We start from the raw sequence: 57671 nt of genomic DNA, 5'->3' as shown, positions 1-57671 counted from the left end.
ATCAGAACAATGCGCAAGGCTGAGGCGGGAGTTCCCATGCAGGAGCTTGAGAGAGCGCGTCAGAGCGTCAATAAGAAGATCTCCGATAAGAACCAGAAGCTTTCTATAAAGAATAAGCCGCAGATTCCCGGTCACAAGAAGCTTAAACCCACACAGATTAAGCTTGGTGATTCGGTGCGAATTATTTCCATGGGGCTCAAGGGAACAATCAGCTCCAAGCCCGATAAAGATGGGAATGTCATGGTTCAATGTGGTATTATGAAATCAAGAGCGCACATTGACGACCTTGAGCTTATCAAGGAAGAGGGCGGCAAGGAGCAGATGAAGAAGTTCTACGGACAGCATAAAATGGACCTGTCCGGGGCAAAGAACATCAGAACCGAGCTCAATCTCATTGGATTAAACAGCGCGGATGCTATCGCCGAGCTCGATAAATATCTCGACAGCGCCTATGTATCGCACCTTCCTTCAGTTAGAATCGTACACGGCAAGGGCTCCGGAGTCCTCAGACAGGCCGTACACGATCACCTTAAGGCCGCACCTTACGTCAAGTCCTTTAAACTTGGAGAGTTCGGTGAGGGAGACTCAGGTGTGACAATCGTGACATTCATAAAATAAAAGCCTTCCCCCTAGGGGGGAAGGTGGCGCGAAGCGCCGGATGAGGGCAAACATGGTAACGAAACAGAAAATTTTAATTGTCGACGACGACAGCAATATCGCAGAGCTTATCTCACTTTACCTCGTTAAGGAGTGTTTCGACACCCTTATCGTAGGGGATGGTGAGTCAGCTCTTGCTGCATTTGATACATTTGAGCCGAATCTCGTGCTCCTGGATCTCATGCTTCCCGGAATTGACGGATATCAGGTCTGCAGAGAGCTTAGGACCAGATCTCAGACACCGATAATCATGCTCTCCGCTAAGGGAGAAGTTTTTGATAAGGTGCTCGGACTCGAGATGGGCGCCGATGACTATATGGAAAAACCGTTTGACTCCAAGGAGCTGGTTGCCAGAGTCAAGGCTGTTCTCAGAAGATACAAGCCTATAGTGACAGAGACAGAGCCTTCCGACGACAAGGTTGTAAAATATCAGGATCTTGAAATTAACATGACAAACTACTCTGTAAACTATCAGGGTGCAAGACTGGATATGCCTCCTAAGGAGCTGGAGCTTTTATACTTCCTGGCATCCTCTCCGAACAGAGTTTTCACAAGAGAGCAGCTTCTTGATCAGATCTGGGGATACGAATATGTCGGAGACACCAGAACAGTAGACGTTCATATCAAGAGACTCAGAGAAAAGATCAAAGATCATGAGACCTGGAGAATCGCTACAATCTGGGGAATCGGTTACAAGTTTGAGGTTTCATAAACTTAAATGAAACGAACACTATATCTAAAATTCTTAATTGCATATCTTCTCTTTGCCATTTTCGGTTTCATAATGGTGGCGACCTTCGTGTCAAACATGACGCTGGAGCACTGCCGCCGGAAAAAGGCAGAGAGTCTCTATGCTGAGGCAACGCAGATTGCGAACACCTACGCTGCGGACCTTTATAACAGCGAGACCTCGCTTGAAACGGTTCAGCAGCAGCTCGTTGCCCTCTCAAAATATATGGACGGAGCGAGGATTTGGATAGTCAATCCCTCGGGACGTCTGGTTCTGGATTCTTCCAACGTCATCGAGCAGGGCGAGGAAATCAAGATTGAAGGCTTTGATCCCACCGCGACAGGCGGAACCTACTACACCATAGGCGATTTCTGGGGGAATTTCCAGGAGAGCGTACTTTCCGTTTTTGCCCCGATCACAGCCAATTACAAGGTTCAGGCCTATGTTATCATCCATACGCCCATGAGCCAGCTCAGGAAAACTGCGGATGAATTTCTGAATATTTCCTATCTGATGCTCATCGTCATGTTTTTGCTGTCACTGATAATACTCATCTTTTTCACGGAGCTTGTATACATCCCGCTTCGAAGAATTACCCAGGCGACAGAGGAGTATGCTGCCGGCAACATGAACTATGAATTCTCGGTGGAGTCCGAGGACGAGATGGGCTATCTTGCGGCATCCCTGTCATATATGGCGGGCGAGATTGCAAGGCAGGAAGAGGATCAGAAAAAATTCGTGGCGAACGTCTCACACGATTTCCGCTCACCTCTTACCTCAATTCGCGGATATATCGAAGCAATGCTGGATGGAACTATACCGCAGGAGATGCATGAAAAATACCTTGGCATAGTTTTGAATGAAACCGAGAGACTTACAAAGCTTACCAACGGCCTCCTTACGCTCAATAATCTGAACGCGAGAGGAATGCTCCTTGAAAAGGCCGATTTTGACATAAATCAGGTAATACGCAACACCGCGGCCAGTTTTGAGATGACCTGCCTCGAGAAGAAAATCGCGATAGAGCTGGTGCTAACTGATGATAAGATGATAGTTAACGCCGACATGAGTAAAATTCAGCAGGTTCTCTATAACCTTCTGGACAACGCCATAAAGTTCAGTCACCACGATTCGGTTATCAAGATTGAGACCACCGAGAAAAGAAGCAAGGTTTTCGTCTCGGTTAAGGACAGCGGAATCGGAATTCCCAAGGAAGACCAGAAGATGGTCTTCGAAAGATTCTATAAATCCGATGCTTCCCGCGGTAAGGACAAAAAGGGAACCGGACTCGGCCTTTCAATCGTAAAAGAAATCATCAAGGCCCATGGAGAGAATATAAATTGCATTTCAACCGTCGGAGTCGGGACAGAGTTCATATTCTCAGTACCGAAGGCCGCTTCAATGGACAGCGACGAGGAGGGACTGTAATGCACATAGTACTTCATCAGCCGGAGATTCCACAGAATACCGGCAATATCGGGAGAACCTGCGTTGCGACAGGCAGCTCCCTGCATCTTATAGAGCCCCTGGGTTTTGCGCTTCACGGAAAAGATATAAAGCGCGCGGGCATGGACTACTGGGATAAGCTCGATTACACCCGCTACATTAATTACGAAGAATTCAAGGAAAAGCACCCGGGTGCCAAGGTCTGGCTTGCGACCACAAAAGCAAAGCGCTCCTATACAGAGGTCAGCTACGGCATGGATGATTTCATCATGTTCGGCAAGGAGAGCGCCGGAATTCCCGAGGAAATTCTCGTGGATAATGAAGAGGACTGCATCAGAATCCCCATGGGACACGACATCAGGTCCCTCAACCTCTCCAATTCCGTTGCGATCGTTTTGTACGAAGCCTTAAGACAGAACGGCTTCCCCGGAATGGAAGAGGAGGGCGAACTCCACAGACTACAGTGGAATCAGTAACGCCTTCCCATTGGGGAAAGTGAAATCTAATATGCCTTCCCCTTGGGGGGAAGGTGTCAGCGAAGCTGACGGATGAGGGGAAAGGAGCCCGCATGACAAAGAAAATCAATTCCCCCTACAACAAGGGAGATATCCTCACGGTGAGGATAGAAGATATAGGAAACGACGGAGAGGGTATAGGCAAGGTTGACGGCTATACCCTTTTTGTAAAGGACGCAGTTATCGGCGATCTTGTAAAAGTTTCCATAATGAAAAGTAAGAAGAACTACGCCTATGCTCATCTTGATGAGATTCTTGAGCCGTCAGAGTTTAGGATTAAGCCCCAGTGTCCTGTATCAAAGGCCTGCGGTGGCTGCCAGATTCAGAATCTTCATTACAAAAAGCAGCTCGAATTCAAAACCGAAAAGGTAAGAAACAATATCATAAGACTTGGAGGTTTTGAGCCTGAATTTATAGACTCAATCATGGAACCGATCATCGGGATGGAGGAAGATAAGGGAGGCCTTCCGGCTTATTTCAGATACAGAAACAAAGCTCAGTTCCCCATAGGAACGGACAAGAATGGAAAAACCATTGCCGGCTTTTATGCGGGAAGAACACACGCGATAATCCCTGTGGAGGACTGCCTTCTTGGAGTGGAGGAAAACCGCGAAATCTTGAATATAGTTCTTGATCACATGGAGAAAAACCGTATCCCTGCCTATGACGAAACTACCGGTAAGGGAGTAGTGCGCCATGTGCTTATAAGGAAGGGCTTCACCAGTAAAGAAATCATGGTGTGCCTTGTTATTAAGTATGGCGGGAAGATTGGCACAATCGCAAAGATTAAGTCGGACAATCATTTTTCAAATGAAGAAAAAATCGAGTACATCAGAAATCAGGAAAAACTGATTGAGAAACTTCGCTCGGTAAATGGCGTTAAGAGCATAACTGTAAACATCAATAATGAAAAGACAAACGTAATTCTTGGCCGTGAAATCCATACCCTCTGGGGCGAGGATTCCATAAAAGACACACTCTGCGGAATTGAATTTCGGATTTCACCGCTTTCTTTTTATCAGGTGAATCCGATTCAGACAGAGAAACTATATAACACGGCGGTCTCTTATGCCGGTCTTACAGGAAACGAGACAGTTTGGGATCTTTACTGCGGAATCGGAACAATCAGCCTGTCCATGGCGAAGAAAGCGGGCCATGTCTATGGTGTGGAAGTCATCCCGCAGGCTATAGAAAATGCAAAGGAGAATGCACGCTCCAATAATATAGAAAATGCTACATTTTATGTTGGAAAAGCAGAGGAAGTCCTTCCTGCTTTCTATGAAGGGAAAATACCGGCTGATAGGGAGAAGGCACTTCACCCCGATGTTATCGTTGTTGATCCGCCCCGCAAGGGCTGCGACAAAGACTGCCTTGATACCATGCTCAAGATGAGACCAGACCGCATCGTCTATGTCAGCTGTGACTCCGCCACTCTCGCCAGAGACCTCCGAATCCTTGTGGACGGTGGTTATGAACTAAAACATGTCCGCCCTTGCGACATGTTCCCGAACACAGTGCATGTTGAGACAGTAGTCCTTTTGACTAGGACCGCAGGGACGACGTCGAAAGGCTAACGCTGTCCATGCGATAGCTGTCCACGATTGAAAAGTATTAGGAGGATGATTTCATGGATAAAATATGGGAAGAAATGTATAACGCAGCCAAGTCAGTACTTGGAGAAGTAACAATCTCCGATTATGTAACCGCTGGAGGAGTTTCTGCGGCGGTTCGCTCAAAATCCGGAAAAATATATACTGGGGTGTGCATTGACACATGTTCAACTCTTGGCATATGTGCCGAGAGGAATGCAATTTTCAATATGATCACCAATGGAGATTATGAAATCGATAGAGTCCTTTGTATCCCACCGAATGAAGGGAAGGGAGCACCCTGCGGAGCATGTAGGGAGCTGATGACCCAGCTAATGCCCGGGAAATATAAGGACATCGATATCATGATTGATTACTCTGCGGACAGAGTGATGAAGCTTGGTGAGCTGACACCGGAATGGTGGATTGACTAAGCTGTTAAAAATCCGATTGAAAAAATATTTTTAATGAGTATACTTGTATACAAACGAAGGCGTTTTGAATCACATAGTGTTTCAAAGCGCCTTTTTTCATAGGCAGATTTCTGTGGATGTCAGAAAATAGTATGGATTTAATTGTAAATGACACTTTAATGGTTTAAAATGGTAAAGAGTTCTTTAATTTTGTACTATTGTATCCAATAGTAGTTCCGCTTATGTAATTAAAAATTTAATTAGTGAGGAGGAATTAAAAATGGTAATGAAAAAGTTTCTTGCAATGGCAATGGCGGGAGTAATGGCACTTGGTCTTGTTGCCTGCGGTTCATCTGGCGGTGGAGCAGCAAGCGGCGGAGGATCATCCTCAGGCGATACCATCAAGATCGGTATCTTCGAGCCTTCAACAGGTGACTCTGCTTCCGGCGGAAAGAAAGAGATTCTTGGAATGCAGTATGCAAACTCCGAGACTCCCACAGTTGAAGTAGGTGGAAAGACCTACAACATCGAGCTTGTAATCGCTGATAATGGATCATCGGCAGACAAGGCTCCTTCAGCAGCATCCGAACTGGTTGGTAAGGATGTATCTCTTGTTCTTGGATCCTATGGTTCCGGCGTTTCAATGGCGGGCGGACCTAAATTCGAGGAGGCAGGACTTGCCGCAATCGGCGTAACCTGTACAAACCCTAACGTAACAGCAGGAAATGATTACTACTTCAGAATTTGTTTCCTTGATAACTTCCAGGCAGACGTTCTTGCAAACTTTGCTATGGATAAGTTCTCAGCTAAGAAGGCATACTGCCTCGGTGAGAACGGAAACGAGTATGATCAGGGACTTATCGCATTCTTCAAGCAGGTATTTGAGGGAGCAGGCGGTGAGGTAATTGCCGATTCTTTCCCTACAAACAACTCTGACTTTACTTCATATCTGAACAAGGCAAAGAGCGAAGGTGCAGATGTAATCTTCACACCTGTATCAATCGCTTATGCAAAGCAGATCATGGAGCAGGCAGCTTCACTTGATATCGGAATTCCTTTCCTTGGATCCGACACACTTGATGACAACATGGTTCTTGAAGCAACCAAGGGCACAAACCTTCAGCTCTTCGTATCAACCTTCTATCAGGAGGGTGGTTCCGAGACCTTCGATAAAGGTATCAAGGATTACATTAACAACAACTCAAGTGCACTTACAGCAAACGGCGGAAACGACACAATTTCAGCAGTTACAGCAATGGGCTATGATGCATACTATGTAGCTCTTGAAGCTATCAAGGCAGCAGGCTCAGGCGACAAGGCAGCCATCAAATCAGCAATCCCCGGTGTTAAGTGGGACGGCGTATCAGGCTCCATCGCTTTTGATGATATCGGAGATGCAGTTCGTGACACAGCTTACATCAAGACTGCTGATACAGCTACAGGAACATGGGCATTCGAGAAAGTACAGACAGGTTCAGCATCAAAATAAAACACAATAAGTAAAAGGAAAATAGTTTTATGGAATACGTCATTTCAGTATTGCTCTCGGGAATATCGGTTGGCGGGCAATATGCTCTTATCGCAATCGGCTATACACTTGTATACGGAATACTTCGCCTCATCAACTTTGCTCACGGCGATGTATTCATGGTGGCAGGACTTATGGGAATATACTTCACGGCAACTTTGCCGATAGGAGAGTCACTGCCCCTGGTTATACTGCTTACGGTATTCTTAGGATTTACGATTGAGAGGGCTGCGTACAAGCCTCTTAGAGATGCGCCGAGAATGTCGGTTATGATCTCTGCGATAGGTGTGAGCTATCTTCTGCAAAATACCGCAACCTATGTTACCGGTGGACAGCCGATGACTTATCCCACAATACCGTTTTTATCTGACACGGTTAACGTTGCGGGAACCCAGACAAAATGGGTAGTTATAATAACACCATTCCTGGTACTTATCCTGGTTTATGCACTCACACAGCTCATAAACCGCACAAAGGTCGGAATGGCCATGAGAGCTGTTTCAAAGGATTTTGAGACCTCAAGACTCATGGGAATCAAGATAAATAACGTTATTTCCGCAACTTTCATAATCGGTTCCGCTCTTGCGGCAATCGGTTCCATACTGTTTTTCACAAACTATCCTGCAATTACGCCTACGGCCGGTGCAATGCCCGGCCTCAAGGCGTTTGTGGCGGCAGTTTTCGGAGGCATTGGTTCAATTCCCGGAGCTGTCATCGGAGCATTCCTTATCGGAATCTGTGAGACCATCATTAAGGGACTTCCCTCAGCATGGGACGTTTCAGTATTCTCCGATGCATTCACCTTTGCACTCCTTATCATCATTCTAGTATTCAAACCGCAGGGACTCTTTGGAGAAGCTGCCACAGACAAGGTATAAATTATGAAACAAAAACAATCTAATCTTAAAGCATACATATTCATAGCAGTACTTCTGCTGCTTGTAATACTGCTGGAGAACATAAGCGCTATGATTCCGGGACTCCCGCAGGTATTCCAGCCCACCAGCCCGCTGTTTACGGTTTTGAAAAAAGCGGCTGTCTACTCACTGGTGGCAGTATCAATGAACCTTCTTAACGGATTTACAGGACTGTTCTCACTTGGACAGGCAGGCTTCATGCTTCTTGGTGCGTATACCTACGCAATACTTACAGTTCCTGCAGACCAGAAAGAACAGGTTTACTACCTTTTCGGAGGCTGCGCATTAAAATCCTCAATAATTGACGGACTTGGTGCCATCTTCGGAACGACCGGAGCCGGTGGTGCTGTCAGCATGATACTCGGATGCTTCATAGCACTTATCCTTGCTGGATGCGTTGCTGCATTCTTCGCATATCTTATAGGAATCCCGGTTCTCAGACTTAAGAGCGACTACCTCGCAATAGCTACACTTGGCTTTGCCGAGATACTTCGTGCAATATTCCAGTGGCAAAAGCTTGGAAGAATCACAAACGGAGCCAACATGATCAAGGGCTTCCCGACCTTCTCAAGCTTCAATATCACCGATGCTTCGGGGAACGTACTGGTCAGACTTTCAACCTTTATTCCGTTCCTTATTTCATCCGTATGCATCGCAATCATAGTTCTTCTGATTCACAGCTCCTACGGACGCGCCTTTAAATCAATCCGCGACGACGAAGTTGCTGCAGAAGCTATGGGTATCAATCTTTTCAAACACAAGATGCTCTCGTTCGTCATCTCCAGCTTCTTTGCGGGAGTGGGCGGCGCACTGTTTGCAATGTACGTTGCAAATGCACAGGCAAAAGCGTTTACCTCAGTAATGACTTACGAGATCCTTCTTATAGTAGTTATCGGCGGAATCGGTTCAGTAAGCGGAAGCATTCTCGCAACATTCCTTTATGTTGCATGCTCCGAGTGGTGGCTGAGATTCCTCGACAGTGAACAGTACATTGGCGGCTTCAAAGTGCCGCTTCTTAGAAACGGCTTCAGAATGGTGGTATTTTCCATAGTAATCATGGTAATAGTGCTGTTCTTCTCACAGGGCATAATGGGAAACAACGAGCTGAGCCTCAGCGGACTCATGAAAGTATTGTCCGGAAAAAGAGAAAGGAAACACTAGGTTATGGGAAATGCTTTACGACTTGAAAATGTAACAATGCAGTTCGGAGGCGTTGTTTCGGTAAATAACCTGACGCTGGAAGTGCCGGAGCACAAGATAATCGCTCTCATCGGACCTAACGGTGCGGGAAAAACCACAGCATTTAACTGTATTACCGGAGTATATCAGCCTACGAACGGCCTTATAGAATTCATGGGAAAGCCCATGGTCAGAAATCATCCGACAGGAAAAGCGGCTAAGACCTACAAGGGTGAAAATGCCGACAAATATGCAAAGGAAGCAGTGCTTGCACCCACACCCGACCAGATAACCGGACTCGGAATCGCAAGAACTTTCCAGAACATCCGTCTCTGGAAGAGCATGACAGTTTTCGACAACGTGCTCATAGCGAAGCACCAGCATGCAAAGCAGAACGTATTCTCCGCAATTTTCAGAGGAAATCTCGCAGAAGAAAAGCGCATGAGAGAAGAAACCATGGAACTGCTGGTGGAGCAGGGACTCGATGCCTACAAGGACGAACTCGCAGTGAGCCTTCCTTACGGACTTCAGAGACGTCTTGAGATAGCAAGAGCGCTTGCCACAAAGCCGAAGCTCCTTCTTCTGGATGAGCCCGCAGCTGGCATGAATCCGCAGGAGACTAACGAACTTGCTGATTTTGTGCGTCAGATCCGTGATAAATACGACCTGACAGTATTTCTTATCGAGCATCATATGGACCTCGTCATGAATATTTCGGACTACATCTATGTTATCGATTTCGGCAGCGAGATCGCGCAGGGTGTACCCGAGGAGGTTCAGAAGAATCAGCGTGTAATAGAGGCATATCTGGGAGTTGCAGACGAGGACGAGAAATGAGTGAAAAAGTTTTACAGATAGATAATTTGCAGGTAAGCTATGGGGGCATCGAGGCTGTTCGAGGTATCAGCTTTGATGTAAATGAAGGTGAGATAGTTACACTCATCGGCGCGAATGGCGCAGGTAAGAGCTCGACACTTCGAACCATATCGGGACTTGTTAAGCCAAAAGGTGGAAATATAGTTTTTGAAGGTGATGACATCACCGGCAAGGATCCGACAAGCATCGTATCAAAGGGCATCATGATGGTACCTGAGGGACGAAGGATTTTCCCCAACCTTACTGTTTTAGAGAATTTAAAAATCGGGGCTTATCTTAGAAAAGATGACCTCGAGGAGGATATCGAGAGAGTTTACGGATTTTTCCCGAGACTTAAGGAGCGCTCCTGGCAGGAAGGCGGTACGCTTTCAGGAGGGGAGCAGCAGATGCTTGCTGTAGGAAGAGCCCTTATGGGTAAGCCCAAGCTCCTTATGATGGATGAGCCATCCCTGGGACTTGCACCCATCGTAGTGCAGGAGATTTTCGAGATCATCCGTCAGATACATGAAGCCGGAACAACAGTCCTGCTCATCGAGCAGAACGCTAACATGGCTCTCCACGTTGCAGACAGAGCCTACGTCATAGAAAACGGCAAAATTTCCATGGAAGGCACCGGCACCGAGCTCCTTGAAGATGAAAAGGTACGCGCAGCATACCTTGGCAGCGCTTAACTAATCTGCTACAATTCTTCGTATGGGGACACAGGAAAAAACTGATAAAACATCAGACCAACTTAATAATCAAAAGTATTTACTTATAACAACTGTGCTCTTTACCATAATGACTCTTGTGGTAGGAGCACTTGTTTTTCGCTTTTATCTGGAAGATTACAGGAAATCTTCGGACGCAAAAGAGTATGATAAATACTATGTCATGATCACCGACAACTACAAGAGTGACTTCTGGCAGGCTATTTATAAAGGCGCTTTTGACGCGGCAAAGAGACAGAATATCTATGTGGATTTGCTTGGTCAGAACATCCAGGGACAGTACACCTGCGAGCAGCTTATGAAAATTGCCATCGCTTCACGAGTTGACGGAATCATAGTCTTTGCCAGTGAAAATGAGGAGATGACACAGCTCATTAACGAAGCAAATGAAAAGAAGATTCCGGTAGTCACACTCTATAGTGACAGCACGCACTCGGACAGACTCAGTTTCGTGGGTGTCGGCAGTTACAACATTGGACGAGAGTACGGCAGACAGATTTTCAACCTTATTAAGGAAAAAAGAAGTGATGATTTTGCCAATTCTCAGGCAGCCATAAGACGCACCACCACGGACGTAGCGGTGCTTGTTAATACGGATACCAGGGATTCGGGTCAGAACATCATCATTTCTGCGCTTCAGGAGACACTTGAGCAGGAAAATGCCACAGACTCCGAGTTTTCAATATCGCTCGTACCGGTGGACAACAAAAACATATTCTCGGTCGAGGAGTCTATTCGTGATATTTTCATGAATGATGACATCCCGGATGTTATCGTGTGCCTGAATGAGCTGAATACAGTCTGCGCGTACCAGGCAGTTGTAGACTTTAACAAGGTTGGAGACGTAAATATTCTGGGATATTACAACTCGGAAGAAATCATGACCGCGATTTCCAAGAATATCGTCTACGCCACAATTTCCATAGATACAGAGCAGATGGGAAGATACTGCATCGATGCGCTGTCGGATTACTACCATTTCGGCAATACCAGCCAGTATTTCACCGCTGACGTAACCCTCATCAACAATCAGAATGTTGATGCATTTATGAAGAGGGAGGACGGCGATGAATAAATTCTATAACCTCCCTCTGCAGAAAAAAATCGTCAGCATTTACATGCTTGCAAACTTCCTGATTTTTATAGTAAACATCTTCCTGATCTTCGGCATCAACAGCATGTCCAAGGAGATGGAGATGGTCTACCAGGACAACAGACAGCTGAATGAGCTGAATGAGGCGCTGACCGGAGTTCAGGACAGCATGACCGGATATCTGAGTTCTAAGACCACGGACTCTCTGGAAAATTACTACCGAAATGCACAGACTCTGCAGACACTTTCGGAAGAGCTTGGCGGAAAAGTGACAGACCTTTCCTTTAGCAGAATGAGGCGCAACATCAAAAACATGACCGAGAACTATCTCGATCAGGTGTCTCAGACTATTGAAGCAAAGCGCGGACGAAACGTAGAAAAATACAGAAACTTCTATGAAAAATCCACCGAGCTTTACGATTATATAAGTGCGTATATTGAAAGCCTGAACAACGAACAGTTCATCAGTAACTCAGAAAACTACACCGAGCTGACCGCGGCGTTCAGAACCTTCGAGAGACTTAGCGTCCTGGTACTGTCGCTGGTGATGATGGGAAATATCATAAGTATCACCATCATCGTCGGAATGATGATAAGACCTCTCAAGAAGCTTGCCGCTTCCGCAAACGAAGTGGCGGCCGGAAATTTTGACACCAAGCTTCCCGAGACTCCATATCACGACGAAATCGGTATAGTTACAGATGCCTTCGGACAGATGGTCATCAGTATCAAGGAGTACATCATAAGGCTCCGCGACAGTATGGAAAATGAGCGAAAGATGCAGGAAAAAGAGCTCACCATGGAAGCACATCTTAAGGATGCACAGCTAAAATACCTGCAGGCTCAGATCAATCCGCACTTTTTGTTTAACACCTTAAATGCCGGTGCCCAGCTCGCAATGATGGAAGGCGCTGACAGAACCTACGAATATGTCCAGACAGTTGCCGACTTTTTCAGATATAATGTTAAAAACCACGGCACGGAGGTTACCGTAAAAGAAGAGGTAACCCTGGTTGATAACTACATACAAATCCTGAATGTTCGATTTTCGGGAGACATAAAATACAACAAGCAGATCGATGAGAGACTTCTTGGAATTCATATGCCTAACATGATACTACAGCCAATCGTCGAAAATGCGGTAAATCACGGCATCCGGGAAATGGGGGACAAGGGCGTGATAAGCCTTCGCGTCTACCGCGAGGACGACAATGCCTGCATAAGCATAGCCGATAACGGAAAGGGAATCGAACCTGAGGACATCGACAAAATACTCAGCGGAAGCTGGCACAGAAAAGAGCATCAGTACGACAACAACGGAATCGGCATGGATAACGTAATATCAAGACTTCGTATATTCGCTGAAAACGAAGATGCTTTTTCCATTAAAAGTGAGGGGAAGGACAAAGGCTGCGAGGTAATCATAAGACTACCATTAGAGAAGGTATAAAAAATGTACAGAATCATGCTTGCTGACGATGAGGGTATCGTCATTGATTCAATGAAATTCATAATCGAAAAGGAATTCGGCTCAAACTGTGACATTGAGTTTGCCAAGACCGGACGCAGCGTCATAGAGCTTGCGGAGCGCTTCAGACCCGACATCGCCGTGATGGACATTCATATGCCCGGAATCAACGGTATCGAAGCCATGAAAGAGATTAAGAAATTTTCCGCAAATACAATTTTCATAATCATGACTGCATACGATAAGTTTGATTATGCAAAAGAGGCCATAAAACTCGGCGTTCTGGACTACATCAACAAACCTGTTGACAGGATGAAGGTCATTGAAGTGCTGAAAAAAGCGATGGCTCAGATCGATCGTGAGCGGGAAAAGAGAAGTAACGACCTTCTTATTAAAGAAAAGCTTGAGACAGTCGAGCCCATTATCGAAAACGGACTTATCTACGACATTCTGCTCCAGGAGCACTTTGACGAGGATATCGACAGTTATAAGACGATACTTGGAATTGATGAGAATTACGGATATATGCTCGCGATAGTCTGCGGTGACTCTCAGGAAGGCAACCACATGACAAACGCCATCGGAAGTTCCGTAAAGCTCTCCGGTAAATATCAGGAAATAAGAGATTGCGTAAAGGAATTTTTTGACTGCAAGATCGGAAACGTAATGGCCAATAAAATAGCAGTGCTGGTGCCGCATCCGGATAATAAGCTGGAGTACGCGGAGAGGACCGAGGCAGTGGACAAGGCGAGGGACCTTGCAAGATATCTTAGGAAAAAAACTGACATCAAGTTCCGTGTTGGAATAGGAAAAGTTAAGCCATTAAGGGAACTCGGCGATTCCTACCATGAAGCTCTTAATGCTCTTATCGCTACCACCGGAACTGTCGCTCATGCGGATGACCTTCCCATCAGCTGCGACTATGATGAGGGATATCCGATCGATCTGGAAAAAACGCTGTTTGAAGCTGTTTCCAAAGGGGCTGTTGACGAGGCGGTTGTTATAGCCAATAAATATTCGGACTGGATGAGCCAGACAGCTGAAAATGGTGACATAATGGCTATGAGACTGAAGGTTCTGGAATTTTCATTATATGCTGAACGCCTCATGTACTTAAACGGCGGACAGACCTACCACTACCAGGGAAGAAACAACTATCTTCCGGAGATCATGGCGCTGGAGACGCCGCAGCAGCTGCGGGAATGGTTTATCGATAAGATCTCCTCCGCCTGCAAGAATGTTTTCATTAAGAAAGAGGAGAAGTCCAACGACGCAATACAGACTGCAAAGCGCTATATCGAGGACAACTACGCAAAGGATATATCCCTTGACGATGTCTCGAGAATAGTTAACATTTCGCCCTATTACTTCAGTAAGATTTTCAAGGACGAGAGCGGTTATAACTTTATTGAATACCTGACAAACGTCAGGATGGAGAGGGCCAAGGAGCTTCTGGACAATTCCGATATGTCCATGAAGGAGATCTGCGCGATGTGCGGGTACACAGACCCCAACTACTTTAGCAGAAGCTTTAAGAAAAATGTGGGAGTAACTCCTACGGAATATAAGGACGGTAAGACTCCGGTGAAAAACTGACGACCGGGGAAGACTGATGATGAAGACTAAAAGACTGACTACTATATTAAGAAGAAGCTGTGCGATGCTTCTAACCATATGCCTTCTTGCCTGCACACTCTGTGGGTGTACCGGAGAAGAGTCCGGCGGAAACATTACAAAGAAAAAGGACAACAATAAAATACAGATCGGAATGACCTTCGATTCCTTTGTAATCGAGAGATGGCAAAGAGACCGAGACGTATTCGTTTCGATGGCGAAGGAGCTCGGCGCCGAGGTTAACATTCAGAATGCGAACGGCGACATCTCGGAGCAGAAAAAGCAGATAGAATATTTTATAAAGAAGGGAATGGACGTAATCGTTATCGTATGCATAGATTCCATGGCTGTAAAGGCTAACATCCAGAAGGCCAAAGAGTCCGGAATCAAGGTAATTGCCTACGACAGACTGATCAGCGATTCCAATGTCGATTTTTATATATCCTTCGATAATGAAAAGGTCGGGCAGATGATGGGACAAGCGCTTGTCGACAACGGCCTTACCGATGGAAAGGTCCTCATGGTGTGCGGCCCTCACAGCGACAACAACGTTCCGATGGTTGGCAAGGGCTTCAAGGAAATCATGCAGGAGAACGGAAACGAAATCATCGACACCTTCTATGCAGACGGCTGGAAAGCAGAGCTTGCAACCGATTACATGGAGAAAAACATGTCGGGTGTCATAGAGTGCGACGCGATAATGTGCGGCAATGATGACCTGGCAAGTAGAGTGGTTACGGCACTTTCTGAGAAGAGACTCGCCGGTAAGAAGCTGGTTGTGGGACAGGATGCGGACCTCGAAGCATGCCAGAGAATCGTTGAAGGAACCCAGCTCATGACAGTGTACAAGCCCATTGAGAAGCTCGCTCAGGCAGCAGCCGAGATAGCGGTAAAGATGGCTAAGGGCGAGGAAGTTACCACCCAGAGCGGACAGATTAGCACAATTTCGGATGGAACCTATGAGATTCCGTGTGTGAAAATAGACCCTGTGAGCGTCACGGCTGAGAACATGGATGAAGTCATAATTAAGAGTGGCTTCCACCTCAAGGAAGACGTGTACTTAAACGTTCACGAATAGCACAAATTAAAAATGTGAGACCCGTATAGCAAAAAAATGCTAGACGGGTCTTTTTGTGCGCCTTTTTAATTATAAAAATTTGAAGAACATCGTAAATCATTGCTATTCCTTTTATGTTAGAGTAATACTCGTAAACGACGGGGAACAAATCCCCGCAAGATAATTTCTCAATAGGGAGGGAAACAAAAATGAAGAGAAAACTTGTTAGTACTTTTCTTTCAGTAGCAATGGCTGCATCACTGCTTGTTGGATGCGGCGGCGGAAACACATCTGCTCCTGCTACTACTGACACAGCTGAGACAGCTACAGAAGAAGCTGCTGAGGCTCCTGCAGAAGAGGCAACTGAGGAAGCTGCTGAGGCTCCTGCAGAAGAGGCAACTGAGGAAGCAGCTGCTGATACAACTGCAGCAGGCGGCGGCAAGGTTGGCGTTGCAATGCCTACTAAGGATCTCCAGAGATGGAACCAGGACGGCGCAAACATGGAAGCTCAGCTCAAGGACGCTGGCTATGAAGTAGACCTTCAGTATGCATCAAACGATATCGCAACTCAGGTTTCTCAGATCGAGAACATGATCAGCTCAGGTGCACAGGTTCTGGTTATCGCATCAATCGATGGTGATTCACTTGGAACAGTTCTTGCACAGGCTAAGGAAGCAAACATTCCTGTTATCGCTTATGACCGTCTTATCATGAACTCAGACGCTGTTAGCTACTATGCAACATTCGATAACTACATGGTAGGTACAAAGCAGGGTGAGTACATCAGAGATCAGCTTGATCTTGACAACGCTGATGGTCCTTTCAACCTTGAGATCTTCACAGGAGATCCCGGTGACAACAACGCTAAGTTCTTCTACAACGGTGCTGTAGACGTTCTTAAGCCTTATATCGACGAGGGTAAGCTCGTTGTTAAGTCTGGTCAGGTTGACTTCGATAACGTTGCAACAGCTAACTGGGCAACAGAGACAGCACAGTCCAGAATGGATGCTATCATCTCTGCTAACTATGCAGATGGCACAAAGCTTGACGCAGTTCTTTGCTCTAACGACTCCACAGCACTCGGTGTTACAAACTCACTCGAGGCTAACTACACAGGCGATTGGCCGATCATCACTGGTCAGGACTGTGACGTAGCAAACGTTAAGAACATGATCGCTGGTAAGCAGTCAATGTCTATCTTCAAGGATACTCGTGACCTCGCAGCTAAGACAGTTGAGATGGTTGACGCTATCATGAAGGGCACAGAAGCACCTGTTAACGATACAAAGACATACGACAACGGCACAGGAGTTATTCCTTCATACCTTTGCGAGCCTGTATTTGCAGACGTTAACAACTACAAAGAGCTTCTTATCGACTCTGGTTACTACACAGAGGACGACCTCAAGTAATTTGAACTGAATTATCTTTCGGGCGGGTTCGAACAGGACCCGCCCAAATATTGAGAAATTCACTGGCGAGCAGTTTTAGTCCGGTGAACTACTTATGTAATAAGCAAGGCAACAAACAATAGAAGAATGGAATTAGGGTGTTTTAAACAATGAAGAATATAATTTGGAAAAGGAGGGGTTAACTTGGCGAAGATATTACTGGAAATGAAAAATATCACCAAAACCTTCCCCGGTGTGAAAGCCCTGGACAACGTAAATCTCCAGGTTGAAGAAGGCGAAATTCACGCACTGGTAGGTGAAAATGGAGCAGGAAAATCTACACTGATGAATGTTCTTAGTGGCATATATCCGTACGGAACCTACGAGGGCGATATTATATATGACGGAAATGTGTGCCAGTTTAACGACATTAAGGACAGTGAAGGAAAAGGAATAGTTATTATCCATCAGGAGCTTGCACTTATTCCTTACATGACAATTGCGGAGAACATGTTCCTCGGAAACGAGAGAGGAGCTAAGTTTAAGATTAACTGGAATGAGACCAGCGATCTTGCTCGCAAATATCTTGATATCGTTGGATTACCGGATAGCGCACAGACACAGATTAAGGATATAGGTGTTGGTAAACAGCAGCTTGTTGAGATTGCAAAAGCACTGTCAAAGAATGCAAGACTTCTTATTCTCGATGAGCCTACATCATCACTTAATGAGACAGATTCCAAGGCTCTGCTTGATCTTATGCTTAAGCTCAAGAAGGAGCAGGGACTTACATCAATCATCATCTCTCATAAGCTCAACGAGGTCTCTTACGTTGCAGATAAGATTACGGTTATCCGTGACGGTTCTACAATCGAGACACTGACGAAGGGCGTTGATGATTTCTCAGAAGACAGAATCATCAAGGGCATGGTTGGTCGTGAAATAGCAGACCGTTTCCCGAAGAGAGAACACCATGTCGGCGACGAAGTCATGATGGAAGTAAAGAATTGGAATGTTTACCATCCTTTATATAGCGATAGAAAAGTTGTTAAAGATGTCAGCATTCACGTTAAGAAGGGTGAAGTACTCGGCATATCAGGACTCATGGGTGCAGGCCGTACCGAGCTTGCAATGAGCGTATTCGGAAAGAGTTATGGAGACAACATCTCCGGACAGCTTTTCATAAAAGGACAGGAAGTTCACCTCAATACTGTACAGGATGCAATCAAGCACAAGCTTGCATATGTTACTGAGGACAGAAAGGGTAACGGACTTATCCTGACAAACCCGATCAAGATTAACACAACACTTGCTAATCTTGATGCGGTAAGTAAGAAGACAGTAATTGATAAAGATAAGGAATACAGTGTAGCAGTAGACTACAAGGAGAAGCTTAAGACTAAGGCTCCTTCAGTAGAACAGAACGTAGGAAACCTCTCCGGTGGTAACCAGCAGAAGGTACTTCTTGCAAAGTGGATGTTCGCAGACCCTGATATTCTTATACTTGATGAGCCTACAAGAGGTATCGACGTAGGTGCTAAATACGAAATCTACTGCATCATCAACCAGCTGGTAGCTGAGGGCAAATCAGTAATTATGATTTCTTCAGAGCTTCCCGAAATCCTTGGTATGTGTGACAGAATTTATATCATGAACGAAGGCAGAATGGTAGGAGAGCTCGATGGAAAAGAAGCTACTCAGGAAAAGATTATGGCTAAGATTTTACAGTCATCCGGAAATAAGGAGGTTAAATAATGAATAAGGACCAGGTTCTTGGCTTTTTAAAGAAAAATACTATGATCATCGTACTCATCATAGTAGTTGCATTCTTCTCATGGAGAACAGGCGGAGCAATTCTGCTTCCCATGAACGTTAGTAACTTGATTTCACAGAACGCTTATGTGTTCGTACTTGCAACAGGTATGCTCCTGTGTATCTTAACCGGTGGTAACATCGATCTTTCAGTTGGATCGGTTGTCTGCTTCGTAGGTGCGGTTGGTGCGACTCTCATGGTTAACATGAACATCCCGATTCCGCTTGCAATTCTTATCATGATTGCTCTTGGTACAGCAATCGGTGCTTTCCAGGGATTCTGGATCGCATTTGTTAGAATTCCTCCTTTCATCGTAACACTTGCAGGAATGCTTGTTTTCAGAGGACTTTCAAACGTAGTACTTAACGGACTTACAGTTTCCATCAAGGATAAGACAACATTCGTTAACCTTTTCGGTGGCGGTGCTGACTGCTATATCCACGACATCTTCGGAAACGGAACACTTAACCTTACATGTCTCTTTGGTGGACTTGTTGCAACAGCAGTATTCATCGTTCTTCAGGTTTCATCACGTATTCAGAGATCCAAGAAGAATTATGACGTAGAACACTTCGGAGCATTTGTTGGAAAGCTTGTTGTTATCTCAGCTGTAATCGTTCTCTTCGCTTACAAGCTTGCACAGCACAAGGGTATTCCTACAGTTCTCATCTGGGTTCTCATCGTAGTACTTGTTTACGGTTACATCACAAACAACACAACTGTTGGACGTTACTTCTACGCAGTAGGTGGTAACGAGAAGGCTACAAAGCTTTCAGGTATCAATACAAACAGAGTTTACTTCCTTGCATACACAAACATGGGATTCCTTGCAGCACTTGCAGGAATGATCACAATCGCTCGTCTTACATCAGCTCAGCCTACATATGGTCAGAACTACGAGATGGACGCTATCGGATCCTGCTTCATCGGTGGTGCATCTGCATACGGCGGAATTGGTACTGTTCCCGGAGTTATCGTCGGTGCGGTTCTTATGGGTGTTATCAACCTTGGTATGTCACTTATGGGTGTTGATGCCAACATGCAGAAGGTGGTTAAGGGTGTCGTTCTTCTTGCAGCCGTTATCTTCGACGTTGTATCAAAGCGTGGCGGTAAGATGATCGTTAAGAACTGATTTTGATATTGGAAAATGCCCGATTTTTCAAATAAATGAAATGAATTTCAAGGCCTCTCCCTTTAAACGGGGAGAGGCTTGTTTATGATTATTTAACTATTTCTCGTTAAAAAGTATGGTAAAATAATCATAACTACGAGGATAGGAGGTATCCTGATGAATCCGGCATGCAGCACGTATGATAAGTACAAGATTATAGCTGAATCTGTTGAGAATCCGTGTGCAATTTTGGCAGTTACAAGAAATGAGGATGGAACTGCAAAGGATGTCCAGATTTTTGCTGCTAATGATAAGTTCAGCATGACCGGAGAAAATGTGGAGGGAGATTCCTATACCAAATATCTTCCAAAGGAGCCGGAATTTGAAAATATGTGCATTAAGGCTGCTTTTGAGGGAGAAAAATTCCACAACTATGTAGATACCACAAAGTCCCTGGGAGTTTGGACAGACAACATAATTCTGCCGCTAAAACAGGAGGAGGACGAAAGCGTTGGATATTGCCAGTATATCTATGAGCTTACAAAGGAAATGGATGCCGGCAAGTTTTCATCTCTGTCGCCGATAATTGCGGGATTTGTGATAAAGAGCTGCCTTGAGCTTCGTACGGATCACGATTTTAAGACCAATCTGGGACAGGTAATTAAGGACATTCGCGAGTTTACGGATGCTTCTTCCGTATGCGTAATTTCCCTGAATAAAGAAAAGAAAAAGGCTGAGATAATCAGTCAGGACCATAAGGAAGGAATTCTCTGGGCTGAGCAGATTTATATGAAGGTTCATTATGACATAGCGGAATCCTGGGGTGAGATCGTCGGTGAGAGTGACTGCTTTATCATGAGAAATAAAGCGGAGATAGAAAGAATCGAAGAGATTGCTCCCAGGTGGGCGAAGGTTTTAAAGAGCGAAAACGCTGAAAGTCTCTGCCTGGTGCCTTTAAAGCAAAGGCTTGAGACCGTGGGATATATTCTTCTTACAAACTTTAACGTTGATAATGCAAACATGATAAAGGATACACTGGAGATTCTCTCGGTTTTCCTGTCATCGGAGATGGCTAACAGCCAGTTCTTAAAGCGCCTTGAGTGGCTGACAAGCGTTGATTTGCTCACGGGTGTTAGAAACAGAGCGGCTATGAATCGCACAGTGGACGAATTTGCCGAGCTCCTTAAGTGGAAAAAAGAGCCCTTTGGCGTTGCGTTTTGCATGATGAACGGCCTTCAGTATCTGAATGAGAAAAACGGACATGACGCCGGAAATAAGGCTCTTGAAAAAGCGGGTCAGATCCTCAGAGAAATCTTCGATGAAACAGAGGTCTTCAGATCCAGCGGCGAGGAGTTTTCTATTGTCTGCGAGAACATAGATAAGACTGAATTTACAGATAAGATTGAGAAGCTGCGCGAGAGGTGCAGCGATCCTGACGGAGTCTATTTTGCTATAGGGTATGAGTATGACGACACTGAGGGAGACATCAGACGCTCTCTCCGCCATGCGAATAAACAGATGCTTCGCGAGAAGGAAGCATTCTACGAGAAGTATCCGGAGAAGAAGTATTGAACAATATGAAGCCTTCCCCTTGGGGCGCTCGACGTCCGGGGGACGTCGGTTCAGCGCGGACCGAAGCGGAGCGAAGACAGGTGGCACGAAGTGCCGGATGAGGGGTAAAACAGGAGGACAACAATATTATGAAAAATAAACTGGTAAGTATTATGATCGTGACAGCACTTATGGTATCGATGATATCAGGCTGTTCATCAGGTAATACAAACAATGAGACAGCAGGAACACAGCAGACTTCTTCAGAGAACAATACTACTACAGCTGCAGGCGGAAATGATGCCAAAGCAGCCAGCCTTATTGATAAGAAGGTTGGAATTTGCATCTATCAGTTCGACGATGATTTTATGTCTCTTTTCAGAAATGAGCTTAAAAGCTACATGGTTGCACAGGGATTTTCCGCTGACAACGTAAGCATAGTTGATAGCGAGGGTAATCAGGCAGTGCAGACAGCACAGATTCAGGATTTCATAAAGAACGGAGTGGACGTACTCATTGTGAATCCGGTAAGTACTTCATCAGCTTCCGATATAACTGATCTCGTAGTCGGTGCCAATATTCCGCTTGTATACATTAACCGTGAGCCCGATAACAAAGAAGAACAGAGATGGAGAGATAACAACTGGAAGGTATGCTATGTAGGTTGTGATGCCCGCCAATCCGGAACCTATCAGGGCGAGATCATCTCAGATCTTGGTATGGATACAATTGACATGAACAAGAATGGTAAAGTCGACTATATCATGATACAGGGCGATCCTGAGAATATCGACGCACAGTATCGCACAGACTTTTCAATAAAGGCACTTCAGGACGCAGGAATGGATGTTAACTGCCTTACAAGCGGAGTCGGCAACTGGGATAAGCAGCAGGCAAAGAATCTTGTTGCTGATGCACTTGAGGCTCATCCCGAGACTGAAGTTGTATTCTGCAACAACGATGCAATGGCCCTCGGCGCCCTTGAATCCATCGAAGATGCCGGCAGAACAGTCGGAACCGACATCTATCTTGTAGGTGTGGATGCCCTTGTGGAAGCCCTTGAAGATGTTATCGACGGCAAGATGACAGGAACAGTCTTTAATGATCATTTCTCACAGGCTCACAGTGCCGCCGACGCAGCTATCAACTACATCAAAGGCCAGAGCAACGAGAACTATATCGGCTGCGACTACGTAAAGATCACAAGTGATAATGCACAGAAGATATTGGATGCAGTGAAGTGATTGGACTTGGATGATTAGTGATATGAATATTATTGAAAGGGCTGGAAAATCCAGCCCTTTCAGATTATAAATTAATGGAGTAATACAAGCATAATATGAACATAACAATTACAGATGATTTCGACCTTAAGAAAATACAGCTGAGCGGACAGTGTTTCCGCGTAAAAGAAACGGCTCCCGGGATATTCAGATTTATTACCGGCGAGAATGTAGTACACATTAAAAAACTATATGATAAGGCAAACACCTACGAAGTTTCCTGCTCTGAAGAGGAGTGGAAATCCATTTGGGAACCATACTTTGATTTCGAAAGAAATTATGCGGACATATCCAAAAAAGAGCGCGGAAAATACGCATTTTCAGATAAAGCCATCGATTTTGGTAGAGGCCTCAGAATCCTAAAACAAGATAAGTGGGAGATGCTGATATCCTTCATAATTTCGCAGAGAAAGAGCATCCCGGCAATATCTAGCGCGGTAGAGGCCGTTTCCAGAAAATTTGGAACAAGAGTAACTACAGCAGGTCAGACCCAGCAAGACGATACCGAAATCTACGCCTTCCCCACCGCTTATCAGATGGCAACGGCGACCCTTGAAGATCTGAAGGAGTGCGGGCTTGGTTACAGGGCTCCCTACGTGCTCGATGCAATCAGAAAAGTCTGCAATGGTGATATCGACCTAGAAGCAATAGATTCCCTCGATGATGAAACTCTTTTTGAGAAACTCATGGAAGTTCACGGAGTAGGAAAAAAGGTGTCCAATTGCATCTGCCTTTTTGCATATGCCAGAATGGGCAGAGCCCCGGTGGATGTCTGGATTGAACGTGCTATCAATGAAGAGTTTGGCGGAGTCAATCCGTTTCCGGAATATGGTGAAAACGCCGGCATCATACAGCAGTACATATTTTACTATCAAAAAATGCATGAGAGAGGCAATAATTGAGAAGAGTTTTTATGAAAGATTTGATAAGTTTAATTAAACATATAAAAAGTGCCTCGGTAAACAGGCCGATACGTATGGCAGCAGGTGTGCTCATAGCCGTTTTCATCGCAATCCCGCAGATTGCCCATGCCGGCTACGTGGTGGACATTGATTCTCCCGATGGGCCAAGGGGCTACGGCGTCTACATTGGCGCGAGCGCGGAGCAGCTCCACAAGAAGCTCGACGGCGACACCAACATTGGCCTTGCGGTGGTTGACGCGCAGTATCTTACGGCAGAGGATATAGGCTCTTTGAAAAAAGCCGGCAGGCGGATATACACCTACCTGAATGTAGGTTCCCTTGAGGATTTCAGGGATTACTACAAGACTTTTTCAGATATAACACTTGCTGAGTATGAAAACTGGCCCGGAGAATACTGGGTCGATGTATCCGAAGAGTCCTGGCAGGATTTTATTTGTGATACTCTTGCTGCTCAGTATGTGGCAAAGGGAGTTGATGGATTTTTCATAGATAATCTGGACGTATATTACAAGTATCCGCATTCCTGGATCTACAAAGGAATTGTGAAAATACTTCAGAGGCTTGACGACAAGTACCATCTTCCAATCATTGTAAACGGCGGAGATACGTTTGTGTCGCAGCTAATGGATGAGGACAAACAGGACATCATCGCCGGAATCAACCAGGAGTCGGTTTTCAGTACGATCCTGGATTATGAAAAGGGCGAGTTTGGCGAGCAGACCGCATTTGACAGAAAATATTACACGGAGTATCTGGCCCGTGCGAAAAAAGAAGGCCTTGTGGTATTCATGATTGAGTACACGAACGACATGAGGCTTGTGGATAAAATCAGTGAATTCTGTACGCAGAATGGTTACAAATGTTATGTCACGGATTCGCTGAAACTCGATGGAAACGTGGAGTGAGAAGTTGTGGGGGATTTATGAAAAGATGTGTTGTAGTTGGGGGATCACCAATTGAAAACTATGAGTTTGTCCGCGGGCGCCTCAGTGATGATGATTTTTTCATCTACTGCGACTGCGGACTTTCTCACATGGAAAGGCTTGGTTTCAAGCCTTCTTTAATTGTGGGGGACTTCGATTCCCATGAAAATCCCGAATTAGATGTAGAAACCATAGTGCTGCCCACAGAAAAGGATGACACAGACACCGTTTACGCCGTAAAGGAAGCAATAAACCGCGGTTTTACTGAGTTTGTACTAGTTGGCGCGCTTGGAAAAAGATTTGACCATACACTTGGAAACCTCGCAATTTTGCTAATGCTGAATTCAAAGGGATTATCGGGAATCATCTTAGATGACTACTCGGAGATTGGAGTAGTGTCGGGAAAATTCACAATATCCGAAAAGTGCAAGTATTTCTCAGTGCTGGCGGCAGGCGGTGACGCCCACGGCGTAACAATAAAAAATGCAAAATATAACATTGAAGATGCGGACATTATCTCGGATTTTCCGCTTGGAGTTTCCAATGAAATTCCTGATGGCAATATCGCCGAAATCAGCGTGCGAGAAGGCAGGCTGTTTGTTATTAAGATATTTAATGAATAAAGAACTGTTCAATAAAAATTGAATGGCAAAAATTAGAAAGAGTTTTCAGTACGAGGGAGGAAAGACATGATATTTCTTGAAAAAGAAGGAGCACTTATAGCAAAAAGACAGGGGGAAACACTGAGAATAGAGCCCTGGGGCAAGAATTCACTGAGAGTTCGAAGCACGATGTATCCGGAGTTCACCGGAAGAAACTGGGCGCTGACAGTTGATGACAATTGCAAAAGCGATAAAACCGCTGAAATCTCCATAACAGAGCGCGAGGACGGCCCTTTTGCAAGCATTGAAAACGGCAAGATCAAGGCAACCGTGAACTTTGCGGGAGTAATAACTTTTTATAAAGATGAAAAGATGTTCCTTCGCGAGTATTTTCGCTGCTACGGTGGAACCGAGTCAAAGGAATCAAGATGCCTTAAATACATTAACCGCGATTACAAGCCGCATGTGGGCGGCGACTACCGCATCACACTCAAATTCGAGAGTAACGACGGCGAGAAAATCTTTGGAATGGGACAGTACCAGCAGCCCTACACGGACCTGAAGGGATGCATCCTCGACCTCGAGCAGAGAAATTCACAGGTGTCTGTACCTTTCGCAGTATCCAGCCTTGGCTACGGATTTTTATGGAACAATCCGGCCGTAGGCCGTGTAACCTTCGGAAACAACTACACCGAGTGGGTGACTGAGGCCTCAAAGGAGCTTGACTACTGGATTACAGCTGAGGACACACCAAGACAGATTATTGAAAATTACACCGAAGTGACCGGCCGTGCGCCGCAAATGCCTGACGAGCTGCTGGGACTCTGGCAGTGCAAACTCAGATACCGCACACAGGAGGAAGTCCTCACCGTAGCCCGCACCTGCAAGGAGAAGGGCGTGCCGATCGACTGCATCGTTATCGACTTCTTCCACTGGACCGTCCAGGGCGACTGGAAATTTGACGAGACCTATTGGCCTGATCCCAAGGCGATGGTGGACGAGCTCCACAGCATGGGCATCAAGGTCATGGTTTCCGTATGGCCTTCAGTCGACAAGCGCAGCGAGCACTTTTACGACATGTTGGAAAAAGGACTCCTTGTGAAAAACGAAAGAGGCGGACTTCAGAACTATGATTATCAGGGTGATTGCACAGTTTTCGATGCGACCAATCCTGAGGCCAGAGACTATGTATGGCAGGTCTGCAAGAAGAACTACTATGATTTCGGAATAGACATGTTCTGGCTCGATAACTCTGAGCCCGACCTTATCAAGTATGACTTCGACGCCCTAAGGTACTACATGGGATCGGCACTGGAAGTCAGCAACATCTATCCGCAGTGCTATAGCCGCACCTTCTACGACAACATGAAAAAAGAGCAGAATACACCGGTAGTCAACCTCCTCCGCTCAGCCTGGGCCGGAAGCCAGAAGTACGGAAATGTTGTCTGGTCCGGAGATGTACCGAGTACTTTTGAAGCATTAAGGGACCAGATCGCTGCAGGCCTCAATATGGGACTTGCCGGAATTTCATGGTGGACAACCGACATCGGCGGCTTCATGACCGACGATGTGAATGATCCCGATTTCAGACAGCTCCTTATCAGATGGTTTGAATTTGCGGTATTTTCACCAATCCTCCGAATCCACGGAGACAGAGGTCCCTATGACATTCCTCCGCTTGATAACAGAGATTTCGGCGGCGGATATCTTCACACCGGCCAGGACAATGAGCTCTGGAGCTACGGCGAAGACAACTTCAAGATAATGAAGGATCAGCTGAATTTAAGACATGAGCTGAAGCCCTATATAAAGTCACTTTTTGAAGAAACAAGCAAAAACGGCTCACCTATAATCAGGACACTTTTCTATGAGTTCCCGAATGACGAAAAGTGCTGGGAAACCTACGATGAGTACATGTTCGGAAGCGACTACCTGGTTGCTCCGATCCTTGAACTGAATCAGTTTGAGAGACAGGTATATCTTCCTCAAGGAAAGTGGGAAGACATAAGAGATGGCAAGATTTACGACGGCGCGCAGACAATTACTGTAAAAGCTCCGATTGAATCAATTCCGGTATTTAGGAAAAAGTAAGGAGAGACACAATGCGAGACAAGAAAAAACTATTCACAGAATGTATTGACAGAATCATAGATTCAGGAGAGCTGGTGGGTTTAAATGCTCTTGTCCTGAAGGATGGTAAGGAAGAAATGTACGCAGAGGCCGGTTTTGCGGATCTTGAAGCAAAAAAGCCGTTTAAGCGTGACACCATCGTAAGGCTTTACTCCCAGAGTAAGCCAATAACTGCGGCGGCAGCGATGCTCCTCATTCAGGACGGAATAATTGAGCCCTACGAGCCTGTCGGAAACTACATCGAGAGCTTCAAAAATCAGGAAATAGTTGAAGGCGGAGTAAGAAGGCCCGTGAGATGGGATCGGCCGATGTTCATAAAGGACCTTCTCGACATGACCTCAGGGCTTGTCTATCCCTTCGACAACACGGCGGCGGAGATCACAACAGGTCAGCTTTATAACGAGCTGATTGACAGACTTCCCACCGATAACATGATGAGCACTATGGAATTCGCTGAGCGCCTGGGCAGACTTCCGCTTGAATTCCAACCCGGGGACCACTTCCGCTACGGCACAAGCGCCGACGTACTTGGCGCTGTAATAGAGACGGCTTCCGGAATGAAGTTCGGAGACTTCCTGAAGGAGCGCATCTTTGAGCCGCTTAACATGAAGGACACCGGATTCTATGTGCCGGAGGAAAAAATGGACCGGTTCGCAACTGCCTATGATTGCTACGGCGAAGCACCTGTCAGATACAGCGGCAACAACCTTGGTATCCGCGACGATGGAAAAAAGAATGCCTTCGAATCAGGCGGCGCGGGCATTTTCTCAACAATTGACGACTATGCGAACTTTGCAAGAATGCTCATGAACGGCGGAACTTTTGAAGGAAAAGAAATCCTCACAAAGAATACCGTGCGCTTCATGACAGGAGCTCAGCTTACAGATGAGCAGCAAAACGACATGAAAACCTGGAGCGCCCTCGGCGGATTTTCTTACGGCAATCTTATGCGCATAATGAAGAATCCCGGAAGAGCCGGAATAATCGCAGGCGAAGGCGAGTACGGCTGGGATGGCTGGCTTGGCCCCTATTTCTGCAATGATCCCGAGAGCGGAACAACCTTCCTTATGCTGACTCAGAGAGTTGATTACGGCACCGGAGTTGCCACGAGAAAACTGAGGAATATAATCTTTTCATAAACGGAAAAACGCTACTTTTTTATAGTTATTTAACGAATACTTCAGCGCCGGTGTGCTAAGATTATTATGGATAAAACCGTAATTTGTGATTATTATAATCGGAAGGGCATATTATGGAAGGAAGCATTCAAACTTTAAAATATCGCGCGGAAGAAATTTTAGAGGCGATGACCCTGGATGAAAAAATCGGGATGATCCACGGAAACGAACTCTTCAAAACGAAGGGAATACCGAGACTTGGGATACCGCCGCTTGTAATGTCCGACGGCCCCATGGGAGTTCGCGCGGAGTTTGAAAAAGACGACTGGATTCCGGTAGGAAACACTGACGATTATGTTACCTATCTTCCCTGCAACAGCGCGGTTGCAGCGACCTGGAACAAAAACCTTGCAAGCAGAACCGGAAGCGTTCTCGGCGAGGAGACCAGAGGCCGCGGTAAAGATATAATCCTTGCGCCAGGCATGAACCTCAAAAGGTCGCCGCTTTGCGGAAGAAACTTTGAATATTTCAGCGAGGATCCTTTCTTGACCTCCGAGATGGCATCGGAGTATATAAAAGGCGTCCAGAGCTGGGATGTCTCCGCATGCCCGAAGCACTTCGCCCTGAATCACCAGGAAACTGCAAGGCTTGAAGTCGATGAAGAAATCGACGACGATGTTCTTGATGAGTTGTATCTCCAGGTGTTCAAGGATGTCATAGACGCCGCAAATCCCTACAGCATCATGGCTGCCTACAACAAGCTGCGCGGCGAATACTGCTGCGAGAGCAAGCTCCTTCTGAATGAGATTCTCAGGGAAAAATGGGGCTTCCAGGGACTCGTGATCTCCGATTGGGGCGGCATTCACAATACCAAAGAAGCTGCCGAAGCGGAAATTGACCTGGATATGTCCGTCACAAGCGATTTTGATAATTACAAATTCGCGAAGCCGCTAAAGGACATGGTTCTAAGCGGCGAAATCGACGAGGAAATAATCGATCGCAAGGTAATTCGCATTCTGATCCTGATGCTTCGCCTCAACATGCTTGATGAGGACGTGATGATCAGGAAAGATGCGCCCTACAACTCATTTGCAGCAAGACAGGATTGCCTTGACATCGCAAGGGGAAGCATCGTACTTTTGAAAAATGAAGACAAGCACCTTCCTCTCTCACGATACGAAATAAAGAATAAGAGAATTCTTATAATTGGCGAAAATGCAAATCGCACCCATTCAAACGGCGGCGGAAGCGCAGAAATCAAGGCCCTTTACGAAATCACTCCGCTTCTTGGAATTAAGGGAAGAATCGGCGGAGCGGCAAAGGTCGACTACCTGCGGGGTTACGCCAGCTCTCAGGAAGCGATTTTCAGCTATGAGGGCACAAACTGGCAGGCTACAAGCCTTGATGACATTGAGGAAACCAAGGACTCTGCGGAAGATGCAAAAGAAAAAGAAGAGCTTTCAAAGCTTCGTAAAAACCTAAGAGACGAAGCTCTTGCTGCCTGCGATGACTATGATTATGTAATTTTCGTAGGCGGATTAAATCACGATATCGACCTCGAGGGTAAGGACAAAGAGAATATAAAGCTCCCTTACGAGCAGGATGAACTTTTGGAAGAACTCCTGGAAAAACGCCCCGACACCATCGTTTGCATGATAGGCGGCGGCGCCGTTGATATGACAAGATGGCTTGATAAGTGTAAAGCACTTGTGTGGATGTATTATAATGGCATGGAGGGCGGAAACGCGCTCGCAGAGGTTATCCTTGGGGACATCAATCCCTGCGGACACCTGCCGGAGACTTTTTATAAATCGGAAAAAGACTGCTCAGCCCACAGTATAGGTGACTTTGGGGACACTGAGATGGTTCATTACAAAGAGCGTTTCCACATCGGATATCGCCACATTTACAAGGAAAATATTCCCGTGCAGTTTCCTTTCGGATACGGACTGACCTACTCCGATTTTGAGATATCGAAGCTGTCCTTCAACACCGGACGGCGCATGGCCTGCGGCAAGCTTACCAACAAATCCGATGAGGATGGCGCGGAGATAATCCAGGTCTACAGACTGCCAGACGAAGCGCATGACTACCTTGAGCTTGTCGGCTTCGAAAAAGTATACACCAGGGCAAACGGAGAAATAGAATTTGAAATTCCTGTCCGTGACAGAGTCGGAATCGGCAAATACGCCGTCGGCTTCAACAGCGGAGAACTAACGACGATAGAATAAAACAATAATATGCCTTCTATGCCTTCCCCTTGGGGGGCGCTCGACGTCCGGGGGACGTCGGTTCAGCGCGGACCGAAGCGGAGCGAAGACAGGCGGCACGAAGTGCCGGATGAGGAGAAAATGCTAACCATAAAATGTGACCTGCACACCCACACATTATACTCGGCGCACGCCTACTCAACCATCGAGGAGAACGTGCGGGAGGCCGAGTCCATAGGACTGGAGCTTCTTGCCAGCACCGATCATTTCAGTTCCATGGTCGTTGCAGAGGACGAGGATCTGCGCTCCTACCAGTTTTTCACCAATCAGGGGTGCTGGAAACGCTTTTGGCATGGCGTTAAACTCCTTCGCGGATGCGAGGTGGACATAGTCAATCCCGAGGGCTACCTCTTTGGAATGGGACTTCCTATAAAAAGATCAATTGTAGGCGATCCCTACAAGGAAGACAAAGACCTCTTTCACAGAGCGACAGAGAACCTGGACTTTATCATAGCAAGTGTGCACGGAAAATGGGGACTTCAGGGCATCACTAAAAACCAGGCGACTCAGATGTACATCACCGTTCTGGAAGATCCGCAAATACTGATGCTCGGACACATAGGCCGCGCCGGAATACCTTTTGAAACCGACGAAGTCCTAAACCGGGCAAAAGAACTACACAAACCGATCGAGATAAATGAGCACAGTGTTATCTGGAGCGGCGACGTTATGGACAGATGCAAGGAAATCGCCATAAGATGCGCAGAGCTTGGGGTAAGCATCTGTGTCAACACTGACGCTCATATCGCGACAGATGTCGGAAGATTTCCCACAGCGATATCAATGCTTGAGGAAATCCATTTCCCGCAGGAACTCATCATGAACCGCGACAGCGAAAGCTTCCTTTCGCAGTACTACGCGGCCGGGTTCCCGGAAATCAAATTCGACGAAGAATGATTTAGCCTTCCCCTTGGGGGAGGAATAATTAATTGCCTTCCCCTGGGGGGAAGGTGTCTGCGAAGCAGACGGATGAGGGGACCACAAGTTGTCTGCAAAGCAGACGGATAAGGGCAAGTATGAAAATAGTTTTAGAAAATCTAACAAAAAAATTCCCAAACAGAAACAAAAAAATAAAGGGCGACGTCATCGCCGTAAATAACTTCGACCACGAAATCCCGGACGGGAAGCTCATTGGGCTCCTCGGTCCTTCGGGCTGCGGAAAAAGTACGGTCCTTAACCTTATAAGCGGCCTTGAAAAACCGACTTCCGGCAAGATTTTCTTCGGAGATGATGACGTGACAGAGCTTCCGGCTGAAAATCGCGGAGTGGGGCTTGTTTTCCAGAATTATGCGCTGTACCCACATCTTAACGTGCGTGAAAACATTCGGTTCCCACTTGAGAACCTGCGCGGAAAGGACAAACTCACCAAGGACGAGATGAACAGCAAAGTCCTTAAGACCGCAAAGCTTGTGCAGATTGAGAGCCTTCTTGACCGCAAACCCTCCGAGATGTCGGGCGGACAGCAGCAGAGAGTTGCGATTGCGAGAGCACTTGTTAAGCAGCCAAGAGTCCTCCTTCTGGATGAGCCCTTGTCAAATCTTGACGCAAGACTCCGCCTTCAGACAAGAGAGGAGCTCAAGAGAATTCAGATAGAGACCGGAATTACCACAATTTTCGTAACCCATGATCAGGAAGAGGCGATGAGCATCTGTGACTCCATCGTAGTTATGAAGGACGGCTGCATCATGCAGTACGGCGCGCCTCAGGATGTCTACGACTATCCGGACAACCTCTTTGTTGCGAAATTCCTGGGGTCTCCCCAGATCAACGTCTTCAAGGGCGAGATCAGAGGCAGTTCACTTTTCATAGGAAAAGACTATGTGATGGATGTGAAGGACCTCTGCGGGCATGCCGGAAGAAATTGTGAGAAGGGAGAAATATCCCAAAATGCCAATGGTGCCGGAAGCTCGGAAATCAGACCGTGCTACGTTGCTATAAGACCTGAGGGTTTCGAAGCCCTGTCCGAGAATGATACAGATAATTTTTTTGGAACCCTTCGCTGCGAATTCAGAAAAATGGAAGTAATGGGGCGTGATACCAGCATCATCTGTACACACGAGGCTTTTGAAGGAACCGTGATAAGAGCGATAATCCCTTCGGAGACACGTCCTCAGTTCATCGGAGGCGAAGTCTGCTTCAGACTAAAGCCCACGAAGGTCCACATTTTTGACGCTGAAACGGAGGAAGTAATCCGGTGAGCAATAAGAAACAGACCTTAACCGCCTGGCTGTGCCTTCTGCCGGCGATCATATTCCTGGGAGCCTTCCTCGTCTATCCGATGATAGACGTATTTGTGTACTCCTTTGAGGAGGGCTACAACTTTGCATCGCAAAGCTATTTCGGGCTCGGAACCTACAACTATTCCTACGTTCTGCACGACCCGTATTTCATACAGGCTCTGAAAAACACCTTCATCATTGTGATTATAACAGTGCCGCTTTCCACAGGTATTGCGCTGATTATTTCGATAGCCCTCAGCTCAATTGACAAACTGAGGGAGCTTTTCCAGACAATCTATTTTCTTCCCTACGTCACTAACACTCTGGCGGTGGGACTTGTTTTCATGATCCTTTTCCAGAAAACCGCTTACACCGATGGCATGGTGAACGTGCTCATAAACGCGTTCGGCGGCGAAAGCATCGATTTCATCGACGGTCCCTACTGGGCAAAAATGTTCGTCATGTGCTTCTACACCATCTGGTGCGTGCTGCCCTTTAAGATCCTGATTCTGACGAGCAATCTCGCTTCCGTCGATCCCATCTACTACAAAGCGGCTAAGATAGATGCAACTCCCAAGTGGAGAATTTTCACGAAAATCACGCTCCCGATGATCTCGCCCATGATCTTTTACCTGGTCATCACCGGATTTATCGGGGCTTTCAAAGCATACAGCGACGAGGTTGCGCTTTTTGGGACCGACCTCAACGCGGCAGGCATGAACACAATCGTAGGCTACATCTACGACATGCTCTACGGCAACAGCGGCGGCTACCCGTCCTATGCCTCGGCTGCAGCGATCATCCTGTTCGCCATAGTATTCACCATCACCGTCATCAACCTGCTCGTCAGCGAGAAGACGGTATATTACCAATAAAATAGAAAGAGCCTTCCCCTTGGGGGCGCTCAACGTCCGGGGGACGTTGGCTTAGCGCCGACCGAAGCGGAGCGAAGACAAGGTGGCACGAAGTGCCGGATGAGGGGTACACCCAATGAATGACCTTAATTACGAAAAAATCGAAGCCCGCGACCGGGCCGCCACAATAGCCCAGGGAATTGTGAAATACCTTTTCCTGACCTTCTGGGCCCTAATTGTACTGTTCCCTTTTTACTGGATGATTCTCACATCCTTTAAAAGCTACAGTTCCTACAACAGCGAGTACGTGCCGAGACTCATCGTTACATCGCCCACTTTCCAAAACTATGTGAGCGCGTTCACGGAAGTTTCTCTGGGAAGATACCTGATAAACACCTTCATTTTCACGGTGGTTACCACGGGCATAATGCTTGTAATCGTGGTTCTTTCCGCATTCGCGTTTTCAAGACTCGAATTCCCCGGAAAAAACCTGGTATTTGCGCTGTTTTTATCACTGATGATGATTCCAAATGAACTCGTCATCATCACAAACTATGTCACAATCACCGACCTGAATATGCGCAACTCCTTCCCCGGCCTGGTGCTGCCGTCGGTCATCTCGGTTTTTTACATATATCTTCTTAAGGAAAACTTCGAGCAGATTCCGGATGAACTCTACAAAGCAGCAAAGGTAGACGGGACCAGCGACATGCGCTATCTATGGCGCGTCATGATTCCGATTGCAAAGCCCACACTCATCACCATCACAATCCTGAAGGTCATCGAGTGCTGGAATTCTTACATCTGGCCGAGACTCATCACTGACGACTCCAACTATTTTCTCGTCTCCAACGGAATTCAGGAGATACGTGAAAACGGCTTTGGCCGTGAAAATATCCCCGCCATGATGGCAGCAGTGGTGGCAATTTCCGTACCGCTGATGATTTTGTTCCTTGTATTTCGAAGGAAAATCATGGCCGGAGTTGCAAGAGGAGGTACGAAGGGATGATGCCGAATTTTTGCAACAAAAAATCCATAAAGAAAATTGCGCTTGCAGCCGCTATGGTACTTACAGTTGCCATAAACGGACTTGCTTTGACAGCCTGCCACGGAAGTAAAGAAGCCCGCGGATTCGAGATACCGGAATCTTTTGATGAGAACAAGAAAATAGAAATCACTTTCTGGGCAAAGAATGATACCAACAAAACCCAGACAAGAATATACGAAAAAGCGATCAAGAATTTTGAGGAGCTTTATCCGAATGTGGATGTAACAATCCGACTATACACGGATTATGGCAAAATATATAATGACGTAATTACAAATATCGCGACAGATACCACGCCCAATGTCTGCATAACCTACCCCGATCATATCGCGACTTACATGACCGGCGCGGACACAGTTGAGCCATTGGACGATCTTTTCGCAGATGAAAAATACGGACTTGGCGGCAGCGAGCTGAAATACGACGCTCCGACCATTGACGAGATTGTTCCTGAGTTTTTATCAGAGTGCAAGATTGGAGGCAGCCACTACGCGATCCCGTATATGCGCTCAACCGAGGCCTGCTATGTCAATAAAGACTTTGTAGAACAGCTTGGCTTTGAGATGCCGGAGGTCCTCACCTGGGATTTTGTCTGGGAAGTTTCCGAGGCAGCCCTTGCGAAAAACGAGGATGGCACCTACAAGCTAAACGGCCAGAAGGTCATGATACCTTTTATATATAAATCCACCGATAACATGATGATACAGATGCTGAAACAGCAGGGGGCAGGCTACTCGAATGATAAGGGGGACATCGAACTTTTCAGTGATGATACCAAGGCTTCCCTCATGACAATAGCAGAGCATGCGAAAACCGGTGCATTCTCAACCTTCAAGATCTCCGGATATCCCGCAAACTTCTTGAATGCCGGCCAGTGCATATTTGCAGTCGACTCAACCGCAGGCTCCACCTGGATGGGCTCCAAGGCACCGCTCCGCGACATCGCGGAAGACAAAGTGGTGGACTTTGAAACCGTAGTATATCCCATCCCGCAGTACTACTCGAAAGATGGAGAGCTTCTGGATGACAGTATTAAGGCAGCTGGTGGCCGCTACGCAATGATTTCCCAGGGCCCCTCTATCTGCATCTTCAATAAAGAGGATCCGCAGGTTGTGCTTGCATCCTGGCTTTTTGCGCAGTACATGCTGACGAATGATGTCCAAATGGCTTATGCCGAGACAGAAGGCTATGTTCCTGTCACCACAAAAGCTCAGGAATCTGCTGAATATAAGGACTACCTGAATAGAGCAGGTGAGGATAACAGCACATATTATGATGTGAAAATTGCTGCTACAAAGCTTCTTCTTGATAACCAGCGCTATACCTTTGTTACCAGTGTATTCAACGGCTCCACCTCGCTTCGAGATGCAGCGGGTGCGCTAATCGAGAATGTCACCAAGTCGGTTCGCAGAAAGAAAGAAGTGGACGACGACTTCATCGTCAAGCTCTACGATGACACCAGAAGCCTCTACCACCTTGATTCCGGCAGCGCAGTAAACGCCGGCAAAGCAGACCTCGGCGAACTTCCCGAGGAATCCAAGTGGCTCATCAGGATATTGATTGGCGCCTGGGTACTGATCGGCGCGTACTTCTTCTATTCGAGGAAAAGTGGCAAGATTTCGAAAGAATAGTTTTTTCACCAATAGAGTGATATAATAGTCGGCGATAACAGATAACGGCAGTGAGCCAAGTGCGCATACAACAGCACAAACCCGGCAGCTGACCATTACAGGAGGAAAAAATTATGAAAAAGAAGACTATCGCAACATTATTGACACTTGCATTTGCTGTAAGCATGATCGGATGCGGACAGGCTAAGACAGAAGCTCCCGCAGAGACAGCTACAGAGGCTGAGAGCACAGAAGCAGCTGATGCAGCTGAGACAGAAGAGAGTGTAGAAGAGACAACAGAAGCAACAGAAGAAACAGTAGAAGAGACAACAGAAGAAACAGCAGAAGAGACAACAGAAGAAGCAACAGACGCAGCAGAAGACACAGAAGCTGCAACAGGCGATGTTATGAGCCATGATGATTTTGCTGCTGCTGATCTTGATGCGGAGGTTACAGTTGAGACCTATGTACAGGCTAAGCAGGGCTGGTGGGAGAAAGACGGCGTAGGCGTTGCTACTTTCTACACACAGGCTGAAGATGGTGCATACTTCCTTTACAACATGCCTTGCTCTGAGGAAGACTACGCTAAGCTTGAGCAGGGAACCAAGATCAAGGTTACCGGTTACAAGACAGAGTGGGAAGGCGAAGTTGAGATCATCGATGCAACTTACGAGATCGAGGACGGAAGCTTTGTTGCTGAGGCAGAAGATGTAACAGCTGACCTTGCAAGCGATTCTATCATCGACCACCAGAACGAGTTCGTATCTTTCACAGACATGACTGTAGAAGCAAGCAAAGACGCTGACGGCAACGAAGTTGCTTTCCTTTACAACTATGACGGATCAGGCTCTCAGGGCGACGACCTTTACTTCAACGTATCTGCTGATGGAAATACCTACACCTTCACAGTTGAGTCCTACCTTTGCGACAAGGACTCCGACGTTTACAAGGCTGCTGAGGCACTTAACGTTGGCGACAAGGTTGACATGGAGGGCTTCCTCTACTGGTACCAGGGCGTTAACCCCCACATCACCAAGGTTACTGTTAAGTAATAAAAATTCGAGGCCTGAAAAATCCTCAGACTTTGCAGTATTTTGAGGAATTTTTAATAGAAATTAAATAGTATTAACATATACAAGGCGCTATCATAATATTGGTAGCGTCTTTATTTTTTTGCGATATATATGAGTTTGTGAAAAGACGCCATGAGGGGAATCACAAATGGATGCAAAAGTTGTCCAATTCAGCGACTATGTAAAAAAGAGAAAAAGTACGCCGATCAGAAGACTTCTGAGCTATTTCAAAAAACTGAAAAAGTCAGGCGCATTCACAGGCAGAAGCATCGCGTTTCTGATATTTTTTGTTGCGATGGCGTGCCTTATTTCAGGCTGTAAAGCGCCTAAAGGAAGGGGAGACAAGCTCCTTGGCCGCGAGATCACAGTGGGCTTCGCGCAAGTTGGTCACGAATCCGATTGGCGAATAGCGTCCACAAATTCGGTGAAACAGGCACTTTCTGAGGAAAATGGCATAAAGCTCGACTTCATTGACTGCGACAACGACATCGATGTTCAGATAAAAGCCGTTTCCGGCTTCGTTGACAAAAAAGTTGACTACATCGTCATTGATCCCATAGTTTCCACAGGCTGGGAAGAAGTCCTTACAAAAGCGGAAGAGGCCGGGATCCCGGTGATTGTAATCGACAGAACCATTGATGATTCCGAGAAATACGTCACCTGGCTCGGGTCTGAATTCACAGATGAGGGCCTGGCCGCCGGCGAGTGGCTTAAAAACTATGCAGCAAAAAAAGGCCTCAAGGAGATAAATATTATAGAGGTTACGGGAAATGAGGGCTCTTCAGCGGAAAACGGGCGCTCAGCCGGTTTTCACAAGTATATCGAGTACGAGGCCTGGAACATCATTGACTCCTGGGACGGCGAATTCACCGAGGAGGGCGGAAAACGCGTCATGGATGAATTCTGCGAGGAATATAAGGGCGAGTTCAACGTGATCGTGGCCCAGAATGACAACATGGCCTTTGGGATCATGAAGAGCCTCGACGAGCACGGTATCAGCTACGGAGTTGGCGGCGACATGATAATAATTTCTTTCGACGCCTGCAAGAACGGACTTAAAAATGTACTCGATGGTAATATCAATGCAGACTTTGAGTGCAATCCACTCCAGGGCCCTGCTTGCCTTAAACTCATTTATGACCTGGAAAAACAGGCCAAAATTCAGAAGGAAACCTTCATGTCAGAGACCTGGTACGCCGCCGAGGACATCGTCCCCGAGATAACTTATTTCAACAGCATGGGTGAAGAAGTGACCGAACCGATCGTGGTTGTGGACAAGGCGGCAGTTGAGGCTGCTTACTAATTTGGTCTCCGATTTTTTTAAATAATCCAAAATTTCATCAACCACAAAAACCATATTTGTGGTATAATACATTCATGGCAAACACAATATATTGTGTTTTGGGGAAAGCCAGATAATCTGCAATCTTGTTGGTAAAAAGTCACTTTTCTACTGAAAAAAGTTTTTTGGGGGAGTCATGGACTACGATTATCTATCTTCAATTGTTTCAAATTACAGTAATCTGACATCGCTTAATTCCATGTCCGGAGGACTGCTCGGAGGCAGTTCGGCTCTTGGAAGCGCATCCGCATTGGCGAGCATCGGAAGCTCACTTGATACAGCTGATGCCACAAGTGCTCTTGCAAGTGCCAACTCTTTTTCAAGCATACTTGGGATGGTTATGAAGTCGGATCTTCTCGGGCAGACAGCTTCTTCCGAAGATTCTGCAGAGGCCATTGTTAGTGACCTTTCGAAGGAGGCAGAGGATAGGCTGATAGGTATCGCCGGTGCCGCATCTGACGGCACAGCAGAGGGCGAAGCCAGAAGCAACCTGATTCTCCAGAATTACCTCTACACTGCGATGATGAAGGATTCTATCGACAACTCCCTTACAGATAAGGCGGATTTCACATCGGGACTCTTTTCTAATCTAGCTGTCGGATCCGAGGATGGTGAGGGCAATTCAGCACTCAGTGCGCTCACGGATACAGCACTTTCCGCAATCGGCAATTACTCAGGCTACAAGAGTTTACTTGATAACTCGTCAGAAGACCTGCAGAGCATAGTGTCATCAGTGGCATCCGGCTCGAACAATAGAAGCTCAGCAAATGCGATAAGTTCATCGCTTGGCTCAGATGTAGCATCTCTTGATACTTCTGATGAAGACAGCATCATCTCTTCCTACACCGGACAGGGATCACTTCTTCGCGAGATGCTAAACAGCCTCTCAAGTGATCTCATGAGCACCTCGGTTGCAAGCCAGGAGACCAGAACTTCTGACAGAAGCATCGACTCACACCTTAGAAGCGCCGACAATCCGAATACACACCTGAGACTTCGCTCAGCTTACGGCAGGGCATGATCAGGAATAGCATGCGACCTAGCGGCCTGATGAATTAAAATCAAGTCATACAAATTCTAAAAGAATGGCGTAGAAAACCGGTAACCACCTAATTTTATTAGGCGATTACCGGTTTATAAGTTATTTACCTATGTTTCTTTATGAAGAAGCAAACGATATTTTTAAATTCACCTTAAATGCTGCGAAGCATTTCTTGTATGTTATCTTTTTTATTACAGATTCTCAAAAATACTTGTACTCTGGTTCAGTCTCTCTGTAACCTTATTATTCTCGCTCATCGCATTATCGATACCCTGGATCTCACCAACAATCTCGGTGGAGTTAGTAGCGGAAAGACCGATGGCCTCTGAGCTTTGCTTAACCGACTCGGTGATGGATTCAACGGAATCAGCCATGCGATCCATAATGGTGTTGAGGTTGTCAGCCTTACTTGTGAATTTCTCAAGCATGTCATCCATCATAATTGCAGCCTGTTCGTATTTGTCTCCGGTTTCCACGAAAGAATCATAGTCTGCGATAACGGTATTGTTGATGAAATCGATTACCTCAAGAGCGTTGTTTGAAAGGCTCTTAACAGCGGTTGTAACCTCATTACTGATAACCTGAATGTTGCCGGCTGTCTGGCGGCTGTTTTCAGCGAGGGCGCTGATTTCCTCAGCAACAACGGCGAAACCTTTTCCTGCTTCACCTGCTCTTGCAGCCTCGATAGAAGCATTGAGAGCAAGGAGGTTTGTCTGAGAAGCGATGTCCAAAATGACATTGGTAAGTTCATTGATCTGGGAAACTTTTTCACTATCCTTAACAGAAATCTGAAGCACTTCGTTAAGCTCTGTAATTTTGGCGCCGGTATTCTCTTTTTTCTGAGTTGCTGCGATTTTGATCTCATCTGCTTCGTTCTTAATGGAGATTGCGGTCTGAGCACCCTCTGCAGCTTCCCGTCTGATCTCGTCAGCGGCGTCTTTTACTTCCTCAAGGCGCCCGCCTATCTGATCGGCTGTGGAAGAAACAGTATCCATACTTGCCGACAACTCCTCGAGAGCAGCTGAAGTATTTGTGATGTTATCACTTGCCTTCTGAATCTGGTCAGTCATCTCATCGGCAGAAGTACGAAGTACAACAGTACCGTCTTTTACATCCTTAATAATACCCTGAAGAGTGCCTATAAACTGGTTGATTCCATCCACAATTGACCAAAGCTCTGTCTTGGTCTGTGTTCTTACACGAGTGGTAAGATCCCCCTTTCCGGCATTGATGTTGTCGATGATACCAACAACTTCATTAGAGATGGCACTGATCTTGTTACTGATTCTGACAATGCTAAGTACAAGACCTGCAACTATGCAGAGAATGATAATTATAATTCCGATAACAGCCTTTTTGGTACCATCGTTGAGAGTCAGCTGAAGGTAGGCACCTAAACCAACTGACAGACCCTGTATTGATGCCTCGGCAGTATCGAAAGCAGCGTTCATGCTGGTCATATTTGGATAATAAGTTGAAGAAAGAACAGCGAAAGCAGGCTCCATGTCCCTTGCCATGCAGCTTTCCATTATAGAGTTTGCATCAGCAAGAAATGCGTTAAGGGAGTTTTCAAGAGCTGCATATTGCTCAGCGCCATCAGCAACCTGAGTAACCCAAAGGCTGGTACTGAGATACTCGGTGAGCTCAGGTATCTGTGCTTCTGCAGCCTTAAGAGTATCTGCGTATCCCTGCAAAGTTTCATCATCTACACTCTCCATAGAAGCTGCACCTATAAGTGCACTAAGACTACCGTCTATCTGAAGAGTAGCTTGTTTGAGTTTTCCTTCTGCAATAAGAGTGTCAACTTCATTTGTGCTGGCCACAACCGCAGTATTCATCATGCCTTTCATACTGTTAACCAGAATGATGGTAACAATCACAACTGCTAACAGAATCACCAGGTTTACTGCAAGATTCTGAAATGCAATCGTCTGGAAAAAGGCACCTTTCTGTGCGGTCTTCATGGTTTCTGTTTCATTGCTCACATTTCTTTCGTTTGCCATTTCTTCGCCTCCCCATAAGGTAAAGTGATTACCTGAATAATCTAACTCACACAAGAGGGTTTGCCTCTTGCGCATAGTGGTTGCTATATACATTTATTATAGCGCGTTATGAGGATTCAAATCATTAAATAAGAATAAAATAAGCGTGAAATCGTTAATAACAACCTCCTCTCTGATTAATTTTTGTCGAGTGGGAGGAGCTATGCGGGTAGGAGTAAGTCAATCAGGGTAATATTTTCATTTTTGACTTGCACGCGGGAGCTACTACACGGCTAGTCTTAAGTCAACTCGCGAAGAAATTATTAATAGACTTTCGTTTTGGACGAAGTAGGCTAAAAACGATAAGTCAAATAGAGCATGAATCCCGCTTTAGACTTGGTCGCTAAAACTAATTTGGCAAAACGATAAGTCTACAAGACATAGAATCCCAAAGTAGACTTGCACTCAGAGACCAACTATACATCTTAAAAAGAGTTATCATACAACATTAAAGAGCAACAACACATAATTGCAGCACGTAACCAACTTACATAAGATAATGCTCTATAACTGCCATAACCTTCTTAATATTTAATGGTATCTCAGAAGTCTCGCGGGTAATAATCAGCCCATCACCAAGAAAGATTCCATTCTCTTCATACTCATCCAGCTTGTGCATAAGATTTTTATCCAAATATTCAGGATCATCCAATCTTCCCAGATGTTCCCAATACACAACCTTTCGAGAAGGCATCTTGAGAATAGTAAAGTCAGGATGAACCTTGGTATTCCCAAGAAATAATGGACATTCATACTTATATGCGATGCCGGTTTTTCTGAGAGCGTTGGCAATCATAACCTCCGATTTTGAGCGCACTTGTTCTCCGGAATCAGTAAAATGCTGAGCTTTTTCATCTTTTCTTGCATAAACTTCATAAGGCTCTTCGAGCCAGGATTTCACAAATTCTTCATCAGGAAGAAAGTGTGGTGTAATCAGAACTTTTCTTGCTGAAATCAGATCTTCATAGGCATGCTCGTATGTTTTAGGTGGCATCTTCTTTTTGAAGCTGCTTATGGCAGATAACTCCTTGTTCACTGCATTTTTTACATCAATCTCATAATCTCTCTGAGCTATTCGCCTGGCCTTATCAAATTCATTTTTCTTAACATATTTTCCGGCTTTATCGTAGCCATCTTTCCTTAAATAATATGATGTTTTGCCTTTGTGGTTTATTATCTTTAACTTCCCCGAAGGTGCTTTCTTAAGCTTGTTCTCGCAATCTTTAAGAACCTTATTTAACTCATTCTCCCTCTTAACTAATTCTTTACTAATACTAATTTCAGACATGTTTGTTCCTTCCTTTCCTCAAAATCTGCGACAGATATCTCTGATAGCAGATCTGTCTTGTAACTGCCGGACTCGTTACCTTTTTCACATACGGCCGTACGTCCTGTTGTACGCCGCTTAAGTGCAAAAAGGGTATAAAAAGCGCAAGTAAGGCGCAAAAACAGCGCAAAACAGCAGCATGTAGTGTTATATAGTTATTGCAGGAATGGATATATTGATTGAAACTTCAGTTAAATTGTTGTTTCAAATTGGATAAATGTAAGCCGAACTGACTTACAAAATGATTTGTTCCAACGAACGAAAGATACAATAACACAAAATCATATTCTGTGTCAATAATGCGATCAATGTCGCTTGTTATGATGACAAATACAAGGGCAATAGAACCGCTATTAGTGCACAATGCCAGTACAACTGTAAAAATGATAAGACTAGCTGAAAAGTATGCTAAAGCGCCAATTTTCAGTTATTATATGATATAGAAAAAATAAACCTAAAGAGAATGATTATGACTAAAAAACCGGAAATACCAACCTCAAAATCCAACTCCACACAAACCAACTCGCGCTCACCCCGCATCAGTCTGCATCTTCGCGAGTTTGTCATAAGATTCTGGCCTGTAACGTTGGCAGCTTTGATTGGTATGCTGATTCCGGCAGCAGGCTTTATCAGAGTGCTCGCAATATACTTCGCCATCTACGCCTGCTTCTTTTTAGGAAAAAATCTTGCAAAAAAACACAAAAACGCAATAAGGAAAAGCCCCCACCCCGGATTTAGCAAAGAGCACCCGCTCATCATTAACGGAAGAATATTTGCCCAGCATGTGACCGGTGTTCAGCGCTATGGCATAGAAATAATCAAAAAGCTTGATGAAATGCTAGAACCCGGAGAGGCCATACTTGCCCTCCCCTACGGAGAACTCCAAACACAGCCTGAACTTAAAAACATCGAGATGGTACGCATAGGAAAAGGAAATGGAAATAAGTGGACGCAGTTCCACCTGCCCATTTTCGCCTTCAAAAAGAGGGGCACAATCCTTACCCTTGCAGCAATAGCGCCGGCTGTAAAGCCGGATTACGTCGTGGCGCACGACATCTCATTTATAAGATACCCTGAGTCCTACGGCAAAGCTTTCCGCTTCATGTATCGCTGCGGTTACCTCATAACGCTCTACAGATGCAAAGGAATCATAACCATCTCTGAATTCAGCAGGGACGAACTGATAAAGTACTATGAGCTTGATGAGGACAAATTTGCGATTGTAGGAAACTCAGCAGAACAGATCCTGGAAAAACAGGAAACATCACAGGATTCGCAAAAAGGAACCCTCAAACCAGACCAAAACAAAGACGAAGACATACTTTCGAGATGGAACATCGCTCCGGGAGAGCGCTATTACCTAAGCGTCGGAAGTAAGAATCTTCATAAGAACCAAATATACATCAAAAAGCTTGCACAAAAATATCCAGACAGAAAGTTCATCGTTGCCGGGGGCAGTGCCACCCGCTCTTTCAGCGCGGCAGGAGATATTTCCAGGACTGAGAGCCCCGAAAACGCACATAACAAAATGGGAGACTTATCGGACAGCACTAACAAAGACCCTGCAGACAATCCTTCAAACCTCGTTCTTACAGGCTATGTCCTGAACGAAGAACTCCGCACCCTCTACAACAACGCTTACGCCTTTATATTCCCATCATTATATGAAGGCTTTGGTATACCGCCAATGGAAGCGATACTCTCAGGCGTGAAGCACATAGCGCTGGCGGACATACCTGTACTCAGGGAGATATATCCTGTGGGCTGCTACTTCTTTGATCCCCGAAACGCAGACACATTCGATATTGAAAAACTGGATGGAACGAAGGAACCCATCATTACGCCCGAAATCCAAAACTTCTATAAAGAGAACTACACCTGGGAAAAATCTGCAAGAAACATCATGGATTTCATTAGATAGAGCCGCATATTTAGAGACAGAATCAGCCTTCCGCTTGCCGTGACCTTTTCAAACAGCCTAAAATGCGCTATTATATACAATTATCTGACAATATAAGGCCAGATTTAATATTTAGATATAAATTATTGGAATGAGGAATAAATGGTATGAAAAAAGTTCTGATCTTTGGCGTGGGTGGCTTTGTTGGGAGCCATCTTGCGACAGAATTTAAAAACCATGGATATGATGTCTATGGTAGTGATAGAATGAGCGTCCATGCTATCCCTGATGTTGACGGCACTTTTGTCTGTGACCTCAACGACACCGACAGTGTGAAATCTATAATCGCTCTGGTAAGACCCACCCATATAGTGAACCTCGCTGCAGTCAGCAACGTAGGTATTTCCTGGAAAATACCCCGCACAACAGTAGACGTCAATGTCTGCGGATCACTGAATATACTCGAAGCTGTAAAGGACCTCGACCTTGATATCAAAGTGCTTCTTGTCGGATCCAGTGAAGAATACGACATCACCTACGGAGCAATTAATGAAGAAACAAGGCTCCAGGCAAGGAATCCCTATGGAATTTCCAAGATAATGCTCGAACAGTTCGCGACTCTTTACCGCGAACACTACGATATGAAAGTTTTTCACGTAAGAGCCTTCAACCACACAGGACTCGGACAGACGGACAGCTTCGTAATACCCTCCTGGTGCAAACAGGTAGCGGACATCTCGAAAAGCGGCAAGCCCGGCGTGATGAGAGTCGGCAACCTCAACGTGAGCCGCGACTTCAGCAACGTCAAGGACATCGTTCGTGCGTACAGACTCATCATTGAGAGTGAAAAATACAATGAGGTATACAACGTTGGAAGCGGACAATCCGTCTCCCTCAAAGACCTTCTCGATTACATCATAGGTCTTTCCAGCCAGCCCATCACCGTGGAAACTGAGCCTAAACTTCTTAGAAAAGGCGAAAACCCGGTAATTTGCTGCGATCACAGCAAGATTACAAAAGACCTCGGCTGGGAGCCTGAGTACAACATATTCGATACGGCCAAAGAGGTATACGATTATTATATGAATCACGCGTAATTGAAAGATGAGGGCTTAATGAGAGTAGCAATAGTACATGACTGGCTTCCCTTCATGGGAGGCGCAGAAAACGTAATAATAAACATGCACGAAGTGTTCCCGGATGCACCGATCTACACATCCATGTGCAACAGGATGAACATGGCGGGAGCCCTTCGCACCGCGGATATCCGCACCACACACCTTCAGAAGACTGAGAAAAAAATGCTCAATCACAGACGACTTTTCCCGTTCATGCCCACCGCAATGGAGAGCATCAATCTCAACGGGTACGACGTTGTAATCAGCAGCAGCACAAGTGTGGGAAAAAGCGTAATCACAGGACCCGACACCCTGCATATCTGTTATTGCAATACGCCCATGCGATACGCCTGGGAACAGAGATATAACTACATCGGCCCGCTTATCGGCAAGGGCGCATTTAAAAACAAGATGATATCTTACTTCATGACATTCATGCGTGTGTGGGATTATGCAACGGCAGCACGTGTGGATGTCTTTGTGGGTAATTCGGTAAATGTCGCAAGACGAATTCACAAGCACTACAGAAGAGATGCCTATGTCCTTCACTGCCCGGTTCGCATGCGCATGTTCCATACATCTGAGGAGGACGGCGGATACTACCTTTGCGTCTCCAGACTTCAGGAATACAAGGGCATCGAGCTTGCAGTCAAGGCTTGCACCAAGGAAAATCTGCCCCTCTACGTCATAGGAACAGGCCCCATGCGTGAAAAGCTTGAACAGATGGCCGGACCTACCGTTAAATTCCTAGGCTTCGTTCAGGACGAAGAACTAAGGGAGTACTATGCAAAATGCAAAGCGCTGATATTCCCCGGAGTTGAGGATTTCGGAATCACACCGCTGGAGGCACAGGCAAGCGGCAGACCTGTCATTGCCCTTGGAAAAGGCGGCATCCTCGAGACCGTTATAGAGAACGAGACCGGAGTATTTTTCGACGAACCCACTCCGGAATCCCTTCTGGAAGCAATCCACCGCTTTGAGAAACTCACCTTTGATAAGGAAAAACTGCGTGCCCACGCCATGGAATTCGATGAGAGCATCTTCCGCGACCGCTTAAAGAGATTCGTCGACGAACAATACGCCATCTTCAAGACCAAGCAGCTCGAAGGCGTCACTGTGTATAAATAAACCCAATGCCTTCCTCAAGATATTAGCCTTCCCCTTGGGGGGAAGGTGTCGGCAAAGCCGACGGATGAGGGGGCACAACGAGGACCTACATGAAACTAGAAACCACAACCGAACGAATACAGGAAATATATGACTATCGTGAAATGATCTTCACCCAGGTTCACAGAAACCTTCGAGGCAGATACAAAGGCTCTGCGCTCGGCTTTTTATGGACCTTCTTAAATCCCTTATTTCAGCTGATAGTCTACACCATAGTATTCTCCGTCATCATGAAAACAAGTACCGAACAGTATTCACTCTTCCTGTTCGTAACCCTGATCCCATGGATCTTCTTCGGAACCTGCATGAGTGAAGGAAGCGGGTGCCTGAGGGATACAGAGGACATGATAAAGAAAATCTATTTTCCCAGAGAAGTAATCCCGATATCGTACGTAGTAAGCCAGTTCATCAACATGCTCCTGTGCTTCATTATCGTGCTTATCGTACTTCTCGTGGCCGGACGACTGACCAACCCGGCAGTCTTCGTATATCTGCCGCTTATTATGATGATAGAACTTTCGCTTGCCATAGGCTTAGTGTTCATTTTCAGCGCCTGGTGCGTCTACCTGCGCGACGTAAAATACATGATGACCATCATAACAATGGCATGGCAGTTCATGACACCCGTAATGTACTCGGTAGACATAATTCCGGGAAAACTGATAAAACTTTTCTATTTAAATCCCATGACCTCGGTTATTGTGGCCTACAGAGACATACTTTATTACCAGCAGACGCCTGAGATCGACACCCTCGCGATAGCATCCTTTATGGGGATCGGTTTCCTCGTCCTTGGCTGGAACCTATTCAACAGACTGAAGCGAAGGTTCGCTGAGTACTTGTAATATGAGGGGCCCCGGAGAAAACACATGCAAGAAGAATATTCCATAGAAGTTGACAACATAAAAAAGAGCTTCCGCGTCTACCATGACAAGGGCTTCACCCTAAAGGAAGCATCACTTTTCAAAAACAGACGAAGCTACGAGATACGAAACGTAATCGACGGCCTTAGCTTTAAAGTAAAAAAAGGCGAAGCCGTGGCACTCGTGGGACACAACGGCTGTGGCAAAAGTACGACGCTGAAGATGCTGACCCGTATCTTTTATCCCGACTCAGGCAATATCACCATGCGCGGAAGAGTATCGAGTCTCCTTGAGCTCGGAGCCGGATTCCATGCCGATATGACCGGGCGCGAGAACATCTTTATCAATGCAGCAATTTTCGGACTGACCCACAAAGAAATAGAGGCGAGACTTGATGATATCATCGCCTTCTCGGAACTTGAGGAATTTATCGACAACCCCGTAAGAACCTACTCCTCGGGAATGTACATGCGACTTGCCTTCGCAGTTGCGATAAATGTTGATGCTGACATTCTCCTTATCGACGAGATACTTGTTGTAGGTGATGCCGCTTTTCAGGTCAAATGCTTCAACCGCCTCAGAGAGATACTGGGAAAAGGAACCACCATTGTCCTTGTATCCCACTCCACCAGACAGATTGAGCAGCTCTGCGACAGATGCATCTGGATTCATGACGGAAAAGTAAGAGCCGACGGAAAACCCAGTGACATCAACCCGCTTTACCTCGACTTCATAGCAAAAAGAGGTGAGGACAAAAAGAAGGAACCCGAAAAAGAAGAACCCAAAGTCTTTGAAGTAACAAGATACGGCAGCGGAGAAGCCCAGATCAGCGGAGTAAAACTCTTCAGAAGCGGGGAGCCTGCTATAAGATTTGACGCGGAAGACCCCTGCACGATAAAAGTGGATTACACCGTCAAGGAAGAGGTCAAAGACACGGTATTCGGAATTAAAATATACAGAAACGACGGCGTTTTGTGCTACGGCACTACAACCAGAGCCGAGCACCTTGACAGAATCACGCTGACAAAGGACGGAAGCGTGGAATTTATCATGCCAAGACTTTCCCTGATATCGGGTGAGTACAGCGTCGATCTGTCCATAGAAACCGGCGAGGAATATCCCGTGGACTACTGGAAAGGCGCGGCGAAATTCAACGTCACATCCAACATAGAGGACGAAGGAACATCACGGATTGCACATGAATGGAAGCAGAATTAAATTAGATAAAAAAGAGAAAACCATACTCTTCATCATATTTATCGTACATGTAGCCCTTTTGTACCTCATCTCAAACTACAGCAAAGCGATGGAAACCTACCCCGATGAGATCATCTACTACGACATCGCAAAGAGCATTTTCGAGGGAAAAAGCTTTGAGCTCCACGGAGTAAATCTGCAGTTTTCAAAGCTCGCATACTCCTTCGTACTGCTCCCCACATTTCTGATAAAAAATGTAGTTGTAAGAGTTCGTGCCATAATGCTGATAAATTCAGTGCTTATGTCACTTTCCTTCATTCCCTGCTACATGATCTGCAAGGAACTGGGTGTGAACAAGTACTACTCAAGGCTTGCTGCTTTTCTGATCTTCATCTGGCCGGACATCATCATCTCCGGGACCTTCATGTCGGAGAACCTGTTCTTTCCGGTGACAGCATTTGCCTTCTATTTCATACTGCTTTCATACAAATATAAAAATAGAAAATATACAATAATCCTGCTTGCCCTCGGCCTCCTTTCCTACTTTACGAAGGAGATCGGGATATGCGTACTTCTTGCCTACATTGCAGCGGAAGTCATAAGCGCGGTGCTAAACAAAGGCTCTTTGAAAAAAATAGGACTCTATATACTTGCACTTGCAGCTGTTTACATCGCGGTCCGAATGCTTTTCTTCGGAGGCTTTTCAAATTCCTACATAAATAGCGGAGCCTTAAATCCGTCGCAGTTTTTCAATTACAAATCGGCGATGTACCTGATTTACGGACTGTTCTACAATATTGCGGCGATAATACTGGCATTCTATGTGCTCCCGGTGCTGCTTCCCGTAATCAATTACAAAAAGCTGGACGATGTCACTCGCAAGTACCTGCTATATACAATCCTCCTTCTTATAGGAGAGATTCTTGTGATCACGGTCACCATAACAGCCAGAGAGGACCTCGGAAAAGCCATCCCCGGCATACACCTTCGCTATCTTGCTGGAATAATGGTGCCCCTTATCAGTATTTTCTTTGCATACCTGTCTTTGGATGATACACTTGAAAAAAAGAATCTTTTGACCATTGTGCCTGTGCTGGTCTTTGTCGGCTGCATTTTCAAAGGGATAATCAACACCTGCACAACCGGTACAATAGGCCTGTTATACATATATCCTGCGAGAAAAATCATAACCGGCATAATTCATCCTGCAGAAGCCGGGATACTCCATAGCATCGTGGGAATTGCGACTACTGTTGGTTTTGCCATACTCATCTTTATCATTTTTGGAGCGGCAAAAAAGAGCAAAGACCTTGCAGTTTACATCTTTTTCTGCTCCGCAATGCTTTTATCGGTAGTAAATATGGCCTATGGTGCTTATATAGTACATGACACCTATGAAGATGACCCTGAGATGATCGACGAGATGGTGCAGATAGACAGATATTTTGAGGAAAATGGGCTCGAAGATGCAAACGTTGCATTTGTGGATGAGAGCCAGTTTTCGGAAGCTGCAAAAGTGTATGACTTGTACTTTGATTCAGCGGACAAAGAATATATGATACCAAAAGAAGACCTGGAAAATAATGATATCAATTCAGCTGCTTTGGTAGAGCCGATAGTCAGTTATACATATACGCCTGAAAAGATACAGTATTTTATTGTTTCCAACGAAGACGAACTGACGCAGGCTATCCCGGAGGACATGGAACAGATTCCGGAGCTTTCGGGAGAATTCTATTTAGTGTATAAGGCAAATGACTTATGATATAGTAGATGTTATTCGGAAAAACTACTCCGAATACTTTTTAACAGAAGGAACGATATAGAAAAATGGCAACTGTAAACAAAAAATCCGATGTGCTGATCATAATTCCGGCATATAACGAAGCGGAAAACATAGAGAATATCGTGGACGAGATCACCACCGGATACCCGCAGTACGACTACGTGGTGGTGAACGACGGATCTTCGGACGCCACTTCGCGAATTCTTAAAAAGCGGGGGTACAACCATATAAATTGCCCGATTAACCTTGGAATAGGCGGCGCAATCCAGACCGGCTATCGCTACGCCAGAGAGAAGGACTACGAGATAGCAGTTCAGATCGACGGCGACGGCCAGCACGATCCCGCCTACATTAAGGACATAATCACCCCTATCAGAGAAGGCGAAGCGGATTATGTCATCGGCTCCAGATTCGTCAACAAGGAAGGCTTCCAGAGCTCAGCCACAAGGCGAATCGGAATCAAATTCCTTAGTGGACTGATAACAGTTCTGTGCCTTAGAAGAGTTAAGGACGTCACCAGCGGCTTCCGCGCAGTAAACAAATTTTTCATCGATGTCTTCTCGGAGAACTACCCGATAGACTACCCCGAACCCGAAGCCATCCTTGATGCCGTTATGAGACGCAAGCGAATCTTAGAACTGCCCGTAATCATGCGCGAGCGCGAGACCGGAAAAAGCTCCATCAACTTCCGCCGCTCAATCTACTACATGATCAAAGTAACCTTAGACATTATCGTATGCCGTATCAGCTATGGTATACGCCGTTAATTCTTGCCTTCCCCTTGGGGGGAAGGTGGCACGAAGTGCCGGATGAGGGGAAAAGGAGACACCATGCACCAAATAATACCGACCCGCCTTACCATTGTGCTCATCTTAGCGATCATCATTTACTTCATCATAATCTTATCGCTGCTTAAGCACAAAAAACTAAACATGAAATACACCCTCCTGTGGCTATTCACCGGAGCAGCCTTTTTTATACTGGTTCTGAACCCCATGATTCTCGTATACTTCCTGAATCTCTGCGGCATCACCGGAACCATGAACGGACTTTTTATAATACTGATAGCATTCCTGATCATGCTCGTGCTATCGCTCACCAGCATTGCTTCCCGCCAGGCAGGCAGGATCACCAAACTCATCCAGACTCAGGGACTTTTGGAAAAAAGAGTGCGCGAGCTGGAAGAGAGGATGGAGAACGGAAAGACCGAGATTATTGAAAAGTAACGGGAAATATGAAAAAAAGAGAATATTTCACTGCAAAAGATCATACCTTTACGATCTGTGCATACGGAAAAAGTGAATATATAGAGGAATGTATAAAGTCGGTAATCACTCAGAACGTCCGGACAAATGTAATCATCTGTACCTCTACACCCTCTGAGTATCTTGACCTTCTTGCAAAAAAATACGACATTCCGCTTTTTATAAATGAGGAGAGAAAATACAACAGCGACATAGCCACCGACTGGAATTTCGCCATAAGCTGTGCAAAGACCAGACTCGTGACCATTGCTCACCAGGACGACCTCTACAAACCCGATTTTGCAAAGGAAGTACTGATTCACCTGAACGGAACCTCAAGACCACTGATAGCCTATACAGATTATGCCGAGCTTCGAAACGGAAAAGAAGTTTCCAATATAAGAAACCTCAATATAAAAAGAATCATGCTCTTCCCGCTAAGACCCAGATTTATGTGGAGCTCCAAGTTCATGAGAAGACGCTCCCTCTCCTTCGGATCAGCAATTTGCTGCCCCTCGGTTACTTACGTTCCCGAGAACCTTCCGAAGCAGCTCTTCATCCCCGGCTACAAAGGCGGAATCGACTGGCAGGCCTGGGAGAGATTCTCCAAGCTGAAAGGTGAGTTTGTATTTGTCAACAGCATCCAGATGGTACACCGGATCCACGACGACTCCGAGACCACTGCACTCATAAACGGCAACACAAGAACAGAGGAAGACTTCGCCATGTTCTGCAAATTCTGGCCAAAACCGATTGCACGACTCATAGAGCACTTCTACAAAAAAGGCGAAGCCTCAAACAATCTCTAATATATGCTATAATGTTAATGCCTTCCCCTTGGGGGAAGGTGGCGCGAAGCGCCGGATGAGGGGACCACACACAGAAAGGACACACAAATGGCTAAAAAAGCACTAATCACCGGAGTAACAGGACAGGATGGCTCTTATCTTGCAGAGCTTCTCCTGGAAAAAGGTTATGAAGTTCACGGCGTTATTCGTCGTTCATCAGTAGATTACAGAGAAAGAATCGCACACCTTGAAGGAGTAGAGAATTTCCACCTCCACTATGGAGACCTCGGCGATTCCATGAGCATTGTTGACGTTGTCAGCAAGGTAAAACCTGATGAAATCTACAACCTGGCTGCACAGAGCCACGTTCAGGTATCTTTTGATTCACCTGAGTTCACAGCAGACGTTGATGCAGTCGGAGTTCTCAGAATCCTCGAGGCCGTTCGCCTATGCGGACTTGCTGAGACCTGCAGAATCTACCAGGCATCAACCTCCGAATTATACGGCAAGGTTGAGGAAGTTCCTCAGAATGAGAACACACCCTTCCACCCCTACAGCCCTTACGCTGTTGCAAAACAGTACGGCTTCTGGATCGTGAAGGAATACAGAGAAGCTTACAACATGTTCTGCTGCTCGGGTATCCTCTTCAACCACGAGTCAGAGAGAAGAGGTGAGACCTTCGTTACCAGGAAAATCACGCTGGCAGCAGCACGCATCGCCCAGGGAAAACAGGACAAACTTTATCTTGGTAATCTTGATTCCCTTCGTGACTGGGGCTACGCCAAGGATTACGTTGAGTGCATGTGGCTGATCCTCCAGAATGACAAGCCCGAGGACTTCGTTATTGCTACAGGAGTACAGCACTCAGTTCGTGAGTTTGCAACCCTCGCCTTCCACCATGCGGGCATTGAGCTTGAATGGCAGGGCAAGGATATGGATGAAAAGGGCATCGATAAAGCAACCGGCAAAGTTGTAGTTGAAGTCAGCCCCGATTTTTATCGTCCGACAGATGTTGTTAACCTCTGGGGAGATCCCACCAAGGCAAAGAAGGAACTTGGCTGGAATCCTACAAAGACAAGCTTCGAGGAGCTTGTTGAGATTATGACCAAGCATGATATGGAAAAAGTTGCGGTTGAACGCGCCAGCGAGAGAATTAAGACCAACCTCGCTGAATACCTTGAGAAGGGCGTTGTAAAATAATAGTCTATGCATGGGGATAAGAAGAAAGTATGCTTTGTAATACAAAGATACGGAAAAGAAGTTAACGGCGGAGCTGAGACTTTATGCAGGGAGCTTGCCGAGAGACTTACAGACAAATATGAAGTCGAGGTACTAACTACCAAAGCGATTGATTATATGACCTGGAAGGATGAATACTCATCTGATGAAGAAGAAATCTGCGGGGTAAAAGTCCGCAGATTTTCTGTAAGCAGACTCCGGCACAGAAAACCCTTCAATCTCATAAACAGAATTTTTAAGGAAGGACTCCTTCCTACCTTCATGGAAAACAGATGGCTCATATCGCAGGGACCGGTAGTTCCGGGGCTTATTGATTTCATCAAGGAGCACAAGGATGATTACCGGGCCTTTGTATTTATGACTTATCTCTATTATCCGACGGTTAAAGGGCTTCCTGAAGTCGCTGAAAAGTCAGTATTTTTGCCGCTTGCCCATGATGAGCCATTTCTTCGGATGAAGATGTTTGAGCCCATTTTCACAAAGACAAAGGCATTTTTCTTTGAGACGCAGGAAGAGAGAGATCTCGTTTTCAAAAAGTTTAAGTGTGACCACATACCTTATAAATTCGGCGGGTCCGGAGTAGAAGTACCGGATAAGGTCTGCGGTGACGATTTTAAGAAAAAATACGAACTTGAAAATTACATCATATACGCCGGAAGAATTGATGATGGCAAGAATTGTAAGGAACTCTTTGAGTTTTTCCTGAAATATAAAGAGACTCATTCTGATGACCTGAAACTCGTGCTGATCGGGAAGGCTGTAATCGATATTCCGGAGGCACTCGATATTGTGCCGCTTGGCTTTGTGAGCGAGCAGGATAAATTTGACGGCATGGCAGGAGCCAAGCTTTTGGTACTTCCTTCCAAATTTGAAAGCCTGTCGATTGTGGTACTTGAAGCCTTTAGCCTCGGAAAGCCTGTTTTGGTAAATGGTGAGTGCGAGGTATTAAAAGGGCACTGCGACAAGAGCGGAGGAGGCTTGTACTACACTGATTATGAGGGCTTTGAGAAGGGACTTACCACACTGCTTTCGGATCCCTCACTTAGAGAAGAGATGGGAGAAAAGGGAAAAAGCTACGTTAATGAGCGCTTTAACTGGAAGGTTATCTGCGACAATCTCTCAGAAATGATTGAGTACGCTTCGGAAAATTGAAAACCCGGATGAAGAAGTTTATAGAATGATAATATTTAAAAAGGCCTATACATGATATAATGAACATGTTAACGAAATTTGACATTTTCACAGGAAAGGAGCTTTTCTATGAAGTATGTATGTGGCACATGTGGTTATGTTTATGATGAGGCAGCAGGCGATCCCGATAACGGAGTAGCACCTGGCACAAAGTGGGATGACCTCCCGGCTGATTGGGTTTGCCCCCTTTGCGGAGTAGGCAAGGAAGAATTCAAGGCAGAGTAAAATATACCCTAAAGGGTATAAAAATAACAATGATAATAAATATACACCCTATCGGGTATAAAAATGATTACAATAATTGTTTTTATACCCGATAGGGTGTATATTATGATGTATCAGCGAGAAAACTCCTTCCGACATAGTCGGTGGGGGATGAATCGCTGGCCCTCAGCGTTTCGCTTTGCTGTATCGTCCTGTTTTTTCATATTTTCTTTTGTGGTCATCCGTGCGCTGGCTTTCTATATATTTTTTCACTGTTTCAAGTGAAACTGATCCGGTTGTGGCGCAAAAATAGCTCCTGCTCCAGAAAAGAGCATCTCCCCACAGAAATTTTTCTATATGTTCACGGTATTTGATCCTGACTTCTTTAGAGAGCTGGGACTTTAAGGTGTTGATCAGTTTTACCGGAGCAACATCCGGAGGCATGGAGATAAGCATGTGTATGTGATCCTCGTCTGTCTCGGCAGAAAGCATATCGCAGTTCATCCTTCCACACAGATAAGCGGCGTGATTTTTCATGAAATCCCCCATCTCATCGGTTATCACTTTTTTCCTGTATTTAGTGACAAAAATGATATGATAGGTAAGCAGGTAAACTGAATGTGAACCTCTTCTGTAGTTATCCATAAAAGCTCCTTCTGAAAAGAACAAATGTTTTGATTGCTCTTGGAAATTATGCTATAATACTAATATAATCTTTTGCAAAGGAAATCTCAACTGTGTATAGGACAAGGCAGTACAGAATAGCTAAAAACAACACACTATACAGTTACTGCCAGGATATTTGCAGGGCATCTGCAGTTCTTTACAACAGGGCGTCCCCGTATGCCGGGTTATGTACGCCAGGGAAAATACAAGACTGCCATCCTTACGAATCAGATATGCAGGATAAAGGATGATTCCTATATACGTTTTCCCGGAACAACAGATACTTTAAAACCTGGCAGGGACCTTCCCCGGGGGAAACTTAAGGAAGTACGGATAAAACCACATGGTAAGGACTTTGTGATGGATGTGGTGATCAATGTCTTAACAGTGGGTATAGAGCCTTTGGATGACAAGGATGTTCTCAGATCTCTTTCATCAAAAGATGACATTTCCGATATCAGGGTCATGTCGATAGATCCGGGTACGGACAATATAGCAGCCGTAGCGAACAACTTTGGAGCAGAACCGTTTGTGATAAAGGGCGGACTGATAAAGTCCGTAAACCAGTTCTACAACAAAGAAATGGGACGGCTCTCATCATGTGCATGAAGTGCAATAACAGATACCGAACCAGGAAAATGAACATACTCACAGAAAAACGCAACAGGCGCATAAAGGATGAGTTCCATAAGATAAGCAGACAGCTAGCAGACTATGCGAGGGATAACCACGTAGATGCAGTAGTGATGGGGCATAACGTATTCCAGAAACAGGAAGCGGATATGGGGCATATCAGTAACCAGAATTTTGTGCAGATACCAATGCTGATATTTGCAGATATGCT

At 45.8% G+C, this 57671-nt stretch carries 50 protein-coding genes and 1 pseudogene (1 of these 51 only partly in view); 48 read left to right on the top strand and 3 right to left on the bottom strand.

What is annotated here, in order from left to right; genetic code table 11:
- From BLR42_RS04575 to BLR42_RS04410, 34 genes are all read left to right on the top strand, one after another.
- Positions 1-618, top strand: partial view of an endonuclease MutS2 gene (locus BLR42_RS04575; protein WP_091867014.1) — the 3' end only. 1764 nt of this gene lie to the left of the window's left edge; only the last 618 of its 2382 coding nucleotides appear in the window; the start codon falls outside the window, past its left edge; its stop codon occupies positions 616-618.
- A gap of 52 nt (positions 619-670) precedes the next feature.
- Positions 671-1369 carry a response regulator transcription factor gene (locus tag BLR42_RS04570; RefSeq protein WP_022760982.1) on the top strand — a complete coding sequence of 233 codons (699 nt, stop codon included), beginning with the start codon at positions 671-673 and terminating at the stop codon, positions 1367-1369.
- Between the two features lie 6 nt (positions 1370-1375).
- A complete protein-coding gene (locus tag BLR42_RS04565; RefSeq protein WP_091867012.1) occupies positions 1376-2815 on the top strand; it encodes a sensor histidine kinase in 1440 nt (479 codons plus the stop codon).
- Complete coding sequence (locus BLR42_RS04560) at positions 2815-3309, top strand: tRNA (cytidine(34)-2'-O)-methyltransferase (RefSeq protein ID WP_022760984.1); 495 nt, start codon at positions 2815-2817, stop codon at positions 3307-3309. The genes BLR42_RS04565 and BLR42_RS04560 overlap by 1 nt, the downstream gene beginning before the upstream one ends.
- A gap of 92 nt (positions 3310-3401) precedes the next feature.
- Positions 3402-4922, top strand: a complete 1521-nt coding sequence (gene rlmD, locus BLR42_RS04555) for a 23S rRNA (uracil(1939)-C(5))-methyltransferase RlmD (RefSeq protein WP_139165106.1) — start codon at positions 3402-3404, stop codon at positions 4920-4922.
- A 53-nt stretch (positions 4923-4975) separates the two neighbouring features.
- The gene (locus tag BLR42_RS04550) at positions 4976-5371 is read left to right on the top strand and encodes a cytidine deaminase family protein (protein WP_022760988.1); all 396 of its coding nucleotides are present in this window, start codon (positions 4976-4978) and stop codon (positions 5369-5371) included.
- A 259-nt stretch (positions 5372-5630) separates the two neighbouring features.
- Positions 5631-6839 carry an ABC transporter substrate-binding protein gene (locus BLR42_RS04545; protein WP_022760989.1) on the top strand — a complete coding sequence of 403 codons (1209 nt, stop codon included), beginning with the start codon at positions 5631-5633 and terminating at the stop codon, positions 6837-6839.
- Between the two features lie 29 nt (positions 6840-6868).
- Positions 6869-7756 (top strand): branched-chain amino acid ABC transporter permease, encoded by an 888-nt coding sequence (locus tag BLR42_RS04540; RefSeq protein WP_022760990.1) that lies wholly within the window; start codon positions 6869-6871, stop codon positions 7754-7756.
- A 3-nt stretch (positions 7757-7759) separates the two neighbouring features.
- Entirely contained in the window at positions 7760-8956 is a 1197-nt protein-coding gene (locus BLR42_RS04535) for a branched-chain amino acid ABC transporter permease (protein WP_091867010.1), read from the top strand.
- Between the two features lie 3 nt (positions 8957-8959).
- The gene (locus tag BLR42_RS04530; RefSeq protein WP_022760992.1) at positions 8960-9811 is read left to right on the top strand and encodes an ABC transporter ATP-binding protein; all 852 of its coding nucleotides are present in this window, start codon (positions 8960-8962) and stop codon (positions 9809-9811) included.
- Positions 9808-10521 carry an ABC transporter ATP-binding protein gene (locus tag BLR42_RS04525; protein WP_022760993.1) on the top strand — a complete coding sequence of 238 codons (714 nt, stop codon included), beginning with the start codon at positions 9808-9810 and terminating at the stop codon, positions 10519-10521. Before BLR42_RS04530 ends, BLR42_RS04525 begins: the two co-directional genes overlap by 4 nt.
- 22 nt (positions 10522-10543) lie before the next feature.
- Positions 10544-11635 (top strand): substrate-binding domain-containing protein, encoded by a 1092-nt coding sequence (locus BLR42_RS04520; protein WP_091867008.1) that lies wholly within the window; start codon positions 10544-10546, stop codon positions 11633-11635.
- Positions 11628-13103, top strand: coding sequence for a histidine kinase (locus tag BLR42_RS04515; RefSeq protein WP_091867006.1), 1476 nt, complete (start codon positions 11628-11630; stop codon positions 13101-13103). The genes BLR42_RS04520 and BLR42_RS04515 overlap by 8 nt, the downstream gene beginning before the upstream one ends.
- A gap of 3 nt (positions 13104-13106) precedes the next feature.
- A complete protein-coding gene (locus BLR42_RS04510; RefSeq protein WP_091867004.1) occupies positions 13107-14717 on the top strand; it encodes a helix-turn-helix domain-containing protein in 1611 nt (536 codons plus the stop codon).
- A 16-nt stretch (positions 14718-14733) separates the two neighbouring features.
- Positions 14734-15813 carry a substrate-binding domain-containing protein gene (locus tag BLR42_RS04505; protein ID WP_242879193.1) on the top strand — a complete coding sequence of 360 codons (1080 nt, stop codon included), beginning with the start codon at positions 14734-14736 and terminating at the stop codon, positions 15811-15813.
- A 188-nt stretch (positions 15814-16001) separates the two neighbouring features.
- Complete coding sequence (gene chvE / locus BLR42_RS04500) at positions 16002-17204, top strand: multiple monosaccharide ABC transporter substrate-binding protein (protein ID WP_091867002.1); 1203 nt, start codon at positions 16002-16004, stop codon at positions 17202-17204.
- A gap of 183 nt (positions 17205-17387) precedes the next feature.
- Positions 17388-18938, top strand: coding sequence for a multiple monosaccharide ABC transporter ATP-binding protein (gene mmsA, locus BLR42_RS04495; RefSeq protein WP_091867000.1), 1551 nt, complete (start codon positions 17388-17390; stop codon positions 18936-18938).
- Positions 18938-20128 (top strand): multiple monosaccharide ABC transporter permease, encoded by a 1191-nt coding sequence (gene mmsB / locus BLR42_RS04490; protein WP_022761000.1) that lies wholly within the window; start codon positions 18938-18940, stop codon positions 20126-20128. The genes mmsA and mmsB overlap by 1 nt, the downstream gene beginning before the upstream one ends.
- Positions 20129-20284: 156 nt before the next feature.
- Positions 20285-21679, top strand: a complete 1395-nt coding sequence (locus tag BLR42_RS04485; RefSeq protein WP_091866998.1) for a GGDEF domain-containing protein — start codon at positions 20285-20287, stop codon at positions 21677-21679.
- A 128-nt stretch (positions 21680-21807) separates the two neighbouring features.
- Positions 21808-22902, top strand: a complete 1095-nt coding sequence (locus BLR42_RS04480; RefSeq protein WP_091866995.1) for a substrate-binding domain-containing protein — start codon at positions 21808-21810, stop codon at positions 22900-22902.
- A gap of 95 nt (positions 22903-22997) precedes the next feature.
- Positions 22998-23843, top strand: coding sequence for a DNA-3-methyladenine glycosylase family protein (locus tag BLR42_RS04475; RefSeq protein WP_091866993.1), 846 nt, complete (start codon positions 22998-23000; stop codon positions 23841-23843).
- An 11-nt stretch (positions 23844-23854) separates the two neighbouring features.
- Positions 23855-24769: an endo alpha-1,4 polygalactosaminidase gene (locus BLR42_RS04470; RefSeq protein WP_139165103.1), complete on the top strand. Its 915-nt coding sequence runs from the start codon at positions 23855-23857 to the stop codon at positions 24767-24769.
- 17 nt (positions 24770-24786) lie between these two features.
- A complete protein-coding gene (locus BLR42_RS04465) occupies positions 24787-25410 on the top strand; it encodes a thiamine diphosphokinase (RefSeq protein ID WP_091866989.1) in 624 nt (207 codons plus the stop codon).
- A gap of 66 nt (positions 25411-25476) precedes the next feature.
- Complete coding sequence (locus BLR42_RS04460; RefSeq protein ID WP_091866987.1) at positions 25477-27480, top strand: glycoside hydrolase family 31 protein; 2004 nt, start codon at positions 25477-25479, stop codon at positions 27478-27480.
- Positions 27481-27491: 11 nt separating this feature from the next.
- Positions 27492-28658: a serine hydrolase domain-containing protein gene (locus BLR42_RS04455; RefSeq protein WP_091866985.1), complete on the top strand. Its 1167-nt coding sequence runs from the start codon at positions 27492-27494 to the stop codon at positions 28656-28658.
- 113 nt (positions 28659-28771) lie between these two features.
- Complete coding sequence (locus BLR42_RS04450; protein ID WP_091866982.1) at positions 28772-30868, top strand: glycoside hydrolase family 3 protein; 2097 nt, start codon at positions 28772-28774, stop codon at positions 30866-30868.
- A 120-nt stretch (positions 30869-30988) separates the two neighbouring features.
- The gene (locus BLR42_RS04445) at positions 30989-31804 is read left to right on the top strand and encodes a PHP domain-containing protein (protein WP_091821877.1); all 816 of its coding nucleotides are present in this window, start codon (positions 30989-30991) and stop codon (positions 31802-31804) included.
- A 119-nt stretch (positions 31805-31923) separates the two neighbouring features.
- Positions 31924-33105: an ABC transporter ATP-binding protein gene (locus BLR42_RS04440; protein WP_091866980.1), complete on the top strand. Its 1182-nt coding sequence runs from the start codon at positions 31924-31926 to the stop codon at positions 33103-33105.
- Entirely contained in the window at positions 33102-34001 is a 900-nt protein-coding gene (locus tag BLR42_RS04435) for a carbohydrate ABC transporter permease (protein ID WP_242879190.1), read from the top strand. The genes BLR42_RS04440 and BLR42_RS04435 overlap by 4 nt, the downstream gene beginning before the upstream one ends.
- Before the next feature lie 115 nt (positions 34002-34116).
- Positions 34117-34989 carry a carbohydrate ABC transporter permease gene (locus tag BLR42_RS04430; RefSeq protein WP_022761012.1) on the top strand — a complete coding sequence of 291 codons (873 nt, stop codon included), beginning with the start codon at positions 34117-34119 and terminating at the stop codon, positions 34987-34989.
- Positions 34986-36659 carry an ABC transporter substrate-binding protein gene (locus BLR42_RS04425; RefSeq protein ID WP_242879188.1) on the top strand — a complete coding sequence of 558 codons (1674 nt, stop codon included), beginning with the start codon at positions 34986-34988 and terminating at the stop codon, positions 36657-36659. The genes BLR42_RS04430 and BLR42_RS04425 overlap by 4 nt, the downstream gene beginning before the upstream one ends.
- Positions 36660-36772: 113 nt before the next feature.
- Entirely contained in the window at positions 36773-37690 is a 918-nt protein-coding gene (locus tag BLR42_RS04420; protein ID WP_091866978.1) for a hypothetical protein, read from the top strand.
- Positions 37691-37859: 169 nt separating this feature from the next.
- Positions 37860-39014 (top strand): ABC transporter substrate-binding protein, encoded by a 1155-nt coding sequence (locus BLR42_RS04415; protein WP_242879185.1) that lies wholly within the window; start codon positions 37860-37862, stop codon positions 39012-39014.
- 175 nt (positions 39015-39189) lie between these two features.
- A complete protein-coding gene (locus BLR42_RS04410) occupies positions 39190-40074 on the top strand; it encodes a hypothetical protein (RefSeq protein ID WP_091866976.1) in 885 nt (294 codons plus the stop codon).
- A 212-nt stretch (positions 40075-40286) separates the two neighbouring features.
- Here the strand turns inward: BLR42_RS04410 and BLR42_RS04405 are convergent, their stop codons facing one another.
- On the bottom strand, positions 40287-42098 hold the full coding sequence (locus BLR42_RS04405; protein WP_170832630.1) for a methyl-accepting chemotaxis protein: 1812 nt from the start codon (positions 42096-42098) through the stop codon (positions 40287-40289).
- A gap of 526 nt (positions 42099-42624) precedes the next feature.
- The gene (locus tag BLR42_RS04400; protein ID WP_091866972.1) at positions 42625-43425 is read right to left on the bottom strand and encodes a hypothetical protein; all 801 of its coding nucleotides are present in this window, start codon (positions 43423-43425) and stop codon (positions 42625-42627) included.
- A 508-nt stretch (positions 43426-43933) separates the two neighbouring features.
- On the opposite strand from BLR42_RS04400, the gene BLR42_RS04395 reads away from it, so the two are divergent.
- The 12 genes from BLR42_RS04395 to rd all read left to right on the top strand — a co-directional run bounded on the left by BLR42_RS04395 (position 43934) and on the right by rd (position 56182).
- On the top strand, positions 43934-45385 hold the full coding sequence (locus tag BLR42_RS04395) for a glycosyltransferase family 4 protein (RefSeq protein ID WP_170832629.1): 1452 nt from the start codon (positions 43934-43936) through the stop codon (positions 45383-45385).
- 146 nt (positions 45386-45531) lie between these two features.
- Positions 45532-46461 carry a GDP-mannose 4,6-dehydratase gene (locus tag BLR42_RS04390; RefSeq protein WP_091866968.1) on the top strand — a complete coding sequence of 310 codons (930 nt, stop codon included), beginning with the start codon at positions 45532-45534 and terminating at the stop codon, positions 46459-46461.
- 18 nt (positions 46462-46479) lie between these two features.
- On the top strand, positions 46480-47610 hold the full coding sequence (locus tag BLR42_RS04385) for a glycosyltransferase (RefSeq protein ID WP_091866966.1): 1131 nt from the start codon (positions 46480-46482) through the stop codon (positions 47608-47610).
- Positions 47611-47699: 89 nt separating this feature from the next.
- Positions 47700-48494: an ABC transporter permease gene (locus tag BLR42_RS04380; protein WP_022761021.1), complete on the top strand. Its 795-nt coding sequence runs from the start codon at positions 47700-47702 to the stop codon at positions 48492-48494.
- A 24-nt stretch (positions 48495-48518) separates the two neighbouring features.
- A complete protein-coding gene (locus BLR42_RS04375) occupies positions 48519-49730 on the top strand; it encodes an ABC transporter ATP-binding protein (RefSeq protein WP_091866964.1) in 1212 nt (403 codons plus the stop codon).
- Positions 49711-51474, top strand: a complete 1764-nt coding sequence (locus tag BLR42_RS04370) for a hypothetical protein (RefSeq protein ID WP_091866962.1) — start codon at positions 49711-49713, stop codon at positions 51472-51474. Before BLR42_RS04375 ends, BLR42_RS04370 begins: the two co-directional genes overlap by 20 nt.
- A 65-nt stretch (positions 51475-51539) precedes the next feature.
- The gene (locus tag BLR42_RS04365; RefSeq protein ID WP_091866960.1) at positions 51540-52262 is read left to right on the top strand and encodes a glycosyltransferase family 2 protein; all 723 of its coding nucleotides are present in this window, start codon (positions 51540-51542) and stop codon (positions 52260-52262) included.
- Positions 52263-52325: 63 nt separating this feature from the next.
- Positions 52326-52721, top strand: coding sequence for a DUF2304 domain-containing protein (locus BLR42_RS04360; protein ID WP_022761025.1), 396 nt, complete (start codon positions 52326-52328; stop codon positions 52719-52721).
- An 8-nt stretch (positions 52722-52729) separates the two neighbouring features.
- Positions 52730-53548, top strand: coding sequence for a glycosyltransferase family A protein (locus BLR42_RS04355; protein WP_091866956.1), 819 nt, complete (start codon positions 52730-52732; stop codon positions 53546-53548).
- 87 nt (positions 53549-53635) lie between these two features.
- Positions 53636-54727, top strand: a complete 1092-nt coding sequence (gene gmd / locus BLR42_RS04350; protein WP_091866954.1) for a GDP-mannose 4,6-dehydratase — start codon at positions 53636-53638, stop codon at positions 54725-54727.
- Between the two features lie 6 nt (positions 54728-54733).
- Positions 54734-55918 (top strand): glycosyltransferase family 4 protein, encoded by a 1185-nt coding sequence (locus BLR42_RS04345; protein WP_091866952.1) that lies wholly within the window; start codon positions 54734-54736, stop codon positions 55916-55918.
- 108 nt (positions 55919-56026) lie between these two features.
- Positions 56027-56182, top strand: coding sequence for a rubredoxin (rd, locus tag BLR42_RS04340; protein ID WP_022761029.1), 156 nt, complete (start codon positions 56027-56029; stop codon positions 56180-56182).
- 165 nt (positions 56183-56347) lie between these two features.
- Here the strand turns inward: rd and tnpA are convergent, their stop codons facing one another.
- On the bottom strand, positions 56348-56806 hold the full coding sequence (gene tnpA, locus BLR42_RS04335) for an IS200/IS605 family transposase (RefSeq protein WP_091866950.1): 459 nt from the start codon (positions 56804-56806) through the stop codon (positions 56348-56350).
- A 198-nt stretch (positions 56807-57004) separates the two neighbouring features.
- Here tnpA and BLR42_RS23480 point away from each other — a divergent pair, with 198 nt between their 5' ends.
- Both BLR42_RS23480 and BLR42_RS23475 read left to right on the top strand, forming a co-directional pair.
- Positions 57005-57436, top strand: coding sequence for a hypothetical protein (locus tag BLR42_RS23480; protein ID WP_242879183.1), 432 nt, complete (start codon positions 57005-57007; stop codon positions 57434-57436).
- A pseudogene (locus BLR42_RS23475) lies at positions 57427-57671 on the top strand (RNA-guided endonuclease TnpB family protein); the annotation flags it as partial. The gene BLR42_RS23480 and the pseudogene BLR42_RS23475, both read left to right, overlap by 10 nt.

The organism is Butyrivibrio sp. INlla16, from assembly GCF_900104155.1.
In the GTDB taxonomy this organism is placed as follows: domain Bacteria; phylum Bacillota; class Clostridia; order Lachnospirales; family Lachnospiraceae; genus Butyrivibrio.
This window is presented reverse-complemented; position numbering and strand designations above follow the sequence as displayed.

Coding starts and splice junctions, on each gene's coding strand:
- BLR42_RS04480 (WP_091866995.1), top strand. CDS start 21,808: ATGAAAAATAAACTGGTAAGTATTATGATCGTGACAGCACTTATGGTA.
- BLR42_RS04370 (WP_091866962.1), top strand. CDS start 49,711: ATGAATGGAAGCAGAATTAAATTAGATAAAAAAGAGAAAACCATACTC.
- rlmD (WP_139165106.1), top strand. CDS start 3,402: ATGACAAAGAAAATCAATTCCCCCTACAACAAGGGAGATATCCTCACG.
- mmsB (WP_022761000.1), top strand. CDS start 18,938: ATGAATAAGGACCAGGTTCTTGGCTTTTTAAAGAAAAATACTATGATC.
- tnpA (WP_091866950.1), bottom strand. CDS start 56,806: ATGGATAACTACAGAAGAGGTTCACATTCAGTTTACCTGCTTACCTAT.
- BLR42_RS04515 (WP_091867006.1), top strand. CDS start 11,628: ATGAATAAATTCTATAACCTCCCTCTGCAGAAAAAAATCGTCAGCATT.
- BLR42_RS04345 (WP_091866952.1), top strand. CDS start 54,734: ATGCATGGGGATAAGAAGAAAGTATGCTTTGTAATACAAAGATACGGA.
- BLR42_RS04375 (WP_091866964.1), top strand. CDS start 48,519: ATGCAAGAAGAATATTCCATAGAAGTTGACAACATAAAAAAGAGCTTC.
- chvE (WP_091867002.1), top strand. CDS start 16,002: ATGAAGAGAAAACTTGTTAGTACTTTTCTTTCAGTAGCAATGGCTGCA.
- BLR42_RS04550 (WP_022760988.1), top strand. CDS start 4,976: ATGGATAAAATATGGGAAGAAATGTATAACGCAGCCAAGTCAGTACTT.
- gmd (WP_091866954.1), top strand. CDS start 53,636: ATGGCTAAAAAAGCACTAATCACCGGAGTAACAGGACAGGATGGCTCT.
- BLR42_RS04470 (WP_139165103.1), top strand. CDS start 23,855: ATGAAAGATTTGATAAGTTTAATTAAACATATAAAAAGTGCCTCGGTA.
- BLR42_RS04520 (WP_091867008.1), top strand. CDS start 10,544: ATGGGGACACAGGAAAAAACTGATAAAACATCAGACCAACTTAATAAT.
- BLR42_RS04410 (WP_091866976.1), top strand. CDS start 39,190: ATGGACTACGATTATCTATCTTCAATTGTTTCAAATTACAGTAATCTG.
- BLR42_RS04525 (WP_022760993.1), top strand. CDS start 9,808: ATGAGTGAAAAAGTTTTACAGATAGATAATTTGCAGGTAAGCTATGGG.
- BLR42_RS04420 (WP_091866978.1), top strand. CDS start 36,773: ATGAAAAAGAAGACTATCGCAACATTATTGACACTTGCATTTGCTGTA.
- BLR42_RS23480 (WP_242879183.1), top strand. CDS start 57,005: ATGCCGGGTTATGTACGCCAGGGAAAATACAAGACTGCCATCCTTACG.
- BLR42_RS04365 (WP_091866960.1), top strand. CDS start 51,540: ATGGCAACTGTAAACAAAAAATCCGATGTGCTGATCATAATTCCGGCA.
- BLR42_RS04505 (WP_242879193.1), top strand. CDS start 14,734: ATGATGAAGACTAAAAGACTGACTACTATATTAAGAAGAAGCTGTGCG.
- BLR42_RS04390 (WP_091866968.1), top strand. CDS start 45,532: ATGAAAAAAGTTCTGATCTTTGGCGTGGGTGGCTTTGTTGGGAGCCAT.
- BLR42_RS04540 (WP_022760990.1), top strand. CDS start 6,869: ATGGAATACGTCATTTCAGTATTGCTCTCGGGAATATCGGTTGGCGGG.
- BLR42_RS04465 (WP_091866989.1), top strand. CDS start 24,787: ATGAAAAGATGTGTTGTAGTTGGGGGATCACCAATTGAAAACTATGAG.
- BLR42_RS04425 (WP_242879188.1), top strand. CDS start 34,986: ATGATGCCGAATTTTTGCAACAAAAAATCCATAAAGAAAATTGCGCTT.
- rd (WP_022761029.1), top strand. CDS start 56,027: ATGAAGTATGTATGTGGCACATGTGGTTATGTTTATGATGAGGCAGCA.
- BLR42_RS04460 (WP_091866987.1), top strand. CDS start 25,477: ATGATATTTCTTGAAAAAGAAGGAGCACTTATAGCAAAAAGACAGGGG.
- BLR42_RS04405 (WP_170832630.1), bottom strand. CDS start 42,098: ATGGCAAACGAAAGAAATGTGAGCAATGAAACAGAAACCATGAAGACC.
- BLR42_RS04360 (WP_022761025.1), top strand. CDS start 52,326: ATGCACCAAATAATACCGACCCGCCTTACCATTGTGCTCATCTTAGCG.
- BLR42_RS04535 (WP_091867010.1), top strand. CDS start 7,760: ATGAAACAAAAACAATCTAATCTTAAAGCATACATATTCATAGCAGTA.
- BLR42_RS04510 (WP_091867004.1), top strand. CDS start 13,107: ATGTACAGAATCATGCTTGCTGACGATGAGGGTATCGTCATTGATTCA.
- BLR42_RS04440 (WP_091866980.1), top strand. CDS start 31,924: ATGAAAATAGTTTTAGAAAATCTAACAAAAAAATTCCCAAACAGAAAC.
- BLR42_RS04530 (WP_022760992.1), top strand. CDS start 8,960: ATGGGAAATGCTTTACGACTTGAAAATGTAACAATGCAGTTCGGAGGC.
- BLR42_RS04445 (WP_091821877.1), top strand. CDS start 30,989: ATGCTAACCATAAAATGTGACCTGCACACCCACACATTATACTCGGCG.
- BLR42_RS04560 (WP_022760984.1), top strand. CDS start 2,815: ATGCACATAGTACTTCATCAGCCGGAGATTCCACAGAATACCGGCAAT.
- BLR42_RS04545 (WP_022760989.1), top strand. CDS start 5,631: ATGGTAATGAAAAAGTTTCTTGCAATGGCAATGGCGGGAGTAATGGCA.
- BLR42_RS04450 (WP_091866982.1), top strand. CDS start 28,772: ATGGAAGGAAGCATTCAAACTTTAAAATATCGCGCGGAAGAAATTTTA.
- BLR42_RS04415 (WP_242879185.1), top strand. CDS start 37,860: ATGGATGCAAAAGTTGTCCAATTCAGCGACTATGTAAAAAAGAGAAAA.
- BLR42_RS04570 (WP_022760982.1), top strand. CDS start 671: ATGGTAACGAAACAGAAAATTTTAATTGTCGACGACGACAGCAATATC.
- BLR42_RS04355 (WP_091866956.1), top strand. CDS start 52,730: ATGAAAAAAAGAGAATATTTCACTGCAAAAGATCATACCTTTACGATC.
- BLR42_RS04455 (WP_091866985.1), top strand. CDS start 27,492: ATGCGAGACAAGAAAAAACTATTCACAGAATGTATTGACAGAATCATA.
- BLR42_RS04380 (WP_022761021.1), top strand. CDS start 47,700: ATGAAACTAGAAACCACAACCGAACGAATACAGGAAATATATGACTAT.
- BLR42_RS04385 (WP_091866966.1), top strand. CDS start 46,480: ATGAGAGTAGCAATAGTACATGACTGGCTTCCCTTCATGGGAGGCGCA.
- BLR42_RS04430 (WP_022761012.1), top strand. CDS start 34,117: ATGAATGACCTTAATTACGAAAAAATCGAAGCCCGCGACCGGGCCGCC.
- BLR42_RS04475 (WP_091866993.1), top strand. CDS start 22,998: ATGAACATAACAATTACAGATGATTTCGACCTTAAGAAAATACAGCTG.
- BLR42_RS04565 (WP_091867012.1), top strand. CDS start 1,376: ATGAAACGAACACTATATCTAAAATTCTTAATTGCATATCTTCTCTTT.
- BLR42_RS04395 (WP_170832629.1), top strand. CDS start 43,934: ATGACTAAAAAACCGGAAATACCAACCTCAAAATCCAACTCCACACAA.
- BLR42_RS04400 (WP_091866972.1), bottom strand. CDS start 43,425: ATGTCTGAAATTAGTATTAGTAAAGAATTAGTTAAGAGGGAGAATGAG.
- BLR42_RS04485 (WP_091866998.1), top strand. CDS start 20,285: ATGAATCCGGCATGCAGCACGTATGATAAGTACAAGATTATAGCTGAA.